Annotated in this window: 42 protein-coding genes and 1 pseudogene (2 of these 43 only partly in view); 22 read left to right on the top strand and 21 right to left on the bottom strand. The window is 59.8% G+C overall.

Annotated features, from left to right (window positions below; all coding sequences use genetic code 11):
* Window positions 1–625: the 3' portion of a hypothetical protein gene (locus DX909_RS11680; protein ID WP_128545349.1), read on the top strand. The gene continues 4,163 nt to the left of window position 1, outside the view; 625 of the gene's 4,788 nt are visible here — the last part of the coding sequence; its start codon lies beyond the left edge, outside the window; the stop codon is at window positions 623–625.
* Between the two features lie 275 nt (window positions 626–900).
* Here the strand turns inward: DX909_RS11680 and DX909_RS11675 are convergent, their stop codons facing one another.
* From DX909_RS11675 to DX909_RS11660, 4 genes are all read right to left on the bottom strand, one after another.
* Window positions 901–2,730 (bottom strand): TonB-dependent receptor, encoded by a 1,830-nt coding sequence (locus DX909_RS11675; RefSeq protein ID WP_128545348.1) that lies wholly within the window; start codon window positions 2,728–2,730, stop codon window positions 901–903.
* Between the two features lie 11 nt (window positions 2,731–2,741).
* Complete coding sequence (locus DX909_RS11670) at window positions 2,742–5,192, bottom strand: SprB repeat-containing protein (RefSeq protein ID WP_128545347.1); 2,451 nt, start codon at window positions 5,190–5,192, stop codon at window positions 2,742–2,744.
* A gap of 39 nt (window positions 5,193–5,231) precedes the next feature.
* Window positions 5,232–8,681: a SprB repeat-containing protein gene (locus DX909_RS11665; RefSeq protein ID WP_128545346.1), complete on the bottom strand. Its 3,450-nt coding sequence runs from the start codon at window positions 8,679–8,681 to the stop codon at window positions 5,232–5,234.
* A gap of 135 nt (window positions 8,682–8,816) precedes the next feature.
* Window positions 8,817–9,596, bottom strand: coding sequence for a ThuA domain-containing protein (locus tag DX909_RS11660; protein ID WP_229311023.1), 780 nt, complete (start codon window positions 9,594–9,596; stop codon window positions 8,817–8,819).
* A 154-nt stretch (window positions 9,597–9,750) separates the two neighbouring features.
* Here DX909_RS11660 and DX909_RS11655 point away from each other — a divergent pair, with 154 nt between their 5' ends.
* The 5 genes and pseudogenes from DX909_RS11655 to DX909_RS11635 all read left to right on the top strand — a co-directional run bounded on the left by DX909_RS11655 (window position 9,751) and on the right by DX909_RS11635 (window position 14,951).
* Complete coding sequence (locus DX909_RS11655) at window positions 9,751–10,131, top strand: SGBP N-terminal domain-containing protein (protein ID WP_128545344.1); 381 nt, start codon at window positions 9,751–9,753, stop codon at window positions 10,129–10,131.
* Between the two features lie 87 nt (window positions 10,132–10,218).
* Window positions 10,219–11,925, top strand: a complete 1,707-nt coding sequence (locus tag DX909_RS11650) for a hypothetical protein (RefSeq protein ID WP_128545343.1) — start codon at window positions 10,219–10,221, stop codon at window positions 11,923–11,925.
* Window positions 11,926–11,931: 6 nt separating this feature from the next.
* Window positions 11,932–12,050 (top strand): annotated as a pseudogene (locus DX909_RS11645) (cyanophycinase); the annotation flags it as partial.
* A gap of 203 nt (window positions 12,051–12,253) precedes the next feature.
* A complete protein-coding gene (locus DX909_RS11640) occupies window positions 12,254–12,643 on the top strand; it encodes a hypothetical protein (protein ID WP_128545342.1) in 390 nt (129 codons plus the stop codon).
* Window positions 12,644–12,725: 82 nt separating this feature from the next.
* A complete protein-coding gene (locus DX909_RS11635) occupies window positions 12,726–14,951 on the top strand; it encodes a bifunctional alpha,alpha-trehalose-phosphate synthase (UDP-forming)/trehalose-phosphatase (RefSeq protein WP_128545341.1) in 2,226 nt (741 codons plus the stop codon).
* Between the two features lie 63 nt (window positions 14,952–15,014).
* Here DX909_RS11635 and DX909_RS29530 read toward each other — a convergent pair whose 3' ends face one another.
* From DX909_RS29530 to DX909_RS11610, 6 genes are all read right to left on the bottom strand, one after another.
* On the bottom strand, window positions 15,015–15,152 hold the full coding sequence (locus tag DX909_RS29530; RefSeq protein WP_164851266.1) for a hypothetical protein: 138 nt from the start codon (window positions 15,150–15,152) through the stop codon (window positions 15,015–15,017).
* A gap of 72 nt (window positions 15,153–15,224) precedes the next feature.
* Window positions 15,225–15,437 carry a hypothetical protein gene (locus DX909_RS11630; RefSeq protein ID WP_128545340.1) on the bottom strand — a complete coding sequence of 71 codons (213 nt, stop codon included), beginning with the start codon at window positions 15,435–15,437 and terminating at the stop codon, window positions 15,225–15,227.
* A 76-nt stretch (window positions 15,438–15,513) separates the two neighbouring features.
* Window positions 15,514–16,890 (bottom strand): HAMP domain-containing sensor histidine kinase, encoded by a 1,377-nt coding sequence (locus DX909_RS11625; RefSeq protein ID WP_128545339.1) that lies wholly within the window; start codon window positions 16,888–16,890, stop codon window positions 15,514–15,516.
* The gene (locus tag DX909_RS11620) at window positions 16,887–17,573 is read right to left on the bottom strand and encodes a response regulator (RefSeq protein WP_128545338.1); all 687 of its coding nucleotides are present in this window, start codon (window positions 17,571–17,573) and stop codon (window positions 16,887–16,889) included. The genes DX909_RS11625 and DX909_RS11620 overlap by 4 nt, the downstream gene beginning before the upstream one ends.
* A gap of 316 nt (window positions 17,574–17,889) precedes the next feature.
* Entirely contained in the window at window positions 17,890–19,371 is a 1,482-nt protein-coding gene (locus tag DX909_RS11615; RefSeq protein WP_128545337.1) for an arabinose isomerase, read from the bottom strand.
* A gap of 16 nt (window positions 19,372–19,387) precedes the next feature.
* A complete protein-coding gene (locus DX909_RS11610; RefSeq protein ID WP_128545336.1) occupies window positions 19,388–20,239 on the bottom strand; it encodes a pirin family protein in 852 nt (283 codons plus the stop codon).
* Window positions 20,240–20,432: 193 nt separating this feature from the next.
* Here DX909_RS11610 and DX909_RS11605 point away from each other — a divergent pair, with 193 nt between their 5' ends.
* Both DX909_RS11605 and DX909_RS11600 read left to right on the top strand, forming a co-directional pair.
* Complete coding sequence (locus DX909_RS11605) at window positions 20,433–21,464, top strand: aldo/keto reductase (protein ID WP_128545335.1); 1,032 nt, start codon at window positions 20,433–20,435, stop codon at window positions 21,462–21,464.
* Window positions 21,465–22,354: 890 nt separating this feature from the next.
* Entirely contained in the window at window positions 22,355–23,278 is a 924-nt protein-coding gene (locus tag DX909_RS11600) for an SMP-30/gluconolactonase/LRE family protein (RefSeq protein WP_128545334.1), read from the top strand.
* Window positions 23,279–23,363: 85 nt separating this feature from the next.
* Here DX909_RS11600 and DX909_RS11595 read toward each other — a convergent pair whose 3' ends face one another.
* A complete protein-coding gene (locus tag DX909_RS11595) occupies window positions 23,364–24,410 on the bottom strand; it encodes a methyltransferase (RefSeq protein ID WP_128545333.1) in 1,047 nt (348 codons plus the stop codon).
* A 329-nt stretch (window positions 24,411–24,739) separates the two neighbouring features.
* Here DX909_RS11595 and DX909_RS11590 point away from each other — a divergent pair, with 329 nt between their 5' ends.
* Window positions 24,740–26,713, top strand: coding sequence for a PAS domain-containing hybrid sensor histidine kinase/response regulator (locus DX909_RS11590; RefSeq protein ID WP_128545332.1), 1,974 nt, complete (start codon window positions 24,740–24,742; stop codon window positions 26,711–26,713).
* Between the two features lie 9 nt (window positions 26,714–26,722).
* Here DX909_RS11590 and DX909_RS11585 read toward each other — a convergent pair whose 3' ends face one another.
* Genes DX909_RS11585 through DX909_RS11575 form a run of 3 tightly spaced genes read right to left on the bottom strand, consistent with a single transcriptional unit; the run spans window position 26,723 to window position 30,676 of the window.
* Window positions 26,723–27,115, bottom strand: coding sequence for a group III truncated hemoglobin (locus DX909_RS11585; RefSeq protein WP_128545331.1), 393 nt, complete (start codon window positions 27,113–27,115; stop codon window positions 26,723–26,725).
* 10 nt (window positions 27,116–27,125) lie between these two features.
* A complete protein-coding gene (locus DX909_RS11580; protein WP_229311019.1) occupies window positions 27,126–29,822 on the bottom strand; it encodes an MGH1-like glycoside hydrolase domain-containing protein in 2,697 nt (898 codons plus the stop codon).
* A 35-nt stretch (window positions 29,823–29,857) separates the two neighbouring features.
* On the bottom strand, window positions 29,858–30,676 hold the full coding sequence (locus DX909_RS11575) for an SDR family oxidoreductase (RefSeq protein ID WP_229311018.1): 819 nt from the start codon (window positions 30,674–30,676) through the stop codon (window positions 29,858–29,860).
* A gap of 150 nt (window positions 30,677–30,826) precedes the next feature.
* On the opposite strand from DX909_RS11575, the gene DX909_RS11570 reads away from it, so the two are divergent.
* Window positions 30,827–31,588, top strand: coding sequence for a DUF1223 domain-containing protein (locus DX909_RS11570; protein WP_164851265.1), 762 nt, complete (start codon window positions 30,827–30,829; stop codon window positions 31,586–31,588).
* A gap of 18 nt (window positions 31,589–31,606) precedes the next feature.
* On the opposite strand, the gene DX909_RS11565 is transcribed toward DX909_RS11570, so the two are convergent.
* A complete protein-coding gene (locus tag DX909_RS11565; RefSeq protein WP_128545329.1) occupies window positions 31,607–34,294 on the bottom strand; it encodes a CotH kinase family protein in 2,688 nt (895 codons plus the stop codon).
* Between the two features lie 207 nt (window positions 34,295–34,501).
* Here DX909_RS11565 and DX909_RS11560 point away from each other — a divergent pair, with 207 nt between their 5' ends.
* Together DX909_RS11560 and DX909_RS11555 are read left to right on the top strand one after the other, a co-directional pair.
* Window positions 34,502–35,479 (top strand): 2-dehydro-3-deoxygalactonokinase, encoded by a 978-nt coding sequence (locus DX909_RS11560; protein ID WP_128545328.1) that lies wholly within the window; start codon window positions 34,502–34,504, stop codon window positions 35,477–35,479.
* A complete protein-coding gene (locus tag DX909_RS11555) occupies window positions 35,476–36,114 on the top strand; it encodes a bifunctional 4-hydroxy-2-oxoglutarate aldolase/2-dehydro-3-deoxy-phosphogluconate aldolase (protein ID WP_128545327.1) in 639 nt (212 codons plus the stop codon). The genes DX909_RS11560 and DX909_RS11555 overlap by 4 nt, the downstream gene beginning before the upstream one ends.
* 593 nt (window positions 36,115–36,707) lie before the next feature.
* Here the strand turns inward: DX909_RS11555 and DX909_RS11550 are convergent.
* Both DX909_RS11550 and DX909_RS11545 read right to left on the bottom strand, forming a co-directional pair.
* Window positions 36,708–37,517, bottom strand: coding sequence for a ferritin-like domain-containing protein (locus DX909_RS11550; protein ID WP_128545326.1), 810 nt, complete (start codon window positions 37,515–37,517; stop codon window positions 36,708–36,710).
* A gap of 12 nt (window positions 37,518–37,529) precedes the next feature.
* Window positions 37,530–38,267 (bottom strand): ferritin-like domain-containing protein, encoded by a 738-nt coding sequence (locus tag DX909_RS11545; RefSeq protein ID WP_128545325.1) that lies wholly within the window; start codon window positions 38,265–38,267, stop codon window positions 37,530–37,532.
* Between the two features lie 212 nt (window positions 38,268–38,479).
* Here DX909_RS11545 and DX909_RS11540 point away from each other — a divergent pair, with 212 nt between their 5' ends.
* From DX909_RS11540 to DX909_RS11525, 4 genes are all read left to right on the top strand, one after another.
* Window positions 38,480–39,202 carry a hypothetical protein gene (locus DX909_RS11540; protein ID WP_229311017.1) on the top strand — a complete coding sequence of 241 codons (723 nt, stop codon included), beginning with the start codon at window positions 38,480–38,482 and terminating at the stop codon, window positions 39,200–39,202.
* A 24-nt stretch (window positions 39,203–39,226) separates the two neighbouring features.
* Window positions 39,227–41,068, top strand: a complete 1,842-nt coding sequence (gene treZ, locus DX909_RS11535; protein WP_128545324.1) for a malto-oligosyltrehalose trehalohydrolase — start codon at window positions 39,227–39,229, stop codon at window positions 41,066–41,068.
* A 67-nt stretch (window positions 41,069–41,135) separates the two neighbouring features.
* Window positions 41,136–42,029 carry a cyanophycinase gene (locus DX909_RS11530; protein ID WP_128545323.1) on the top strand — a complete coding sequence of 298 codons (894 nt, stop codon included), beginning with the start codon at window positions 41,136–41,138 and terminating at the stop codon, window positions 42,027–42,029.
* Complete coding sequence (locus DX909_RS11525; protein WP_128545322.1) at window positions 42,026–42,934, top strand: LEA/WHy family protein; 909 nt, start codon at window positions 42,026–42,028, stop codon at window positions 42,932–42,934. Before DX909_RS11530 ends, DX909_RS11525 begins: the two co-directional genes overlap by 4 nt.
* A gap of 9 nt (window positions 42,935–42,943) precedes the next feature.
* On the opposite strand, the gene DX909_RS11520 is transcribed toward DX909_RS11525, so the two are convergent.
* The 4 genes from DX909_RS11520 to DX909_RS11505 all read right to left on the bottom strand — a co-directional run bounded on the left by DX909_RS11520 (window position 42,944) and on the right by DX909_RS11505 (window position 48,265).
* Entirely contained in the window at window positions 42,944–44,464 is a 1,521-nt protein-coding gene (locus DX909_RS11520) for a sensor histidine kinase, YfiR-like protein-associated (protein ID WP_128545321.1), read from the bottom strand.
* A gap of 5 nt (window positions 44,465–44,469) precedes the next feature.
* A complete protein-coding gene (locus DX909_RS11515) occupies window positions 44,470–44,994 on the bottom strand; it encodes a TOL_0243 family YfiR-like periplasmic protein (RefSeq protein WP_164851264.1) in 525 nt (174 codons plus the stop codon).
* Window positions 44,995–45,029: 35 nt separating this feature from the next.
* On the bottom strand, window positions 45,030–47,036 hold the full coding sequence (locus DX909_RS11510) for a TOL_0244 family TonB-dependent receptor (protein ID WP_128545319.1): 2,007 nt from the start codon (window positions 47,034–47,036) through the stop codon (window positions 45,030–45,032).
* A 257-nt stretch (window positions 47,037–47,293) separates the two neighbouring features.
* Window positions 47,294–48,265 carry an AraC family transcriptional regulator gene (locus DX909_RS11505; RefSeq protein WP_128545318.1) on the bottom strand — a complete coding sequence of 324 codons (972 nt, stop codon included), beginning with the start codon at window positions 48,263–48,265 and terminating at the stop codon, window positions 47,294–47,296.
* 195 nt (window positions 48,266–48,460) lie between these two features.
* Between DX909_RS11505 and DX909_RS11500 the strand changes: the two genes are divergently transcribed.
* From DX909_RS11500 to DX909_RS11475, 6 genes are all read left to right on the top strand, one after another.
* Window positions 48,461–51,760 carry a HEAT repeat domain-containing protein gene (locus DX909_RS11500; protein ID WP_128545317.1) on the top strand — a complete coding sequence of 1,100 codons (3,300 nt, stop codon included), beginning with the start codon at window positions 48,461–48,463 and terminating at the stop codon, window positions 51,758–51,760.
* Between the two features lie 158 nt (window positions 51,761–51,918).
* The gene (locus tag DX909_RS11495) at window positions 51,919–53,997 is read left to right on the top strand and encodes a PAS domain-containing sensor histidine kinase (protein ID WP_128545316.1); all 2,079 of its coding nucleotides are present in this window, start codon (window positions 51,919–51,921) and stop codon (window positions 53,995–53,997) included.
* A gap of 157 nt (window positions 53,998–54,154) precedes the next feature.
* Complete coding sequence (locus DX909_RS11490; RefSeq protein WP_128545315.1) at window positions 54,155–56,062, top strand: PAS domain-containing sensor histidine kinase; 1,908 nt, start codon at window positions 54,155–54,157, stop codon at window positions 56,060–56,062.
* A complete protein-coding gene (locus DX909_RS11485) occupies window positions 56,059–56,484 on the top strand; it encodes a response regulator (protein WP_128545314.1) in 426 nt (141 codons plus the stop codon). The genes DX909_RS11490 and DX909_RS11485 overlap by 4 nt, the downstream gene beginning before the upstream one ends.
* 68 nt (window positions 56,485–56,552) lie before the next feature.
* A complete protein-coding gene (locus DX909_RS11480) occupies window positions 56,553–57,242 on the top strand; it encodes a phosphotransferase (RefSeq protein ID WP_128545313.1) in 690 nt (229 codons plus the stop codon).
* 9 nt (window positions 57,243–57,251) lie between these two features.
* On the top strand, window positions 57,252–57,671 hold the 5' portion of the coding sequence (locus DX909_RS11475) for a DUF2975 domain-containing protein (RefSeq protein ID WP_229311016.1). 240 nt of this gene lie beyond the right edge of the window; only the first 420 of its 660 coding nucleotides appear in the window; its start codon is at window positions 57,252–57,254; the stop codon falls past the right edge of the window.

Raw genomic sequence — 57,671 nt, 5'->3', positions numbered from 1 at the left:
TTCAAGAAATCGATTTGTATTAACTGCCAACTCCACACAATCAATAGACCAGTATGAATGGACGACCGGGGAGACCGGACCATCCATTGAAGTGTCGAACCAGAATGGTCTTACCTACGGCGTTCGAGGCATTTCGATGGGTTGCGCAGGTAATCGGGCCAACACCACTTTACCCGCTGATATCACGATCGTCCCTGTGGAGAATATTCGTTTAAGCTATCCGGTTACCATGCAGGAGGAAGTTTGCCAATGGTGGATTTCATCTTCCGCCTATAGTTTATATTCCGACCGTGACTACCTGTCCATCAGTGCGCCCGCCTATAAAAATGCGATGGCGGAGCCTCTTGAGAGAGGCTATTACAAAATCGATGGACGAAATCAGTGGATATTTATTGATAACGGACAGGTCGTACAAATCGGGTATTGCTCTTCAGGGCCACCGCCACTTGAGCCTGCTCCTCCATTTAACCTGCCTTCATACCCTCAAAATTTGGTCGAGACACCCATCGAATCCGATCCGATCTTTCTCCAGCCGAATTATTATGATCCGACTTTAACAAGTCCCTGGGTGGACATTAACCCAGCCTACCAGTGGAGTGGCGCCAAACCGTGGGAGGAGATATAGGCCTAGTGCAAGCAATCAAAAACAAAAACGACCAGAAACTCTGGTCGTTTTTGTTTTAAAACCTAAGACGAAGGTAGCTGCTTCCACCTGTTGAATATCAACTTCACGAGATCCGGGTATAGTCCTCCAGACGATACTTCCATATAAATTCATTGGGTGCAAGTACACCCAATCCCATTGGGCCGGCTGTCGGGGGCTGGGCCGGCGTCTTCAAAGAACCCGGCAGGAGCAGGAAAACGAGAATAGAATGGCGCACGGTATGCAGGTTCCTGTACTTACCGGCGGGTGTCGAAAACCGTAAATTGATAGCGGTAACCCAGCGTGGCCGTGAGTTCCCGGAAGGGGGGCTGAGGCCGAGAGGCCGGGTCGGCGGGGCCGGAAGCCGGTCGGGATAAGCCCACCACACTGAGTTGCAGCAGGTGGCGCTTCGCCGGTGCATAGCCCGCAGTAATGCGGGTGTTCCAGAGCCGACCGGTCGGGGGTGGGGCAAACGGCCGGTCTTCGGTCAGGCGGGTGGAAGTCCGGCTGTAGGTCACTGATCCGGAGATGCGCAGCTTTTTGTCGAGGAGTGCCTTTGTCAGAGAGAAAGTCGGTCCCCAGAGCCGGCTGCTGAACGAGGGTAATTCATTTTGGCTCAAATTCAGGGCCGCCGAGAAAGCAAGGTTCCGGCGGGTCAGGGAGTGGGTATAGGAGAGGGAAGCGTTGTAAAGCCGGGTCCCCTGCTGCCGGTTTCGGGTCCGGTCGGCACCCGTCTGGTAAAGAAGATTTGCCGAAAACCGGCGGCTCACCTCCTTCGGAGAAGGAAGCTGGTAATTGATCCCCCCTACGACGTTTTGGCTGATTTGCCGGTAATTCAGGGTGTCGAGCGCGTCGTACGGCGTTACCTGGGTAAGGTATTCATAAGAGGGCCACAGATTGGAGTAACTCAGGAAGTTCGAATACAGAAGGTTTATATTGAAGACATCGGAAGGATTGAAGCTGACCTGTGCCGAACCGGCAAACCGGCGCATCGTCTGGAACCGGGAGCCGTCGAGGTTATCCCGCTGGAGGCCCGCGTTAGCCGATAGTGAAATTTTGCCCCGGAGCAGCTGCGTGGTCGCGTTGGCCGTCAGGTTTTCGAGATTGTTGTTGAAATAATAGGCGCCGAGCGTCCGGTAGGTCGGGTCGACCCGGCTGTATTCCAGACCGCCCGAAAACCCGGTTCCCTGATAACCGACCTCCGCCCGCACGGCTTTCTGATACCGGGTGCCGGCATTGACGGGTAGCAGCCCGCCGAACGATTCAAAGAACCCGGCCGACCGGCCGTCGCGGGCCAGCCGCTGGTCCGAAGTGAGTCCCGAAACGGCGACTTCCGTGCCGATATGCCACTTCCCGAATAAGGCTTTGGCCAGTTTGACCGAAACCACCGCATTCCGGACCGGCGCAATCCGCAGGCTGTCGAGCGTGTAGGGAAGGGAACGCAGTCGGTTGGCCGCCGTGAACAGGATCAGTTCGGCCTGGTCGTTCTGGTTCCGGTAGCCGACCTGAAAGCCAAATCCCACCTGCCGATAGGCCGGCAGGTTATGCGCCACCGAGTGGGTGGTGTCGATGCGGACGGCCCGCTGCAGCACCCCGGCTATGGCCGACAGATAGAAGGATTTACCCGTCGGGCGGTATTCGAGTCCGGCACCCTCGAACCGCCGGCCCGCCAGCGTGAACGGCGAAAAGGACATGGCGCTGGTGCCCAGATGCAGTGTAATTCCTTTATACGAAGGTCGAAGGCTCAGACGATTGAACGGCTGCGCCAGGTGAAACCGCTGTTGAAAAGGATTTGAGAAGCGGAAGTTCTGGTTGGTGAACATAAAGCCCGTCGGCATATCGATTTTGCCGAAAAGCTTGATATTCAACTGCCCTGAGTAAAAGAAGGTGAAGGGGTCCCGGCGTCGTTCCATGCCCGAGACGCCGTAGAAGACATGATCGGCCGACAGGCTGCCGCTCACCTGAACGCCCTGTTTGAGGTAGGCACCGGGTTTGGTATTCAGCACTTGCCCGAGATCCTGTCCCTGCAGGGGAATACCTGAAAAAAGAACCCAGGCCAGACCGAGGGTTAGACGAAATGGTTTCATGCGGAGGGTAGTTACGGGGTGACCAGGATTCGGTTGATAAGGGTCGATTTGCCGGCCCGGATGCTGACGATGTAGGTTTCCGGCCGCAGCGGCTGATCTACCTGAAAGGTGTATTCATTCCGGCCCGAATCGGTGACCGTGTAAACGACTTCACCGGTTTTGGAGCGGATCAGGAACAGATCGGCTTTTTCGACCCGGGCCAGTTTGACCCGGACCGTGAAGCGGCCGTAATTCGGGTTGGGAAACACCTCGACTTTCTCGATGATGTTCAGGTCCTGATAGCCTAAGCGGGGGTCGGTCTGGTCGACGTTTTCCGGCCGGAAAATGCGGAGATCATGCCGGGCCACATGATGACAATCCCCCAGAAAGGCATCCATTTCAATGGTATAGTCGCCTTCCTCCACCACCACGAAGGCGATGGTCGAAGCGGTCGTCTGTACTTTGAAGGCTTCCGCGGGAATCGTCCAGACCAGTCGGTCCGGGATGGGTCTGGTGATGTCGAGCGCCAGGACGGTATCGCCTACAAAGGCCTGCGTCGGCATCAGGAAATCGCTTTTCAGGGCCTGGGGGCTGTTCCGCAGGGTGAAGGAGGCCGTCTCCAGGCAGCCCGTCGCGTTGCGGACTTCGACCCGATAGTTGCCCGGCTCGACGGCTTCGACGACTTGCTCCCGGCTGAGTTCCCGCCCGTTGTAGAACCACTGCACCGACCGTCCCGGATTTCCGGCATCGAGCCGAACCGCCTGTCCTTTACAGACGAGCGTAGAATCGCCGAGGTTGATTTTGGACAGCGCGTCGGCCTCGGTGATCGTCGCCGGAACCCGAAGCGCGCAGCCGTTGTGGTCGGATACCCGCAGGTCATAATGGCCACCTTTCAATCCGGGCAGAGTGAAGAGGCTGTCGGATACCGACTCTTTTTCATTTAATCGGGCCGTATAGGGCGGCAAACCGCCGTTTACCCGCAGGCTGATCGTACCCTCCGTCCCTCCGGCGCAGCGGGGCGAGGAGGTCTGTATCTCCGACCGGAGAGGTTGAGGCCAGGTCAGCCTGACCCGGCTCAGGGTGTCGGTGCAACCCCTTCGGTCCGTCACCCGAAGGGCAAATTCTCCCTGGATCAGTCCGGTAAATCGGCCGCCGGATTGGGTGCGGGAAGCATCCAGGCGGTATTCGTACCCGCCATTGCCGCCGGTCGCGTTCACTTCAATCGTGCCGTTGCTTTCTCCCGCGCAGAGCGGGTCGGCTTTGGCGGTCAGCGAGATGGCCAGTTTCGCCGGCTGGCTGAGGTCGATGGTGGCCGTCTGAAGGCACTGATGGGCATCCTGAACCCGGAAGCGGTACGTACCGGCGTTCAGATTCCGGAACAGGCTGTCTGTCTGGTAATTCAGGCTGTCCGGGGAATACCGGTAAGACGGCGTTCCGCCCTGCGCCCGAAGCCGTACCACCCCGTTGACTTCACCGAAGCAGCGAACCGTATCCTGATACAAGGCCGTCAGTTTTAACGCCGAAGGTTGAAAGAGTTCGGTTGGGATGATGTGCAGGCAATGGTTAGCGTCCAGAATACGGGCGTTGTAGATCCCGGCCTTCAATCCGGCGAACAGACCTTCGGTTTGGTCCTTTCCTTCCTCCAGAGAATACCGGTAAGGCGGAGTTGCGCCAGAGCCGCTGAGTTCGATCCGGCCGGTCCGGTCCCCGAAACAGAGATTGTCCTTTTTGGTTAGATTCCCGGATAGCGGGGTAGGTTGCGTCAGGGACACCCGCAGACTGTCGAGACAGCCGAACCGGTTCCGGGCGGTCAGCCGGTAGGTGCCGACGGCAAGGTCCCCGAACCGGCCGCTCTCCTGTTCCGGCCCCGCGTTCAGCGCAAAGCGGAAGGGGCCGGTCGTGTTTTCTCCCTTCACGGTGATCGCTCCGTCCCTTCCTCCGAAGCAGGCGATGTCTTTTCTGGATACCAGCTGGAGGTCGGCCCGGTTCTGCTCCTTTACCTCCACACTCCGGATGGTCCGGCAGGAGAGAGGGCTGTCCTGAATCGTCAGCGCATACAGGCCGGGTTTCAGGTTTCCGAACTGTCGGTCGGCCGAAAACCCGGCTCCGTTCAGGGAGGTGGTATAATGGCCGTTGCCCCCCGAAATACGTTCGATGGTGAGGTTGGCCGTCGGAACCTCACAACTAACGGCCGTCAGGGTAAGCGTCGCCGAGAGGCTGCCCGGCACGGTCAGATCCACCTCCTGCGTATAGGCGCAGAGGCTGTCGGCCACCGTCAGGAGATACGTGCCGTTGGCCAGACCGCCGAAGGCCGGCGTCGGGGTGGTGGCGGGCTGAGTGCTGATCCGGTACTGATAGGGAGGCCGGCCCCCCGCCACGTTCCTGATCTGAATGGACCCGTCGGAAGATGAACAGGAACCGGGCAGGGTTTTGTCCCACTCGAAGCGGATTCGGCTGCTTTCCGGAACGATGGTAACCGGCAATTCCCGGGTACAGCCCGACTGATCCTGAGCCGTTACCGTTTAATTCCCGGCAACCAGTTGGGTGAAAAGGCCACTTTCGCCGGAAGCCGAAGCCGTCGGCTGACCGGCAAAACCGGTGCCGTTCCAGTGATAGGTGAACCCGCCCGTGCCGCCTTCCGCAGCCGCCAGGGCTTCTCCCCGCTGGTAATATTCGCAGTCGACGTCCAGCTTTCTCAACAGGCGGACCCGAATCTCGGCCGGTTGGGAGAGGGTCAGGCCGGAGAGCGAAAAGGGGCAGTCGTGGGCGTCTTTGCCGTAGAGTTTGTAGCTGCGGGCCGATAAACCGTCGAAAACCGTCTTTTCCTGAAAACTCTGGTTGTCCAGTGACAGAAGATAGGGGGCGGTGCCGCCCGTGGATCGGAACTCCAGTCGTCCGCTCCGGTCTTCAAAACACCGGAGGTTGGCCTGGGAAACGAGGGTGACGGTAAAAGGCGCGGCCGGTTGCAGCAGTTCACCGGCTACGGTTTTCCGGCAGCCGTTCCCGTCCTGCACCACCAGCGTATAGGAGCCGGCCTTCAGGCCGGTCAGCACCGCGTCGGGCTGGAGGTTCGTTTCCGCCGATCCAAACCGGTAGGGGGCCGTACCGCCGGAGGCCGTCAGCTCGAACGACCCTTCGGCGCCGGCATGACATCGGATGTCGGATTTCCGGAGGATAGATGCCTGAAGCTCGGTCGGCTGGCCGACGCTGACGAGGGAGGTGGTCCGGAGGCAACCGTTGGCGTCCTGAACCCAGAATTTATAGCTGTCCGAAGCAAGATTCGAAAACACGGCCGACCCGCCGTAATCAGTTCCGTTGATCGAATACCGGTAGGGAGAAACCCCGCCTGAAGCCGTGACCGCCACCTCGCCGTCATTCCCCCTGAAGCACGAAACCAAACGGGTCACTGCCGCCGATGCGGCCACTTCCGTCGGTTGGGAAACGGTAACGGAGACCGGAACGGAACACAGATCGTCCAGCACCTGAATCGTATAAGTACCGGCAGGGAGCTGATCGAAACGCGGACTGGCCTGAACCGTTTTACCCTGGTCGATGGAAAACCGCAGGGGGCCGGAAGCCACCGATTCTTCCGTCCGGATCGTCAGGCCGCCGTCCGAACCGCCAAAGCACCGGACCGCCTGAACCGCTTCCACGGTGGCTTTCAGGGCGCTTTTAAAGGAAATATCCTGACTGATCGACGCATTGCACCCGTTGCGGTCCTGCGCCCGGAATGCGTAAGTGCCTTCTTTCAGGCTGCTGATTGCGTTCGACGCGCCGAAGGGGCCGTTGTCGACGGCGTAGGTATACGGCGCCAGTCCACCCGCGGCCTGAAGCTGAACGGTCCCGTCGGCTCCGCCCCGGCAGGTGACCGGCGTCCGGCCTGATACCGTGAGCGTCAATGGGATGGGTTGGCCGATGGTAACACTGCGAAAGGAAATACAGCCCCGGCTGTCCTGAACCCGGGCGGTATAGGTGCCGGCGCTCAGCCCGCCGATGGTGGCCGAAGCCTGAAAGGCATTGGCGTCGATGGCGTAGGTGTAGGGACCCGTTCCGCCCGAGGGAATGATTCGGATGCTGCCGTCGGCACCGCCCGCACACCGCACGTCGAGGGTCGTCACCGACGGAACCAACAGTTCTTCAGGTTCGGTCAGCGCCACCGGGGCGGTCGTTTTGAGGCAGCCGTTGGCGTCTTTCACCTGAAATGCGTACGAACCGGCCGCCAGCCCTCCGAATACGGGCGAAGCCGCAAAGGAGCCGCCGGTGGGGGCGAACTGGTAGGGAGCGACCCCGCCGGTCGCATTGACCGCAACCACTCCGTCTGCCCCCTTGAAGCAGGAGACGGTTCTGGTCACCGACCCTGCCGTGCTCAGGTCGGCGGGCTGGTCGATGGTGAAGGGTACCGAAGTCGAACAGGCGTTGTCCCGGACCTCGACGGTATAGGTTCCGGCGGCCAGTCCCCCGAAATCGGGGCTGTTCTGAAACGTCTTCCCGTTGTCGATGGAAAGCCGTAGGGGCCCCGACGGAACCGACCCGTCCGTAGTGATCGAAACGCTGCCGTCGGCCCCGCCGAAACACTTCACGGCGGTTTTACTTTTCACGGCGGCAACCAGCAGGTTCCCGGCGCCGACGGTCACATCGGTGGCGGTTTCGCAGCCGCCCGCATCCCGCACCCGAACTGTATACGTGCCGCCCGCCAGATTCCCGAAGGTATTGCTGCTGCCGAACGGCCCCTGACCGAGGGCGTAGCGGTACGGCCCCTGCCCGCCCGAAGCGGTGACGGTGATCGAACCCGCATTCGGACCGGCGCAGGCAGAACCGGAGGCCGTGGCCTGCACCGACAGCCCTCCGCTGACGCTGAACTGCTGCCGGGTGTACATGACGCCGTCGATGAGTGCGCTGACCCACTGGCTGCCCGGTTGGCCGGGCGTGTACGTAACCGATGAGCCGTAGGGAAGAACGCTGCCCTGTTGGGTCAGGGAGCCGCCCGAAGCGTCGTAGATCACGAATCGCCGGAGGGAATCCACCGCCGTGCCGTCGACGTACACCTTATACCAGGCCCCGTCGTAAGTTACCTTGAAGGTGGCATTGGTATAATCTCCCGTAAAGTCGGTGCGGCTGACGTCGCTGGTGTAGGTGGCTTTCTCGACGCTGAAGCCGGTATTGCTGATGTAGCGCAGGTTAATGGCTCCGAAATTTTCGGCCCCGATGCCGATGGAGAAATCGCCGTTGACCGGCGCACCGTTGTGTTTGTAGACGATGGCGAGGGGCGTACTGCCCGAATACTGCTGGTTGCTGGTGAATTTGACCGTGCCTTCGTAATTCACCGAACCGTCGGGTCCGACGCTGTGGGAGGAGGGGTTAGGGTCGCCGAGGTCGCTGGTGGAATGCGCCCCCTCGGTAAAGGTTGACCCGTTGACCGTCAGGGGGCCTATCCGGGTCTGGCCGGGCGCGTTGCTGCTCAGAAACACAAAATACCGCACCAGCACATGAGCCCCGATTTTGACCGGCTCACAGGGCCCGACGGCCAGCGGAGTGGAAAGGCGGCTGTAAGGGGGCGATGCGTCGTCCGGGCCGATGCCGTTTCCGCTGTGGCCCGCCCCGCCCGGTACCTCCACGTACGTGTAGTCGTCCTGCACGACGGTCTGAAAGGGAACGCTGCCGCAGTCGTCGCTGACCCGGACGACGTCGCCAGGTTTCAGAAGGCCGAATTCGAACTGGATGAAACAGAGGCCGTTGGCAAAGTAAACCACCTCGTAGGGAGGAAACGGCCGGCCGTTCAGCGTGAAATGAATCTGTTTGGGGTCACCGCAGACGTGCCGGTAGGTGTTGATCCGCCGGTCGGTATAGCGGATGGGATTCATGAACAGTTTGCTCTGTGCAAGCAGGGAGCCGGAAAAAAGACCGGTCAGCAGCACAATCAGCAGCAAACTACGATACGAACACGCATCGAAACGGGTACAGGTAGTGGACACAATGGCGCTTTTTGGGTGGGAAATTCGACGGCAGAACCTCTCCGGCCGGAGAGACACGCAGGAGGTTTGACGTGAAAGCGCTGGAATAGTAACGCGGAAGCCCGATCCGGACCCTAAACTATTCGGAGAGGCAACTTATTTCTTTTGGCCCCCCAGCCAGAGCAGGGCGTTGAGGATGAGCCGGTTCTGCGTTTCGTTGTCGAAGGAAAAGGAGAGTTCGCGGTTGGTTCTGTTTTCGTAGTCGATGTCGTTATGCCCCATGTTGACGTACACCATGCGGTACTTTTTATTCGTCCAGACCACCGGGTAATAGCCGCTGTGCCAGATTTCATGCGGTTTGGGGCCGGTGCCGAGCGGGAAGCTGGATGGGTCGATGGACAGCAGGATGGAAATGTCGGGGTTCCGGCGGAGGTCATGCTCCCAGCGGTACCATTCGTTCGGGGCCGAGCGGAACGTTTCCGGCAGCCCTTTGACGGCCGGGTGCCGGCGGTCTTCCACCCGCAGCACGGCCGACGTCGGCCGCCAGGTGTTGCTGACGTAGGAGCCGGAGCCGAGAAACCGGTGGTGGTACCAGTCCCAGTTCTGCGGGTAGGCGGAAGGGGTCAGGGCAAAGGCCGCAAAGTGAAAACCCATCCAGGCACCCCCCGCTTCCATGTACTTTTCAAATGCCTCCCGCTGGGCCGGGACCTCGGGCCGGGTATCCAGAAACAGAACGACCTGATACCGGCTCAGGAACTCCGGGTTCAGGTGGTTCCAGTTGGAGGTGGTGTCATACGTAAACCGATGTTTTTCGGCCATCTTCGGAAACCGGCGGTTGGCCTCCTGTACGAAACTGATGTGCGCCCGGTCGTTGCGGGCCGTGAAGAAGGCGATGACCCGGAAACGGGGTGCGGGAGGCCGGTTTCGGGCCATCATCCCCACCGGCGACAGAAAGACCGGTAAAACCAGGAGAAGGAGAATCAGAAAACGCATGGACGATCGGGACGAAAAGCCGGTGAGTTGGCCGGTGATGCGAAACTAAGGGTGACTTTGGAGAGAAAGAAACGTCCAATAGGAAATTCACCTTTCCATGCTGATTTTTTCCCTTCTTCCCGTAGTATCCGATCTCAAACAGGCTCATACGGTCGGCCTGGTCTTTCTGCTGACGGCCTTGTCGGCCTGCGTTCCCGAGCCCGAACGGCCCGGAACGGCCCGCATCCTGGAATTTAAACTCGACGGGGTGCAAGGGCAGGCCACTGCCATCGATACCGTTTCATTTGAAATCCGGCTGACGGTGGCGTCCCGGACCATGCTCAAGGGGGTCCGGCCCCTGATTCAGGTAAGCGAGGGCGCCACCGTGACCCCCGCTTCCGGGGTGCCGCAGAACTTCCACCGCCCCATCCCGTATTCCGTTGCCGACGCCGGGGGGAAACGGGTCGTCTACTGGGTCCGGACGGTGCTGAAGGACTGACCCGGACCTGAAGAGCCGGGAGACCACAGGTTGACTGGAATACCGCGGGGGCTTACTTTAGGACTCTATTCCTAAATTTCCCCGAATATGGACCGAAGAACCTTTCTCTGTAAAGGAACCGCTGCGCTGCTGGTCGTGCCCGCCCTGAAATCCCATGGCTTTGCGGCCCGGCCGCCCAAACCGGCCTGGCTGCTCGAACTGATCCGGCTGAACGACCAGCAGATCGGGCAACTGAAAGCCTACCGCGTCACGGACCCGAACCACCCGGCCTACGGCGGCCTGAAAGACGGCGACGACATTCCGACCCCGCAGGCTTCGGCCGATTACGTCCGCCGGATCGCCTGCGCCGTTGCCAGTCCCGAATCCACCTTTTACCGCTCGAAGGAACTGCTGCAGGAAGCCGGTCTGGCGACTCGCTATCTGCTCAAAATCCAGCATTCCGACGGCACCGTCGACCTGCTCTCGACCAACTTTCATTCGACACCCGACACGGGTTTCATCGTCAAGCGGCTGGCGCCGGCCTATCGGCTTCTTTCCCGGACCGGTACGCCGGAGGCCGAAAAGGTGATGGCCGACCTGAAAACCTTTCTTTTGAAAGCCGGGGAGGCCCTGAGCGTGGGCGGTATCCACACCCCCAACCACCGTTGGGTGGTGTCGGCGGCCCTGGCACGGCTGCAGGAACTCTGGCCGAACCCCCGCTACGTGGCCCGTATCGACGAGTGGCTGGCGGAAAAGATCGACATCGACGCCGACGGCCAGTATAACGAACGCAGTACGCTGATCTATTCTCCGCTGACCAACCGGCTGCTGATTACCATCGCCCGGGCGCTGAAACGGCCCGAACTGCTCGAACCGGTCCGGAAAAACCTGTCCATGATGCTGTACTACGTCCATCCCAACGGGGAGGTGGTGTCGGAAGCCTCGGGTCGGCAGGACAAGGCCCTGGTCGGTACGATGGAAGGCTATTTTTATCCTTATCGCTATATGGCGATCCACGACCAGGACGGAGCGATGGCCGCCCAGGCCCGGATGATCGAGCAGACACTTCTGCCGAGAACCGTCGGGTTTCTGGATTATCTTCTGGACGACACCTCTGTCTGGCAGGAACTGCCGGCCGCTAAACCGCTGCCCGTCAACTACGTCCGGGAGTTTCCGCATTCGGGCCTGACGCGGGTCCGGCGCGACCGCTGGGACAGCACGCTTCTGTCGGCCAACCCGGTGTTTATGACCTTTCACAAAGGAGAGGCCGTGCTGCAGGGCATCCGGGTGGCGGCCTCCTTCTTCGGCAAGGGGCAGTTTCAGGCCGATCAGGTGGTTCGAAACGGCGACGCCTGGGTGATGACGCGCTCCCTGGAAGGCCCCTACTACCAGCCGTTCGGCATCGGCTCGATTCCCGGCCCCGGTGACGGCGACTGGGAGAAGATGCCCCGCGAACAGCGGAAACAGAGCGAAGTCCAGACGATGCAGACGACCGTGACGCTTCGGGAAACCGGCAGCGGCATGGAGGCCCGGATTCAGATTACCGGGACCGAGCGCGTTCCGGTGGCCCTCGAACTCATTTTCCGACCCGGCGGCACGTTTGCGGGCGTTACGAAACATCCGTCCCGCGACAACGCCTGGCTGCTGTCCGGAGAGTCGGGTTCCTTCACGTCGGGCAAGGATACGATCACCTTCGGGCCGGGGCTGGCCCTGCACCGGGGCGTGGTGCTGCGGGGCGCCCTGCCGCCGATGGACGCCCCGACGGTGTACCTGACCGGTTTCACGCCCTTCGACCATACGATCCGGCTCTCCTGACCGGATGGCTCGGAAAACGGCGGTACCTCGGCGGGGGCCACCATTCGGGGTCGTTTATGGTGCGGGGCGATACGAAAGGCAACCCCGTCAAGTTCGGCGACCATACGCAGGGGCTGGATTTCATCAAGTTCGACCTCCGGACCCGGTCCATCCTGGCCCCGGCTTCCCGGCGGGACGGTGAACCGGCCCGGTAGGAAGGTCGGCACGAGCGTTTCGGGCGGCAGGGACACCCTGCCGCTTTTTTTGTCCTTAGGCTTTTTCCGGGCAGAAAATTGTCAACAATCCGCCGGAGCCCGTAGTTAAGCCTGAAAGGTAAACTCAACGTGATATGATGATACTGATTATCTGCGCGATGCTGATCATTGGATTGCTCAGCTTCCTGACCGGAAAGTGGTTCGACTGTCGTCCGTCGGGCCTGGACCGGTTTCCTTCCCATTACGACCGGTTCGTGCTGCCGGACGAAAACGGCTTCCGGCCTTCGTCCGAAACGGTGGCGGTCGATGGGCCCGGCCCGGCGGTTTCGGCCGGACGCCGGAAACCGGTACGGATCACCGACCGGAGCGAAATCATCCGCGACCTCGATCTGCTCTATTACCGCTACAGCCGGCAGAACATGACCGAAGAAGAATATCTCTACCGGGCGAATCTGTTGATCGACAAGTTGTCGGAGTATACGTCGGCCGGGATAAGGAACGAAACGGAAGTCGTTTCTAAGTAAATTTTAAGCGTAGATTAATTCTTCTTTAAGGCGGTCGACGGTCATTTATGGTTTAACGACCGCCGGGATGTACAGATACTACATGAATTCTTTTCAGGAAAAATACAAACGGCTGATCATCGTTGCCTACCGGCTGCCGTTTACGATCAGGAAGACGGAAGAGGGCGTTTCGCTCCAACAAAATTCGGGGGGTCTGGTTTCGGCCATTCTTTCGATGGCCGAGCAGATGGGCCAGTCGGGCGAAGGCCGGAAGATCAACTGGGTCGGTCATTGTGACCCGGCTTTTCAGGACCTGACCGGGGACGCCTTCGAGAACGAGACCTTCGAGGCTCATCCGGTTTTCATGGACCCGGAGGTACACCAGGGCTTTTACGAGGGGTTCTGCAACGACATGCTGTGGCCGCTTCTGCACTATTTTCCGACCTACGCTTCCTTCAGGGACAGTTATTTCGAACATTACGAACAGGCCAATACCCGGTTTTTCGAAGAACTGGTCGGCCTGGTCCAGCCCGGCGACCTGGTCTGGATCCATGATTTTCAGCTGATGCTGCTGCCGGCGATGCTGCGGAAGGCCGTGCCGGACGCTACCATCGGCTACTTTTTCCACGTTCCCTTTCCCACGAACGAGATTTTCAAACTGCTCCCCCGAACCTGGCGTCAGGCCCTGCTGGAAGGCCTGCTGGGCGCGGATGTGGTCGGCTTTCATACCCCGGATTACTCCCAGCATTTCATCCGGAGCGTCTGGGAAGTGCTCTCCCTGCCGGTCATCGGCTCGCGGGTGATCCTGCCGGAGCGATCGGTCGTGGTGCGGGACTTTCCGATCAGCGTGGATTTCAACAAGTTCGACGGCAGCGCCCGGACCCCCGAGGTCGTCGAAACCAAAACGCAGTACCGCAACCTGCTGCGGGTCGACAAAATCATTTTTTCCGTCGACCGGCTCGACTATGCCAAGGGCATCAAGGAACGCCTGCAGGGCTATGAACGCTTCCTGACCCAGAACCCCGACTGGAACGACCGGGTTTCGTTCGTGATGACGGTGGTACCCTCCCGGGATCAGGTGCCGCAGTATCAGGAAATCAAACGGGAGATCGAAGAAACCGTCGGGCGGATCAACGGCCTTTTCGGTACCATCGGCTGGCGGCCGATCGTCTACTCCTACCTGTCCCTGAAATTTCAGGAAATGATGGCGCTGTATACCACCTGCGACGTGGCGCTGATTACGCCCATCCGCGATGGGATGAACCTGGTAGCCAAGGAGTTCATTGCCAGCCGGTATGATGAGAAGGGGGTGCTGATCCTGAGCGAACTGGCCGGGGCCGCCCAGGAACTGAAGGAAGCGCTCATCATCAACCCCACGGATACGCAGGAGGTGGCGAACGCCATTTATCAGGCCCTCCATATGTCACCGGAGGAACAGACGGTGCGGATGCGTCCGATGCGGGTGCACCTCCAGAACCACAACGTGTTCCGGTGGGCCGTCGATTTTCTGAACGCCGTCGACGAGGCCGTAAGCCATCAGCCCGACATCGAAACGAGCCTGCCGCTGCCTTCTTTCTCGGCGGCCTTCAAAAGTGCGGAGAACCCGTTGCTGCTGCTGGACTTCGACGGCACGCTGGCCCCCATCGTCGACGACCCGGCCGAGGCCCGGCTCTCCGAATCCATGGCGACTCTGATCCGGCAACTGACCGAGACCAGCGACGTGGCCGTGATCAGCGGCCGCGACCGGCGCTTCCTCGAACAGACCTTTGCCACGATTCCGGTCCATATCGTCGCCGAACACGGGGCGTTCTACAAAGCTCCCGACGCCGACTGGAAACGGCTCGACCTCTCGACCGAAGACTGGGTGGCGCCGGTACGGGCGCTGCTCGATCAGTTCATCGGCCGGCACAGGGGAACGTTCATGGAGGAGAAGGAAACGGCCATTGCCTGGCATTACCGCAAATCCGGCGAAGAAGATATAGAAATGCGGGCGATGGAACTGGCCATGCAGCTTCGCAATCTGCCTTCGTTGATCCCGCTGACGGTCATTCAGGGCAGTAAGGTGGTGGAGGTGAAACCGGCCCTCCACAGCAAGGGGACGGTGGCCCGCAGCCTGTTCGAGCAGAAACGGTATGATTTTGTGGTCAGCATCGGCGACGACACCACCGACGAGGATATGTTCCGCCAGTTGCCGGACTGGGCTTACTCCGTCCGGATCGGGGCCGGCGAATCGGAGGCCCGTTACCGGCTGGCCCGTCAGCAGGAGGTGCTGCCCCTGCTGGAACTGATGCTGGAAGCGCGGAAGGAGGAAGCGGTAAAGGATCAATAAAAAACTCTGCCAGTGATCACCGCACCGGCAGAGTTCCGATCCACTATCTATCGCACCATAGTGTTACTGTTCCGAATCGGCCGATCCGGTCGTTTCTTCTTCTTTTTTGGAATTCGCCACCAACTCCCGTTTGTCGATGTAATCGAGCAGCTGCTGTACGTTTTCATACTGCTCAGGGTTTCCAATGAGTTTCCGTTTCAACCGCCACTGCCAACTACCCGCCAAATAGCCCCTGAAATCTGAGAGCCGGCTTAATTTCGAATTAGAATCGACTTAGAGGTTCCAGCGAAGCAGGGAGGGAATGTCTGCCAGCCAGGCGATGAGCAGACTGGCGACGAAGAGTCCGATCATCAGAATCAGCAGCCAGTCGGGCCGGCGGGGGGGTGGTTCCGGCAGCACCGGCCGGCGGGGCTCCTGAAACGTGCGGGTCAGGTGGCCGGACGTCGAGGTTTCGGACATTCGGGTGTGGAGCGGCTTCTGTGTCATGACCAGGGTGATTTTTGCCTGACACAAAACAGCCTCCGAATTCTTAGACCGAACTGAGGAAAGGATTAGAATTTACTTAGAGGCCCGGCTTCCGGAACAGCTCCAGTTCAAAAACCGTGGGCTGCCCCTCGGAGGAGGCCACCGAAATACGTCCGTGGTGGAGCCGGATGATGCGCTCGACCAGCATCAGCCCGATGCCGTACCCCGGCAGGCCGGCGGTCTTCTGGCTTCGGAAAAACGGCTCGAAGATGTAGGGCAGGTCCTCGGCCGGAATGGGGGCGCCTTCATTTTCGATCCGGACCTGCACGGATTCCGTCCCCAGGTCCAGCCCGACCCGCACCTGCCGGTCGGACGAAAACTTGCACGCGTTTTCGATCAGGTTCTTCAGCGCGATCCGGAGCAGGAGGGCGTTGCCCGGCACACTCAGCTGCTCGAAGTCGTCGGGCAGGTTCTCGGCGTTGATCCGTACGCTGCACTGCGGAAAGGTGACGCCGACCTCGTCCAGCACATCCCAGACTACCTCATCGACCCGGACGCATTCGCTCAGCAGTTCGCCGGAGTCCGTCTGGCTCACGCGGGAAAGCTGGAGCAGGGAGTGCGTCAGCTTCGACAGATCGTCGACGTCCTCCAGCACCGAGCGGATCGTCTGCTGGTACGACTGCTCGTCGCGCTGCTTCAGCAGGCTCACTTCCAGCTGGGAGCTGATCTGGGTCAGCGGATTTTTGAGTTCGTGGGAGACATTGCTGACGAACATCTGCTGAAGCTGAAACGACTCCTCGACCCGGTCCAGCAGCCGGTTGATGGTGGTCGACAGGCGATTGATTTCGTCGTTTTCCTCACCCACGGGCAGCCGCTCCTGGCGGTTGCGGGGGAAGATGCGGCTGAGCTGCTTCTCGATGCGCTGCATCGGCTCCAGGGCCTCCCCGGCATACAGCCAGCCCGACAGCGCCATCAGCCCGACCACGATGCCGAACAGGCCCCCGCAGACCTGAAGCAGGGTCCGCAGAAACTGGTCACCCTCCGGGTTCCGGGCGCTCGCCAGCAGGAGGTAGGTATCCCGCCCGGAGGTGTACTGCAAGCCCGTCACGTAGAACTGGTTCCACTGAAAATGAAGCAGCTTTTCCTGGCGTATCCGGTTCAGACGCGAAGCCGGAATGCCCAGCACGACGGCGTCGTTGGTCGTAAAAAACGGATAGTCGTTGCGGTCGTAGATGGTAATTTTCTGGTTCGGAAGCTGGTCTTTCCGGAGCTTGTTCAACTGCCGGACCATGTTCGGTTCCAGCTGATACCGGATCAGCATCTCGGCATAGGTATGGGCTTTCCGGTCCAGCCGGCTGTAGAAATCGGAGGTGATAAAATACCGGCAGAAACCGTACAGGCTGATGAAGGTTAGGGCCAGGAAGGCCGAAACCAGTCCGGTAAATCGCAGCGTCAGACGGGTGCGGATGGTCATCGGTTTTCCTCTTCCTTCAGGACGTATCCCATTCCGAACTGGGTATGAATCAGTTTTTTTGGGAAATCCCGGTCGATTTTACGCCGGAGGTAATTGATATACACCTCCACGATATTGGTATTCGAGTCGAAATTCAGGTCCCAGACCTGTTCCGCAATGTCGAGTTTCGACAGGACGCGGCCCTGGTTGCGCATCAGGTATTCGAGCAGGTCGAACTCGCGGGCAGTCAGGTCGATGGGCCGGCCGTCGCGGGTGACGGTCTTGGCGTCCAGGTTCATTTCCAGCCCGGCGAAGCGCAGCATCTGGGCCGTCATGGTCACCTGCGTGCTGCGTTTGGTCAGCGACCGGACCCGGGCCAGCAGTTCCGAAAACTGGAAGGGCTTGGTCAGGTACTGGTCGGCTCCGGCGTCGAAACCGTTGATCTTGTCGTTCGTTTCGCCCAGAGCGGTCAGCATCAGGATCGGCGTGCCGACCCCCTGTTCCCGCAGCTGCTTCACCAGCTCGAACCCGTTGATGCCGGGAATGACCACGTCGGTGATGATGGCGGCATAGTTGTTTTTCAGGGCCAGCCGTTTGGCAATCAGGCCGTCGTAGGCCACATCCACTTCAAACTGGCTTTCTTCCAGCCCCTGACGGATGGCCTGGAGCGTTTTGGGCTCGTCTTCGATGACCAGAATTTTCATAGGCGGTTTTACGATCAATTTGGCTTTGCCGGATAAGAAATACCTTAGAAAAGGCTTAGAATCTACTTAGAATGACAACGGAGGCCGGTAATTTTCGGTCCGTGTCCCAAACGAAATGGAGTTTGTCCCAAATCCGAACGTCCGATGCCTGAATTATTGAGAACATTGCAACGCGGAAACCCGAGTCCGATTCCGGCTTGACACACCATTTAAATCAAATAAGACTGGCATTGCTCGGTAAAGGGTGGAGGGTGCCCATCCTCGAGTGATTTACGGAGTGGTGCAAGGGCGATCATCATGGTCGCCCGTTGCCTTTTCAGCACACCTGAACCACCTCGACGCCCATCAGTTCGCCTAGTTTCCGAATCTTCGAAGCGATATGGCCGATGCCCACGGCGCAGTGGTGGGCCGGCCCGTGGCGGTTCCAGTCCTCCACGAAACGCCGGGCGCCGATCGGAAAACGGTAGCGGCTGTTCGTGTTGCCGATCTCCAGAATCGGACCCGGCACCGACTCGGCTTCGGCCGTCAGCAGCTGAATCGTTCCGCCGGCGGTTTCCACCACCGACAGCAGGGTCACCGGCCCCTGCCGGACCGACATCTCCACCGACAGCCCCCGGCCCACTTTTCCGTGGTAAACGTACAGCGGCCGCACCTTCGTCCGGCCCTCGGCGATGGCGATGTGCCCCGGACCGTCGTGGCCCATCAGGACCACGTCGTCCCGGAAATCCATGGCGTAATACTCGGTGAAGGAGCCGCCGACGCCGAACGTATCCAGGATCTTCATGGCCTGCACGTTCTTGACCTCGTATTCCCCGGCCACCGGAATGCCCCGGGCCGTCAGCAGTGAATTGCCCAGGATGACCGAACTCATCGTGTCTTCGTTCCACGGGTTGCCCGTACCCTTGTAATAATAGGCCAGCGACCCCAGCTTCAGTTCCCCGACCAGCCGGTCCAGCGCCACGGAAGTCCGGGCGGCCCGTTCCAGCTCGGCCGGTTCGCAGTCGGCCTGCACCTCGAACGTCTCGTGGAACAGCGCCACCCGCTCACCGGCTTCCCGGTCCGTCACCTCCCGGCGGAGGGCCGACAGCCGGTCGACCTCCACCATCTCGATGTGGCCGCCGAAGATGGCAGCGTGCAGCGTCAGGTTGGAATAGATGTCGAGCATACCGCCGTAGTAATTGCCCATCAGTCCCAGCCGGTTATGGGCCATGACGTGAGCCACCCGGGCCGCGTCGATCCAATCGTCGATCTCCTTCCGCGCCGGCGGGTCGTCGTGCAGCATGCCGGTGATCTGGTGGAACGGGATGCCCGCGCGTTTGAATACGCTCGCAATCTCCGGAACCGGGCAGGCCGAACAGTAGGCCAGCCACTCGCCGGTCATGCGGGTGCGGTCGCCGAGGGCGTTGAAACGGGCGTAATCGATGGCCGGTTCGGGGCTGAGATTCAGCACGATCACCGGAACTTTCGCCCGCCGGACCACCGGCAGCACCGTCGAGGAGAGGGCATAGGTGGTGACATACAGGAAAATCAGGTCCACGTCGGCCTGCCGGAAGCGGTGGCCGGCCGCCATGGCTTTTTCGGGCGTGTCGATCATCCCCAGATTGACGATTTCCACCCCGGGCCGCTGCATTCGGTTTTCGAGGGTTTGGATATACTCCTCCAGTCGTTCCCGGAGGCCCTCGAACTGCGGCCAGTAGGCATCCAGCCCGATGCCGAAGAGACCGATCCGAAGCGGGAAGCCCGCCGGAGAAAGAGTTGGGAAAGGGAAGGCGTTGGAGGGTTGGGGTGTTGAGGTCATAAGTATAGGAGTGTGCTTAATGCCAGCTACCGAATGTGCCGCGCCGGTAGTCTTCGTAGGCTTCCCGGATTTCCTGCTCGGTGTTCATCACGAACGGCCCCTGCGCCACCACCGGCTCGTCGAGCGGGCGGGCATGGCCGAACAGCAGGATGCTTTCCTGCTTGGAAGCCAGGTCCAGTTCCTCGCCATCGTGATTGAATTCGGCCAGGTGCAGGGCCGGAACCACCCGCCCGTTGGCGTCGATTTCGCCCCGGATCACGTAGAAGAAGATATTATGGTCGGACGGGATGCGGAGGGTCAGTTGCCCGCCCGGCCGGAAGTAAATCGTGTTCAGCTGAATACCGATGTGGGAACTGAAGGCGGCTTTTTGGCCGTCCCAGTCTCCGGCGATCAGGTCGACGGTTACGCGGCCCCCATCGAGTTCCAGCTTCGGAATTTCGGCTTTTTGCAGACCCTGGTAGAACGGCTCGGTCATTTTCAGCCGGGCCGGCAGGTTGAGCCACAACTGAAGTACCTCCAGCGGCCCGCCCTCCCGTTTGAACTGATCGGACGAGACTTCCGCGTGAATAAGTCCGCGCCCGGCCGTCATCCACTGCACGCCCCCGGCCGTGATTACGCTCTCGTGGCCGGAGCTGTCCTTGTGGGAGATGTCGCCTTCCAGAATAAACGTCACTGTCTCCATGCCCCGGTGGGGGTGCGGCCCGAACGGCAGCCCCCGGTTGTCGGGTCGGTAGACCTGGGGGCCGTGGTGGTTGAGAAACAGGAACGGATCGACGTACTCCACCGAGCGGGTCGGGAGCGCCCGGTAGGTGATCAGGTCGGCGATGGGGGAATATTCGGCTTTGTGAAGTTTCTGAACGGATAACATGGGTTTGCCGGGTAGTAAGTGGTGTCGAAAATACAGACTATTCGGTAACTAATCGTAACAATTCCGGGCCGAAGTCGGCTTTTAAAGCTATTAGGAGTTACCGGCCGGACCATATTAGGCAACAAATGATAACTTCGGGCCGAAAGGGGTCGGACCCTCTCAATCAAACCAACCGATTCATTTAAATCAGCTTATGGAATACAGAAAGTTAGGAGCATCGGGCCTGAACGTGCCGGTGTTGAGTTTCGGAACCGGTACCTTCGGGGGCGAAGGACCGTTCTTCAGCGCCTGGGGAAACACGCAGGTGGAAGAAGCCACCCGGCTGGTCCGTCTGTGCCTCGATGCCGGGGTCAGCCTGTTCGATACGGCCAACGTGTACTCGACGGGCCGTTCGGAAGAAATTCTGGGCAAAGCCCTCACGGGGCTGCGGGATCGGGTCATTCTGTCGACCAAAGCGACCTTCCCGATGGGGAGCGGTCCCAACGACCACGGCTCCTCGCGCTACCACCTCATCCGGTCCTGCGAGGACAGCCTCCGGCGGCTCCAGACCGACCACATCGACATCTACCACATGCACGGCTTCGACGCCGGTACGCCCGTGGAAGAAACCCTCCGGACGCTCGACACCCTTATCCAGAGCGGCAAGGTGCGGTACATCGCCTGCTCGAACTTCTCGGGCTGGCACCTGATGAAGTCGCTGTCGGTATCGGAGCGCTACGGCTGGTCGCGGTACATCGCCCACCAGGCGTCGTATTCGCTGCTGAACCGGGAGTATGAGTGGGAACTGATGCCGCTGGCCGTCGACCAGAACGTCGGCACCATCATCTGGGGCGGTCTGGCGGCCGGCCGGCTGAGCGGAAAATACCGCCGGAACCAGCCCGCGCCGGACAACAACCGGATCGCGAAGGGCGGGGGCGAAGGGCCGGAGATCCCGGACGAATACCTCTTCGGCATCGTCGACGTGCTGGACGAGGTGGCCGGGGAAACCGGCAAAACCGTGGCCCAGGTAGCCCTGAACTGGCTGCTTCAGCGCCCGACCGTCTCGACCATCGTCTTCGGTGCCCGGAATGAGGAGCAGCTGAAGCAGAACCTGGATGCCGTCGGCTGGAACCTGACGCCGGAGCAGGTGGCCCGGCTGGAGAAAGCCAGTGAAAAGCCGCCGATCTATCCCTACTGGCACCAGCGCCAGTTCCCCATGCTCCACCGCACCCGGGCCGAATACTAAGCGGTGGTTCGGGGCAGGGAAAGTGCCTGAAGGCACTGCTTTGCCGGGTGCGCCCAGGTAGTCGCTACAACATCCGGTCTCTCCGCGACCGGAATACGAGCATGGTTCCCTCCCATCGGAAAGGTCCGCCCCTGAATGCCGGGCTGACTGTGGATGGCTTTGACGTTACGGTTCGTATGGTATCCCGCCGGTTTCGGTTTTGTCATCCCGACGCCAGGAGGAATCTTGTGGCTCAATGATCGATCTGACCGAGCGCCGAAGCACAGGATCCCTCGTTCCTCGGGATGACAAAGCGCTGCGGGATGATAAAGCAGGTACGGGAACCATCTGCCCTAAGAGGTTATTTGGGGAAGGTCTTGTTGCTCTTCTATCACAGAAGAAATTCTAAATCGGGGCAATTCTGTCAGCTTCTTACTACCCCCAAACCCCCTGAGAGCTTGTTTGGGGAAGGGAAAGGGTCCTTTCCTGGCCGGTTTGCCCTCCCGCTGACCACCCCCCAGCCCCCTCCTGTTTTAGGAGGGGGTGGCTCCGCAGGGTTTGAATCGGGCAGCGCTCTCCCTCTCCTTAGCAAGGAGGGGGCTGGGGGGTGGTCGGGCGTCCCTCGTTCTTCAGGATAAACGCTTCCCCAAACCACCTCTCAGGAACAAACGGCATGGTTTCCGGGGAGGGATACGCCCTATTTGGGTCGAGGAGCGACCGGATGTTGGTAGAAAGGGGAAGGGCAGAAAAAGGCGGCCGAGTGCCTTCAGGCACTTTTCCTGCCTCGAACCACCTGTAGCAAGCCGTGCCGAAATCCGGGCGGTCGGAAATTTTTCGGCGGCCCGGGTTATCGATTGATTCGCCCCGTACCTTTGCCGGTAACCAAATTCCTGAACCAAACCTCATTGACCATGATTCCAAGCAACAAAGCCGGACTGCTCCTGACCGCCCTGCTGGCTCTTTCCGGAACCGTCTCTGCCTCCTCCGGCAAAACCCCGCCGGCCGATTCCGTCAAGGTGACGGCCCCCGGCGCGACACCCCGGCAGATTTCCAGCCAGTTCAAGTTTACGGAAGGTCCGGCCGTCGATAAAAAAGGGAATGTTTTCTTCACCGATCAGCCCAACGATAAAATCTGGAAGTACGATACCGACGGCAACCTGAGCCTGTTCATGGACAAAACCGGCCGCTCCAACGGGCTGTATTTCGATAAGAAAGGTAATATCATCTCCTGCGCCGACGAAAAGGACGAACTCTGGTCGATCAGCCCCAAAAAGAAGGTGACGGTATTGCTCTCCGGTTTCGAAGGGCACCGGCTCAACGGTCCCAACGACCTCTGGATCGACCCCAAAGGCGGTATTTACTTCACCGATCCCTATTACCAGCGTGACTACTGGGACCGGAAGAAGCCGGACATCGAAGGGCAGAAGGTCTATTATTTCGGCAAAGGAAAAAAGGAAGCGGTGGTGGTCGACGGAGACCTGATGCAGCCGAACGGCATCGTTGGAACGCCCGACGGCAAGAACCTCTACGTGGCCGACATCCGGGCCAATAAAACCTACAAATACGACATTCAGCCGGACGGCTCCCTAACCAACCGGCGGCTTTTCGTCGAACAGGGCAGCGACGGCATGACTCTCGACAACCAGGGCAACCTCTACCTCTCCGGGCGGGGCGTTACGGTCTACAGCCCTGGAGGTCAGAAGCTTCAGGTCATTCCGGTGCCGTCGCGCTGGGTGGGCAACATCTGCTTCGGCGGCAAGGACCGCGACCAGCTGTTCATTACCGCATCCGAATCGGTCTATACCCTCCAGATGCAGGTCAAAGGCGTCGAATAACCGGCGCTTTTCACCAAAAGAAAAGGCATAGCTCAACCGGCTATGCCTTTTTCGTCTCTACCTGAGTTTACCTAAAAGCAACTATTTATTTGAAAGCAATGACGGCACTGGCCGGTCCGGTCAGCGGGACTTTCGCGGTGGTGCGGAAGCCGGCTTCGGTGGCCCAGTTGTGGAAATCTTCGTGGCTGTAATCGAATCCGCCTTCGGTTTCGATCAGCATATTCAGCGACATCATCAGGCCGAAGGCATTGGCCCGGCGCTCGTCGTCGATGATATTTTCAATGACGATCAGGGCGCCGTCCGGCGACAGGGCCCGGTAGGCTTTGTCGATCAGCATCCGCTTCTGGGGGAGGTCCCAGTCGTGCAGGATGTTGCCCATCGTGATCAGGTCCGCGGTCGGAAAATCCTGGTCCATGAAGTTCAGCCGGCCGGTGCGGACGCGGTCGGTCAGACCGTGTTTTTCGATGGTCTGCCGGGCGATCGGCTCCACTTCGGGCAGGTCCAGCGACTGGCAGCGCAGGTGCGGATGCTTGCCGGCCAGGGTGATGGAGAGCATGCCGTTGGCTCCGCCGATATCGCAAAGCGTGCGGTAGGGGCTGAAATCAAACACCTCCGAAAGCGCCCGGAAGTTGGCGAGCTGTAAACCGGCCATGGCCTCCAGAAACTGCTGAAGCCGGGCCGGATCGGCATAGAGGGCTTCAAAAAACGGCCTTCCCGACGATTTGACTTCGTTCTGCGGCCGGCCGGTGTGCAGGGCTTCTTCGAGCGTGCCCCAGAACGGATACAGACGGTCGTTAGCCATTTCCAGAATCCCGCCGATGTAATCCGGTGAGTTTTTGCGCAGAAACGCATACGTTTCCCGGGTGTTGGCATACCGGGCCGACCGGTCGTTTCCTTCCCGGCGCAGGAACCCGAGGGACACCAGCGCATCGAGAAAATCCAGGGCACTCCGCCGGTGCAGCGCCAGCCGCGTGATCACTTCCTCCGCCGGCAGCGAGTGGCCGTCCAGTTCGGTGAAGAGGTTCAGTTTAATGGCGGCCAGCAGGGTTTTGGTGGCAAAGAAACCCATGCCGGTTTCCAGAATCCGGGCGGGAGAGACGTCGGTCGTGGGGGTTAAGGCAACTGATTCCATACTGCGTATCGGATGATGGTTAAAAAAGAGGTGTGGATCGATCAGGAAAGGCTTCCCGTTTCTGACGATACAAAGGTGGCGGGTTTTGGTCGGTCGCCCAGCAGCCAAACCCATCAGGCTGCATTTAAGGCGGTTGAACCCAAAAAAGAGGGGGCTGAAGCGTCCGGTGGTTCGATGAGGAGAGGCCATATGAAAAAAGGATCGGCCGTTTAGAAAATAGCTGCGACAAATACTACTCCAGCGGGGGATAATCAGACGAAATCAGCACGATTCTTGCAGCTTGACGGGAAGCAGGTCGTCTGGTCGGAGACCCAACGACAATTCTAGGGATGCAGGAGGAAATTTACAGAATCATACTGGAGGATGCGCTTTCCGGCTACTGGGATTGGCACATTCCGTCGAACGTCGAATATCTGAGTCCGGCTTTCAAAGCCATGCTCGGGTATGAGGATCATGAGATGGAAAACCGTCCAGAATCCTGGCAGAACCTAATGATTGAAGATGATCTGCCTCTGTTGTCTCAGAATTTCCGGCGGCATGTGGAAACCCGCGGACAGGCCCGGTTCGAGCAGGAGGTCCGGTTCCGGCACCGGTACGGTCATACGATTTACGTCATCTGTTCGGGTCGGGTGATCGAGTGGGATGAGCAGTTCAATCCGGTCCGGATGGTGGGATGCCATATCGACATTACCCGACAGAAGGAAGCCGAAATCAATCTGAAGAAGATGGAGCGCCTGCTCCAGCGAACCAACCAGATGGCCTGGGTCGGCGGCTGGGAGGTGGACCTGCCGACCCGCCGGCTGTTCTGGACCCCGGTTACCCGGGAAATCCATGAAGTGGATGAGGATTATGTACCTGATTTCGAGTCGGCCGTCAATTTCTTCAAAGAGGGCGAAAACCGGGCGCGGCTGATCAGCGCGTTTGAAGCGGCCGTCAACCACGGTGTTCCATACGACCTTGAACTCCAGATCATTACGGCCAAAGGCCGGGAAAGGTGGACCCGCGCCATGGGCAATGCCGACTTCGTGAACGGGGTCTGCGTCCGGGTATACGGGGCCTTTCAGGATATCACCGAGCATAAGAATCGGGAGGAAATGCTTCGGCAGCAGCAGGAAAGCCTGATCGGCGCCAAGGAGCAGGCCGAGAAGGCCACCCGCGCCAAATCGCAGTTCCTGTCCACCATGAGCCACGAAATCCGGACACCGCTGAACGCCGTGGTCGGGTTTACCAATATCCTGCTTCAGAACCCCCGCGAAGATCAGCACGAGTACCTCAGACTCCTGAAGTTCTCTTCGGAAAACCTGCTGGGGCTGGTCAACGACATTCTGGATTTCAACAAGATCGAGGCCGGCAAGCTGGTGCTGGAAGAGGTCGATTTCAACCTGAGTGAATTGCTGGGCAATATTCGCCAGGCGATGCTTCCCAAAGCGCTGGAGAAAGGAATTGGGCTCAACCTGATAATCGACGGCCAAATGCCCCGGATCGTGAAAGGCGACCCCATCCGCATCGGCCAGATCATTACCAATCTCGTCAGCAACGCCATCAAGTTTACCTCGGTGGGCCAGGTGGTGCTGTCGGCGAAAGTACTGAAAAAGACCGGCGAGGAGATAAGGCTGCATTTCCGGGTGACCGATACCGGCATCGGCATTCCGGCCGACAAACTGGGTCATATCTTTGAAAGTTTCGGTCAGGCCAACGCCGACACGACCCGCCAGTATGGCGGCACGGGCCTGGGCCTGACCATCACCCGGCGACTCCTGAACATGCAGGGAACCGACATCCGGGTGGAAAGCACACCCGGCAAAGGCTCGGCCTTTTTCTTCGACCTGCGGCTCAAACCCGGCACCGGCAAGGAGGTGCGGCCGAAAACCGTCAGCCTTCAGCCGCCCGGCCGTTCCCTCCAGGGCGTCCGCGTGCTGATGGCCGAGGATAACCAGGTCAACGTCACCCTGGCGAAATACTTCTTCAAACGCTGGGGGATGGAGTGCGACGTGGTTGAAAACGGGTTGCTGGCCGTTCAGAAGGTGCAGGAAAAGCCGTATGATCTCGTGCTGATGGATCTCCAGATGCCGCAGATGGACGGCTATCAGGCCACCATCGTCATCCGCCGGCTGGAGGAAGACCGGTTCCGGCAGCTGCCCATCATCGCCCTGACGGCCTCGGCCGAACTGGACATCAAGGACAAGGCCATGATGGTCGGCATGAATGATTTCGTCAGCAAACCGTTTAATCCGGAGGAACTGTTCGGCACCATCGAAAAATTCACCCGACGGGACGTGGCCCTCGAAGCCGGGGCCGCCTGACCCACCCCCTTAGCCTGCCGGCGACGCTTTGGATACGTGATAAATCTTCGTTTCCAGCACCACGGCGATGCTTCTGGCCCGCATTTTGGCATTTTCGGCCACCGGCCCCTCGAACAGCTCGTCGACGGTCCGGCAGAAATGATCCAGCCAGACTTCGAAATGATGGGCCTGAAGCGGGTGCAGCCGGTTCAGTTCAATATGCTTCCGGACGACGTTTCCCTGATAGCGGTTCTGCCCCAGGAGCACCCCTTCCCAGAAATCGACCAGCACCGGAAAATGCGTTTCTGGATCGATCGGGGCCACTTCCGTAAAAATGAAGCCGATCTGCTCATCCGCGAACAGCTTCTCATAAAACGCCACGATCAGTTGCTCCAGATCGGCCCGGCCGGTTATATCTTTCATTATTAATTAGCTATAGATCCTTCGGCACCGTCCGGGTTATTTGCCGAACCCCGTCGAGCCGGGTTTCCGGGACCGCCTGCGTGGCGGCATTGCGGGGTTGCAGCAGTTTGGCGATCAACCCCGTCCAGCCGGTCTGATGGCCGGCCCCGATGCCCCGGCCGTTGTCGCCGTGGAAGTACTCATAGAACAAAATATAGTCCCGAAAATGCGGATCGGTCTGTAATTTTTCATTTTCTCCGAAAACCGCCCTTCGGCCGTCTGCATCCCGCAGAAACAGGCCCGCAAGCCGGGCGGTCAGGGCCTGGGCGATCTCGCTGAGGGTGGCAAACTGGCCGGACCCCGTCGGGTATTCGACCCGAAAGTCGTCGCCATAATAGTGGTGGAACCGCTGGAGGGACTCGATCAGGAGGTAGTTGACCGGAAACCAGATCGGCCCGCGCCAGTTGGAATTGCCCCCGAACAGCGCCGAATCCGACTCGGCCGGCTGGTAGGCTACCGTAAACGTCGCACCGTCGGCACGGAACACATACGGGTGGTCCCGATGGTAGCGGGAGAGCGCCCGCACTCCGTAATCCGATAGAAATTCGGCTTCGTCGAGCATCCGGCGCAGCAGGCACTTCATCCGGTGACCACGCAGCAGCGAGAGCAGATGCCGCGCGCCCTTTCCCGGTTCCTGCCAGCGCGACACGAGGTTCGAGAGGTCCGGGCGGTTTTCCAGAAACCAGTTGAGCCGTTCCAGAAACTCCGGCTGGTTCGCCAGCAGGTCCTCGTCCAGCACCTCCACCGCAAACAGGGGAATCAGCCCCACCATCGACCGGACTTTCAGCCGGATGCGGTGGTGATCCGGGCTGTGCAGCACGTCGTAGAAAAACTCGTCCTCCTCATCCCAGAGGTTGATGCCCTGGTTGCCCACGTTGGCCATCGCCCCGGCGATGTACAGAAAATGCTCGAAGAACTTGGTCGCCATGCTCTGGTAGGCCGGGTTATACTGCCCCAGTTCCAGCGCGATCCGCATCAGGTTCAGCGAATACATCGCCATCCAGCTCGTGCCGTCGGCCTGCTCGATGTAGCCGCCCGTCGGCAGCGGGGCGCTCCGGTCGAAGACGCCGATGTTGTCCAGCCCCAGAAAACCACCCTCGAAGATGTTCAGTCCCTCGGTATCCTTCCGGTTGACCCACCACGTAAAGTTGAGCAGGAGTTTGTGGTAGACCTCCTCCAGAAACCGGAGGTCGCCCCGGCCGTTGTGTTTCCGGTCGATTTTATACACCCGCCAGGCGGCCCAGGCATGGACCGGCGGGTTTACGTCCCCGAACTCCCATTCGTAGGCCGGAAGCTGCCCGTTCGGGTGCATATACCATTCCTTGGTCAGCAGGAGCAGCTGGTTTTTGGCAAATTTGGCGTCGAGCAGCGCCAGCGGCAGGCAGTGGAAGGCCAGGTCCCAGGCCGCATACCACGGATACTCCCACTTGTCGGGCATCGAGAGGATGTCGGCGTTGTTCAGGTGCCGCCAGCGGCTGTTGCGGCCGGTCTTTCGCCCGGGTGGGGGTGTCGGCTGGGCCGGGTCGCCGTCCAGCCACTGCGGAATGTCGTAATAATAAAACTGCTTGCTCCAGAGCATTCCCGCAAAGGCCTGACGCTGAACCAGCCGGGCATCTTCCGTCAGGGTGTCGGACTGGAGGGTGGCATAGAATGCGTCGGCTTCCCGGATGCGGAGGTCGAAGCAGGCGTCGAAGTCGTCGAACGGGCGGGCCAGGCCCGGAGCCGCCAGCCGGAGCCGGACCGATACCGCCTGACCCGCGGGAACTTGAAACCGGTAGTGGGCCGCGGCTTTGGTACCCGAACGGTCGGGATTGACGGCCTCCGGGCGGCCATCCACCACAAAGTCGTTGATGCCGTCCTTCGGAAACCGGCTCGCCGAAGCCGCGCCGAACAGCCGCTCGCGGTTCGTTTCGTTGTCGCAGAAAAGCAGGTCCGGCGCATTTTCGGTATAGAACGTCAGGTCGCCGAGGTCCCGGTGCCGGACCAGAATCGTGCCTCCTTCACTGGCCGTAAGGCGGGGCTGGTCGTCGTCGTAGCCCCAGGCCCAGGTGTTGCGGAACCAGAGCGTCGGCAGCAGGTGCAGTTCCGCTTCTTCGGTTCCCCGGTTATGGGCCGTGATTCGGATGAGAAGGTCGTCGGGGCCGGCTTTGGCGTACTCCGGAAATACGTCGAAATAACGGTTTTCGTCGAAGATACCGGTGTCGAGCAGTTCGAATTCCGGGTCTTTCCGGGTACGGTTCCGGTTTTCGTCCACCAGCCGCTGATACGGGAATTCCTGCTGCGGATACTTGTACAGCATCTTCATGTACGAGTGCGTCGGGGTGCCGTCGAGGTAATAATATAGTTCCTTGACGTCCTCGCCGTGGTTGCCCTCCGGCCCCGACAACCCGAACAGGCGTTCCTTCAGGATGGGGTCGCGGCCGTTCCAGAGGGCGAGGGCGAAGCAAAGCCGCTGCCGGTCGTCGGAAAAGCCGCCGATGCCTTCCTCGCCCCAGCGGTAGGCCCGGCTGCGGGCGGCATCGTGGGGGATGTAGGCCCAGGCGTTTCCGGTCGGGCTGTAGTCTTCGCGGACGGTTCCCCACTGCCGCTCGGAAAGATACGGCCCGAACCGGCGCCAGTCGGCCCGGCCTTCGTTGGCTTCCGTCAGGCGGGTATGTTCGGGAGTCATCGGTGGAAGGTTAGGTTAGTACCTCGGTATCGGATTTACCCGTTGGCGGTAAAACCGGGGAAAAGCGTCATGCCGCCGTCGACGAACAGGGTGATGCCGTGAACGTAGTCCGATTCGTCGGAGGCCAGCCAGGCGGCCGCTTCACCAATGTCGGCCGGTTCTCCGATGCGGTTGTAAGGGATGAGGGTCAGGAGCTTGGCCGCGGCTTCGGGGGTTTCCCAGGCCTCGTGGTTGATGGGCGTCTTGATGGCCCCCGGGCCGATGCTGTTCACCCGGATTTTGTGGGGGGCCAGTTCCTGGGCGATGGTTTTCATGAGCAGCATCACTCCGCCCTTGGAGGTCGCATAATTGGCGTGGCCGGCCCAGGGAATCAGTTCATGCACCGAACTCATGCAGATGATCTTACCGGCGGCTTTCGAAATTTCGGGCTGTACCCCGCGCCGGATGAATTCCCGGGCGGCTTCGCGGGCGCAGAGAAACTGCCCCGTCAGGTTGACGTCCAGCACATACTGCCACTGCTCCAGCGTCATGTCGACGAAGGCGGCATCTTTCTGCAACCCGGCGTTGTTTACCAGAATATGCAGCGTGCCGAACTGTTCCAGGATCTGCCGGTACATCTCCAGCACCTGGTCCTCCTTGCTGACGTCGGCGCGGATGGCGACGGCTTTGCCGCCCATGTCGGTGATTTCTTTTACGACCTTTTCGGCCCCGGAAGCGCTGCTGGCATAATTGACGACCACCGTGGCCCCGTCGGCGGCCAGGGCTTTGGCGACCCCGGACCCAATGCCGGAGCTGGCGCCCGTTACCAGCGCAATCTGGTTTTGAAGGCGTTGTTTTTCAAGAACTTTCATCATACGAAAATAAGTCGGACTGATTCTGCGGGAAAGATAGCCAGGGAAATGGTTATTGGAAAAGAGAAGCGGCCGCCCGGAGCCGTACTGGAACCGGCCGGTATTCGTTAGTACCCGAAAGGACCTCAGAATGTTTGGTAAAACCCGATGCCTATGAAAAAAGGTCTGCTGATTGCCGGTATCGCGGTCATTGCGGTCGGCGCCGTCCTGGCCCTGACCCGTACGGGACCGGCCCTGCCCCCGAAGGGGTTCGAGCCGGTGGCCGTTGTCGAATTGTTCACCTCCGAAGGCTGTTCGAGCTGCCCGCCGGCCGACCGCCTGCTGACCGAAACCCTCCGGAAACCGGCCGCCGGGGAGGGGAGGGTCTACGGCCTTTCGTTTCACGTCGATTACTGGGACCGGCTCGGCTGGAAAGACCCTTACAGCAGCCGCGACTACTCGAACCGTCAGCGGCAGTATGCCCGGCAGCTCGGTGCGCGGGGCCTCTATACCCCGCAGGTGGTGGTGAACGGGGCCTATGAACTGGTCGGTTCGAACCGGAAGGCCCTGGACCAGCGGCTTTCCGAGGTGCTGACAAAGCCGGCCGTCGTGAAGATTACCCTCCGGAAGCCGACGGTTTCGGGTCGCACGCTGGCCGTTGCGTATACTTTGGAGGGTGACTTCCGGGGCGGCATCCTGCAGGCGGCTCTGGTGAGTAAAACCGCCGAAAGCACCGTGACGCGGGGGGAGAATGCAGGCCGGCGGCTCAGCCACGGCAATGTGGTCCGGGGGCTGCAAAGCCTTCCCGATCCGGCTCCGAACGGCACCCTCCGGTTCGAACTGCCCGAAGGTTTCGACCCCTCCACCGGCGCCGTCATTCTGTTCGCCCAGCACCCCGACCTCCGCGTAACCGGGGCGGCCGGGGTGGACTTATAGGCGGCTTTCGGGGGCGGCTTATCGGGCGACGACGATGGGCCGGCTTCGTACCGTATCGCCCTGCTGAAGCAGAACCCGGTAGCTTCCGGAGGCTACCGAAAGGTTCACGCGGGTTTTCTGTCGACCCAGCCCCGGCAGCGGCTTTTCCAGCTGAACGCGACCGGCCGCGTCGACTACCCGCAGCACCGAGCGGACGCCTTCCCGGCCTACATACGACAGTTCGAACGACCCCGCGGTCGGGTTGGGCCACACCAGCCAGTGGTCGGAATCCGGGTCAGTGTCCCCGGCGCTCAGGCGCCCGGCCGGGGCGCAGGTGATCGATTTGGGGGAGCCTTTCAGGATGAAGGAACTTCCCGTCACCCGCACGCTGATGGCGTGCGGATTGCCGTCTTTCAGGGCCGGGGGCGTCAGAAAAACGTAGCCGTGCATCCCGTTGCCTTTCCCTTTATCCTTCAGGTCCTGCCGGAAGTTGGAGGCCGTCGCCGTTCCGACCACGGTATTCCCGTCCAGAATTTCGATGGGCAGGCTCAGATTGGGTTTGTTACGGTCCCAGATCCAGCCCCGGAAACTGTTGCAGTCGGCCCCGTCGAGGTAGCCCTCGAAATTGCCGGTAACGGGGCCGGGCGGGGGCGTCTCTCCATTTCCGACCGTCAGCGACAGAACCACACTGCCCGAGGCTTTCCCGTCGCCGGCGGCATAAGTGAGGCTGTAGGTACCGGTCTGGGTGGGCGTGCCGCTCAGCACCCGGCTTCCGGGGTCGAAGTCAAGACCGGAGGGCAGCGTTCCGGCCAGGCTGTAGGTCAGCGGGTCGTTGTCCGGGTCGGTGAAGGGCGGAAGCGTGGCCTGGAACGGCTGGTTGATCGTGGCGGAAAGGGGCGTTGCGGCCGGAGGAACCGGGGCTCGGTTCCCGGGGGGAACGCTGCCGGCGCAGGTCAGGCTTTTGGCGGAATTCCTTACCACATAGTTGGTGCCCAGAATGCGGAGACTCAGATTGTGCGGCTGATTGTCTTTCAGATTTTCAGGGAAGGGGAAGCTGAAGCCGTGGACCCCGTTGCCTTTCCCGGCCGACTGGAGATCCTGCCGCAGAATGTCGGCCATGTAGGCGTCGACGACCGTGTTGCCGTCCAGCACTTCCACCGCGACGCTGAAGTTGGGCTGATTCTTATCCCAGACCCAGCCCCAGAGCGTGTTGCAGTTACCGCCGTCCATATATCCCTCGAAATTGCCGGAAACCAGGGGGTTGCCTTCATCCGGAAAAGCCGAGAAATACTGGTCGAGGTAGGTGACGCGGTTGGTCATCCAGGTTTTCATGTACCCGAAATCGTTGGGCGTTATGGACCCGGACCATTTCAGGGCCTCACGCAGGTAAGCGCCTTCAGCCGTCAGCAGGTTGTAATTGGCGGACATATCCGCCAGCAGGCTTTCGGTGGAAAAGACGGTCTGGCGGAGCGCAAACCACCGCTTTTTCATGCGGATTTTATAGTTTTCCGGATCGATCGCCAGCAGGCGGTCCAGCAGCCCGTTGGTGATGATATCCCGGTAAACATTCTTTTTACCCTGGGGCCAGTACCCCAGGGTTCCGTCCAGATCCCAGGGGATAAAAATGTACGGTTCGCCCTCTTTATACCGGGCGAGATACTGATTGTTTCCGGTGTTATCCGTCGCCCGGATGACGTTTAAGAACAGGAAATAATCGATCAGGTTATCCAGTTGTAATTTTCCGGAGACGTTGGCTTTAAAGTCCAGCACTTTCGAGTTGACCAGATAGTTTATCAGGTCGCTCAGGTTGCGCCAGTAATAGGGGTCTTTCGGCAGTTTAATTTCGTAACCGGCCCAGACTTCACCGGCATTCGGGTTATAGGTCGGAGTGGGTTTGGTAAAGGTGGTTCCCGGCACGATGGCGCCGGCCTTATACAGTTCTCCCCGTACCTCTCCGTTGTCACCGGTCTTCTTTAGTTTCAGTTGTTTACGATCCACCTGCTCGGTGAAGGCATAGACGCCCATGTAACTATTGTTGACAAACACGTCGACGTAGCGGGTCCGGATACCGGGGATGGCTTCGGGTTCCTTGCTCTGGTAATACAGCGTATGGGTTTTGAGCCACAGGGCATGGGAAGTGGCGTTGTTGATTCGCAGGGGCTCGTTATACATCGCCAGCAGCAGCCATTCGCTGTCTTCGCGAAAACCCAGCAGGGCCGCATCCCGCGCTTCCTCCCCGGCTTCGTCTTCCGACAGTTCGATCTTGTACGACTTTTTAGGAAAGGACCGGGAGATGTTGCCCCGGATGCGGACGCCCATCGGTGAGGTGAAGGGTGCCCCGGCCGGGTCGCCGATGGAAACCGAGCCGCGCGTCAGCACGTTTTCATCTTCGCTCACCGGCGTATTACCGTTAGTTTTGATGTGAATGAGCGGAAACGAAGTGAAATAAAGCTTGAATTGCGCTCCGTTATTGCTGACGGTATACAGCTTTCCTGTCTCCAGGGCCGTCACCTGGGTCGTAAATGTATAATCCTTATCGAAGGTGATAATAACGTTTTTCCCGCCCGTTGTCAGCGTTGGAATGCGGTTGCAGACGATCACTTTCAGACCGGCGTCAATCTCGAAAGTACCCGGTTCGGCTACCACGGTTTCGGCCAGAGTCCGATACCCGGTCAGCAGTAAAATAAGACTAAGGACAAGGGTTTGTAGAGAGTTGAACTTCTTCATGAAAAGAGGGTTTTAGACAGAATTGTGATTGGGGATGGTAATGTATTTATAATTTTTCATATCCATACATATAGAGTACAACTTTTCAATGGTTTTGTCATAACGCGGGCTTATTTACCGAAACCTGATTTTTGTAATTCACCTTCTGCCGAAGCTACCTTTGCCGCATCGATTCTGACGGCTTTACTTGCCTGAAAACTTCTCTTTATGAAAGATACGCTCTTGTGCTGCGACTGGGGAACCTCCTCGTTCCGGCTGCGCCGGGTAGAAACTGCCACCCGAAAGGTGCTGCACGAAGTACGCTCCGGTCAGGGCATTGCCGCCACATTTCAAACCTGGAAAGCCGGCTCCGAAGACCGCCGGACGGTTTTCGGCCGGGTACTTGCCCATGAGATCCGGCGACTGGGTGAAGAAACCGGGCAGTCGGCCGAAGGGGTTCCGGTCGTGTTGTCGGGGATGGCCTCGGCCTCCATCGGCCTGGTCGAGTTGCCCTATGCCGGACTGCCCTTCGCCGTGGACGGCAGCGGGGCCGAAATCCGTAGGCTGGAACCGACGGCGGAACTGCCCCATGAGGTGCTGGTGATCTCGGGCGTCTCCGGCGGGCAGGACGTGATGCGGGGTGAGGAAACCCAACTGATCGGCCTCTATGCCCTTCAGCCCGAGGGCATCGACCCGGCCGCCGACGCCCTGCTGATCCTGCCCGGTACGCACTCCAAGCACATTCGGATCTCGGACGGCCGGATGACCGGTTTTCAGACCTTCATGACGGGAGAGGTCTTCGCCCTGCTCGTGCAGCACAGTATCCTCGGCGACTCGGTATCCCGGCCGGAGTCGCCCGATTGGGTCTGGTTCCGCAGGGGCGTACGGGAAGGAGCGTCCGCCAGCCTGCTGAACGCCCTGTTTTCGGTGCGGGTGAACCAGTTGATGAAGCGGGCCGACAAAGGGCCGAACTACGAGTACCTCAGCGGACTGCTCATCGGCTCCGAGTTACAGGGTCTGGCCCATCATCCGCAGCCGCTGGTTCTGTGCAGCGGCAGTACGGTCTTTCCTTATTACCGCGAGGCCGCCGAAGAACTTGGATTTCCGGCCCACTGCGTTCCGGCGGAGGTAATGGAGCAGGCGGCCGTGGCCGGGCAGGTGGCCGTATTTGAAAAATGGACCCCGGCCGTTTCATTCGAATCATGAACATACCAAAATTTTCCTGGGCGCGGTTCGAAGCGGTTCCCCTCGTCGGGATTCTTCGCAGCCTGCCGCCCGGGCTGGTCCGGCAGCTCGTGCCGGTTTATCTGGAGTCGGGCCTGACGACGCTCGAAATCACCATGAACACCCCGGGTGCTGGGGAGATGATCGGCGACACCCTGAAGCGGTTCGGCGATTCGCTGAACGTCGGGGCCGGAACGGTCTGTACCCTGTCCGACCTGGAAGTTGCCCTGGCGGCCGGGGCGCAGTTCATCGTGACGCCGGTCCTGCACCCGCCGGTGATCGAAGCCTGCCGGGAACGCGGCATTCCGGTGTTTCCCGGTGCGTTCACCCCCACCGAAATCTACCAGGCCTGGGGTCTGGGGGCGTCGATGGTCAAAGTTTTTCCGGCCGCCACCCTGGGCCCGGACTACCTCCGCCAGGTGAAAGCCCCCCTCGACCAGGTCCGGCTGCTGCCGACGGGCGGCATTACCCTCGACAACCTCGGCGCCTTTCGGAAGGCCGGAGCCGCCGGGGTCGGCGTCGGCAGCCCGCTGTTCCGGAACGACCTCATCCGGGCCGGCGACTGGGCGGGCCTGCGGGCGCATTTCGAAAGCTTTGTTAAAGCGCTGGCTTTGTAGCTTCCCTAATAATCTGACGGCCAGGGATTGCGAGTTGCAGTAATTATGCACGGAAGTGCCTGAAGGCACTGCGGCACGGGCATGGGCCCGGCAGCGGCTACAATCATCAGATCGCTCCGCGACCCTATTGGGGCATCGTCCTCCCAAGCCGCCGGGCCTGTCCGACCTCTGCACTACTGCCCCCGAAGGCCGGCCTTTGGGGGCCGGCTTTCCGGTGGTTTTCCTTTCGGTGGTTTTGTCTACCTTGTGGTTTCGCCTTTCTGGTGGTTTAACCTTTCCGCGGTTTGGCATCCCCGCCGGGGTGACGAAACCGGCGGGGAGGATAAAACCAGGATAAGGAAAATGCCCTCCGTTGGGTCGCAGAGCGACCTGAGATTTGTAGAAAAGCGAGAGTCAACCAATGGTGGCCGAGTGCCTTCAGGCACTTTCCCAAATAGCCTCCAAGAGACCGGAAACACAAAACCCGGCTTCAGGGAAGCCGGGCTGTGCGGATTCTATTGATGAAATCAAAGCCGGCTGGCTCTGGTATCATGGCCGGTCAACAGGCCTGTACACCTTACGGGTTGAACCGGCGGTGAATCGCGGGAGAATGCTCAGGGATTCACGGCTTTAATGAACGGCATGGCGATGGCCAGCACCTGCTCCTTCGTCAGCGGCTCGTCGAACGACTCGCGGGGGAGCTTTTCGTGAAGGGCACCGCCGTTCTGCTGAATGTATTTGCTGGAGGCCAGCTGAATGACGTCGACGGGAATTCCGGTCAGGAAGTTATTCTCTCCCATGTAAACGGCGGCCGGGGCCCCTCCGGTTTCCTGTTCGGACGCCCAGACCCGCAGACCTCGGATCAGCCGGACCTCGCCGGCATGGCGGGCTTCGACGGAGTGGATTTTCAACGCGGCCAGCAGGATTTCCTTGTAGGGTTTCAGGAACGGAGCCTGTCCCTTGTACGCCCGCACGCCCAGGTCTTCGAACGACTGCGAAAGCACCAGGAAGGTGTCGTAGGACGAAAAGGCCGTCGGGTATTTTCCGCCTGCGGTAAAATCGAACTGAGGCATCCCGATCGCGTCCGGTCCCAGCGTCATTTTCAGGAACTCCACGTGTTCCTTTTCGTGCTTCGCGATGTACGTGAACAGGTCCCGGTCGCCGGCCGGAATCAGGTTCGGCATGGAGAGCGCCATCTTATAAAACTCGGCTTCCAGGTACTCCAGCGTCAGGGCGAAGTTCAGGATGTCGGTAACGGTCTTGTCGGCACCGAAGGCCTTGTTGATCGTGGCCGCCACGAAAGCCGGGGTGATTACGGCCGCTGCCGCTGTGGTTTTCAGCAGCTTCCGGCGGGAAAAGTCATAACGTTCGGGCGTGTCGGCGTCTGCCTTCCCGATTTCGGATAGAATATTCAGCAAGTTCATTCGAGTCGGAGATTAGAGTTTGGGCAGGTTCGCCACGCTGATTTTCTGTTTGATGAATTTCTGAGCTTTCTCGACGACCTGTTCGGGCGTCAGGTGCCAGTCGAGACCCATCGGATCGATGAGTTCATGGGCGATGGCGAAGGGCTTGCGGGGGCCCAGCATGTGGCTGGCCAGCGTGGCATGGCGGGCTTCCACCGACACCATCGAGCCGGCCACCTTCAGAACTTCATCCGACTGAATCAGCGGACCCGTGCCGTTGAAGGCACCCACCCCCACGTTTTCAAACTGCCGGGCGGCATCGAACACCGCATTCCGCTCGTTGAAGTTGATCGGGCTGAAATCGAAATCCAGCATCGGAATGGCATTGGGACCCAGGAAGGCTTTGAAAAATTCCCGGTGTACCACCTCGTGGTCGTGCAGTTCTTCCAGCACCTTGCGATCCGTCGCACTGGCGCCCATGATCCGGTCGACCGCCGTCCGGTAGAACGATGTTTCGAGCTGGTCGAGCATATAGGCGAGGTTGGAGATGCCGATGTCGCCGGAACCGAGGTCGACGACGCCGGTTACCGGATCGACGGTTGGGCCGATGCGGGCGGAAGAATGCCGGCCGCCGGCCGGGCTGAGTGACTGGTCATTCGTACAGGAAGCCAGGAAGCCTGCCGTTGCGGCAGAAAACAAGCCCATCTGGCGCAGAAACATCCGCCGTTCCACGGAGGGAATTCCCGGAATTGTTGGTCCACTTTTTTTCATTGATTCGTCGAAGTTTTACATAAAATGACATGGATTGAAGTGCACAGGACTGAGCGATAAACCCTTCCATTCTCGGCTCAGTCTTCGTTCATATATTTTAGTGAGGGAGTGGTCCGCGCCCCCGACCCAGGATGGCCAAATCCTCATCGGTTGCCGATATGGCCAACTTTTTCCCCGGACCGGAGTTTTCCTGCGGACAGGATCATCTTCCTATGGAAAAGAAGATTCACTTACATGCATTCGGATTTTTGACCCTATTTACGTTTACGACCGTTCAGGCCCAGCAAACCATTTTCAACGTGCCGTCCTCGGACATTACCCCCGAAAGGAAAGCGCTCGTTCAGGAGCAGGTGGAGGTACAGGACCTCCTGCGTTCGACGACCACCTTCTCCTACGGACTGAGCAGGGACTGGGAAATCGGCCTGAACCTGTACAACGTGGATTATGAGACCAGCCGGCGACGGTTTATCCGCAACGACACCACGACGGCCATGCCGTTCGCTCCGCTGCTGCTGGTCAACGCGCAGAAGGCCGTCGAACTGAACGAGACGTTCCGGATCGGGGTCGGCGGGCAGGGCGGGCTGAACCTGGGGTCGGGCGGGCGAACCAAACCGGTCTATTACACCTACCTCAATCTGGCGGCTTCGCTGGATGAGGAACATTATAAGCTGGCGGTCGGCGGCTATTTCGGCAACCCCCGCTTCCTGAGCGACGGCCCCCGGGCCGGGGTTCAGGCCGGGATCGATGCCGGCATCATTTACCAGAAACTGCACCTGCTGGCCGACTGGATTTCGGGCGGCCATGCCCTGGGGCAGCTGTCGGCCGGGATCGAGGTGTTTCCCGTCAGGCATTTCGCCCTCGCGCTGGGCTGGCAGAGGAGCAATCAGGACGGTTCGCAGGGCTTCATCGTTCAGCTGACCTACATACCGATGTAAAGACGAATACTTTTTCCGATGCATATGCAGACTATTGAAGTACGAAAACACACCCCCGGAATTTCTTTTCAGCAGAATACCGCCGTCGTCCGGGTATGGGCGCCGGAAGCCCGTCAGGTAGCGGTGGAACTGACCGAAGCCGGGCAGACCCTGGCGCTATCCCCTGAAGCCGACGGCTACTGGACCCTGACCACCGATCGGATCAAACCCGGCGACCGGTATAAAATCCGGCTGGACGGCGAGCAATCGTTTCCCGACCCGGCCTCCCTATCGCAGCCGGACGGGGTCCACGAAGCTTCCGAAGCCCTGGACCCCGGCGATTTCGGATGGTCGGACGGCGGGTGGCAAAACCATCCGCTCGATCAGTATGTGATTTACGAGCTGCACGTCGGAACGTTTACGCCCGCGGGGACATTCCGGGCGCTGGAAGAAAAACTTGACCACCTCATCGACCTCGGTGTCACGGCCATCGAACTCATGCCGGTGGCGCAGTTCCCCGGAGGACGAAACTGGGGCTACGACGGCGTATATCCCTATGCCGTTCAGCACAGCTACGGCGGAGCGCGGGGGCTTCAGCACCTGGTCGATGCCTGCCACCGGAAGGGGCTGGCCGTGGTGCTCGACGTAGTTTATAACCACATGGGGCCCGAGGGGAACTACTTCAGCCGGTTCGGGCCGTATTTCACCGCCAAATACTGCACCCCCTGGGGCAATGCCATTAACTTCGACGACGCCTGGAGCGACGGTGTCCGGGAGTATTTCATTGAGAATGCGCTCATGTGGTTCCGGGATTTTCACATCGACGCCCTGCGGCTCGATGCCGTCCACGCCATCAGGGATTTCAGCCCCGTCCACATCCTGACCGAGATCGGCCGGAACGCCCGGAAGCTGATGGAGGAGACCGGCCGCCGGCATTACCTGATGGTGGAGTCCGATCTGAACGATACCCGGTTCATCGACCGGCCCGAGGCCGGCGGTTTCGGCATGGATGCGCAGTGGATCGACGAATTCCACCACGCCCTGCGGGTCACGGCGGGCGAGAAACCGCTGGGTTATTACTCCGATTTCAACGGCATCCTACACCTCGCCAAGTCATACCGCGACGCCTACGTTTATGACGGGCAGTATTCCGAACACCGCAAGCGAAAGTTTGGGGTTCCGGCCGAAGCCAATCCGGGCCGTCAGTTCATTGTCTTTTCCCAGAATCACGACCAGATCGGCAACCGGATGCTGGGCGAGCGCACCAGCCGGCTGGTCAGTTTCGAGATGCAGAAGCTCATGGCCGCGGCCGTGCTGGTCAGCCCGTATCTGCCGCTGCTGTTCATGGGCGAGGAGTGGAGCGAGCCGAACCCCTTTCAGTATTTCGTGAGCCATTCGGAAGCCGACCTGGTGGAGGCCGTTCGGGAAGGCCGGAAAGCCGAATTTGCGGCTTTTCATTCGGAAGGCGAAGTACCGGACCCGATTTCCGAAGACACCTTTCAGGCGTCGAAGCTGCAATGGGAACGGGTGGGGCAGGAGCCGCACCGGACGATGTTCCGGTTTTACCGCACCCTCATCGCCCTGCGGAAGGAACACCCCGCCCTGGCCCGGCTTTCGCGCCGGAACCTGGAGGTGGAAGCCTGGGAGAAGACCAAAACCCTCCGCCTGCACCGCTGGAACGACGACCAGCACGTGCTTTGCCTGATGAACTTTTCGCCGGAACCGCAGACCCTGACGCTCCCGGAAACCGGTCGGGGATTCACCCGGATTCTGGACTCGTCGGACAGCGAATGGCGGGGGCCGGGGGCTATTGCCGGCGAAGCGCCGACCGGGGATACCGTCCGTCTGCAGCCGGAATCGATCCTGATTCTGGGCTATTCGGAATGAACGATGCAAAACGGATGAAGGTGAGCAGGTTGCTCTTTAATAAACAGACCATTGAACCCATTGAGAAATGGATACGATCGTACCGAAGGGGAAGTTGATTCCTATTGGAGGAAATGAAGCTCACGGACCGGAGGATAATGCCTCCGGAGGCCAGATGCAGCAGGTTGATTTTTTCAAAAACGGCATTCTGCAGGAAGTGCTGCTGGAAATGAAAGGCCCGGAGACGAAGATTCTCGTGATTCCGGCGGCCTCCGACGTTCCGAAAGAAATGGCCAAAGTGTATATCGACGCCTTTAAAAGCCTGGGCTGCAAAGAGGTCGAAATCATGTACGTCGAAAAACCGGAGGATACGGACCGGAAGGAAAACCTGAAGAAGCTGGAGCAGGCCGACGGAATCATGTTTACCGGGGGCGACCAGTCGATCCTGATCGAAAAGTTCGCCGACAGCGATTTCTGCCGCCGGATGGTGGACCGCTACTGGAACGAAGGGTTCGTCATTGCCGGCACCAGCGCCGGGGCCGCGGCCATGGCCCGCCTGGCTATCAAGGACGGCAAGAGCGGTGAGTCACTCATCAAGGGAATGGTGGAAACCGAAAAGGGGCTGGCGCTGGTGCCGGAAGTCATTATCGACACTCACTTCATGCAGCGCAGCCGCCTGCCCCGGCTGACCGAGGCCCTGCTTCGAAATCCCGGTCTGGTCGGCCTCGGCCTGTGTGCCGACACGGGCGTGGTGATCACCGAAGGAAACCGGTTGAAACCCATCGGCTCCGGCGTGGTTACTATTCTGGAGACGGATGCCATCCAGGTAACCAACTACCACCTCGTCAAGGAGCTGGAACCGGTTTACCTCGACGGCCTGCGGGTGCGGATGCTGGCGGCCGGCGCCCGATATCTTATCCGGGAGCGGAAGTTTATTCCGCTCGGAAGTACGGAAGAAAAAACACACAAGCCAACGGTATGAAAAAGGGATGGATCATTGCGCTGGCTCTCCTGCTGATTGGTTTCGTCGGAGCCTGGATCTGGTATAGCCGCCTGAAAAACAACGCAGAAGCCGAAGGCGGAGCCTTCAACGATACGCTCAAACCCCGGCTGGAGATGAGCACGATGAACATCACGAGCATCGACGACGACCGGACGCACCTGACCGTCGAGATGCTGATCGACAACCCGCTGCCGGTGGGTTTCAAAGCCAACCGGCTCAATTATACGGTCCTGATCGCCAATACACCCGTGATCGAGGACACCTACGCCAAACCCATCGAGATCGAATCCCGGGACAGCACCCTGGTGAAACTGCCGATGGTGATCGACAACAAAAAGCTGCTGGCCGTGCTGAAAACGCTGGATCAGAAGGACATCGACAGCACGACTTACACCGTCCGCAGCAGCTTCGACCTCGACGTGCCGATCCTGGGCGACCGCACGTTCCGGCAAACCATCACCCGCCGGATGCCGACCTTCTACCTGCCCGAAATCAAGGTGGAGGACATCAACTTCGGCAAGGTAGGCCTGAAGGAAACCGACGTGGCGACCAAAGTCAGCGTCGTCAACAAAAACCGCTTCCCGTTCAACTTTACCGACACCCACTATACCGTGTCGATCAACGGAAAGGAGATTGCCGACGGCAGTCAGCCGGAGCCGGTGCTGATCCGGAAACAGGCGACGACGCCCGTGGTGTTTCCCGTGACGCTCAAACCCGGCCAGACGCTCGCCCTGCTGCCCAAAATGCTCTTCGACAAGAAGGATACCCCCTTTCTGGTGACGTTTACCTCTAAACTGGTGACGGAAGGCGACAACCCCATGTTCAAAAACAGTGTCATGAAAACCCGCATCACCGGGACGCTGGCCGACTTTAAGAAAGACTGATCCGGCCGATCAGTTCATGGGAAGGTAAACATAAAACCGGGTGCCCCGGCCGACCTCGCTTTCGACGGTGATGGTGCCGGCGTGGTTCTCGACGATCCGTTTGCAGAGGGCCAGGCCGATGCCGGTGCCGGGGTATTCCTTCTGCGTGTGCAGCCGCTGGAAGATGGTGAAGATTTTCCGGGAATAGCTGGTGTCGAAGCCGATGCCGTTGTCTTCCACCATCAGTTCGGCGTATCCCCGGCCCTCGGTCAGCTCCTCCGGCAGCCGGGAACGGCCCGGCTCATGGACACGGGCCGTGATGACGATCTGCGGGGTTTTGTCGCAGAACTTCAGCGCATTGCCGATCAGGTTGGAAAACAACTGGTTGATCTGTAGCGGGATACCCTGAATCACCGGCAGGTCCCGGGCCGTAACGGTGGCGTTTTTCTCCGTGATGAGCAGTTCGAAATCCGCCTGGATCTGCCCGATCACCTCATTGAGATCGATCGGGATGAACGGCTCGCTGTGGTTGGAAAGCCGGCTGTAGTTGAGCACCGATTTGATGAGCGTCGTCATCCGGTTGGCCGCGTTCTTGATTTTGTCCGTATACTCCCGGGCCAGAGACGGGTCATCGATGCTGTTCTCCACCAGCTGGGCAAACATCTGAATTTTCCGCAGGGGCTCCTGAAGGTCGTGGGAGGCCACGTTGGCGAACTGCTCCAGGTCGCGGTTCGATTTCACCAGTTTTCCGTTGACTACCGTCAGCTCGTCGTTGGTCTTCTCCAGTTCCTGCGTCCGGGCTTTGATCCGCTCCTCCAGTTGCTGGTTCATGGCCAGAATTTCGGAGTTCTGCCGGTCGATCTGGGTCAGCATCAGGTTGAAGGCGTCCGTGAGCAGGCCCACCTCATCCTCCTGGTATTTCGTGGCCCGCACGCTGTAGTTATGATCGCGGGACACCTGGCCGGCCGTCTGGGCGAGGGCCAGAATCGGCCGGGAGATCCGGCGCTGGAGCCGTCGCGACAGCAGGTAGGCCAGCCCCAGCATCACCCCGACCACCGTGGCCGCAATCAGCGCATACCGGCTGAATCGCTCGAACATCGCTTCCATATCCGATTTCAGATACAGGCTGCCGAGCTGGGTGCGGCCCTGCACCACCGGCTGGAACCCTTCGAGGTAGCTGCCCGAAAACCGGTAGTTTCTGGCGGGCAGGTAGGACGGGAACTGATCGGCGGGCGCGTCGGCGGGATACCGGGCAAAAATCCGGCCCTCCTTGTCGTACAGACAGGCCGCCACGATATGGCGGTTGGTCCGCAGGGCGCTGAGCAGTTCTTCGGCGTCGTCGGGGTCGTCGAAAGCCAGGGCGGCCGTACTGTTGGCGGCAATGATCTCGCCCAGCATCGTCAGCTGGTTTTTAAGGGTTTCCCGGAAGGTGAAGTACTCGTAAACGAAAAAAGCCAGACAGGTCAGCGCCAGTACCGACCCGCTCGTCAGCAGCATAACGTTCATGAGCTGACGCTGAATCGGGGCGGCTTTGGGCTTATGAGGTTCCATCAGAACTAATTTACGGCTTCCGCGACGTTCAGCAGTTTGGAGCTGATATTTAGCTGAACGGCCCGGGCTGCCGATGCATTAATCTCGAAACGAATCTTATTGTTTCGGGTGAGAAAACGAATCATGCCGCCCATCCGGTTAAAAGGCACGGCTTCCCCGACCGTCAGCACGGCCCGCCGGCCCAGCGAGGCCAGCATTTCCCGGACCACCTCGGCCTCCCGGGACCCGACATAAACCAGATGGCAGTCGGCGAGCCCGGCCGGGTCGCGATACCGCTGTACATGGATCGGGTGGTTGCCCACCTTTTCCCCGGCCACCGTCTCGGCCATCACCGACCCGAAGGGGTCGGCGCCGAAAATACCGATGACGAACGGGGCGTCCGGGGATGAAAAGGCGGTTTCGGGCCATTCGACGAAGCGGGTGAAATTATAGATAAACACGGCCTTGACGCTGACTTCCGACGCGGGCATGGGTTGGGCCCGTGCCTGCGCCAGAACGCCGATCAGTAACCATGTTACCAGTAATCTCATGTTCTCTCGGGGAAATGCCTGTCGATGTAAAGTAATCAAAACCGGGCCGAAATTTTCGCGTAATAGCTCCGGGGGATGTACAGCGTGCCGAACTCGATATGGCGATCTTTCGCCAGGTTCTGACCAACGAGGGCAAGTTCGAGCCATCGGGCGCTCCAGGCCAGCCTTGCATCGAAGGTGAGGTAGGAGGGAACCCGGGCAGTCGCCAGGGTTTTGGGCAGGTAATCGAAATACTGCCCGATCAGATCCAGCTGGAAGCCGGCCGGCAGGTTCAGCATGGATTGCAGCATCGCCCGGTTTTTGACGTCGTTGCCGAGGTAATCGGGGTTGAAGGAACGACCGGGTTTGGCCCGCAGGTCCTTGTCCAGATACGTATACCCGCCCCGAAGCCGCCAGCCGGGCGACACCTGCAGTCCGACCGCCAGTTCACCGCCCCACGATTCGCCTTCCGAGCCGTTCTGGATCTGGTAGGTGAGGGTTCCGGGCAGGGCTTCCACGCTGTAAATGTCCCGGTAGACATTATAGAAACCGGCCAGGGAGAAGTGGACGCCGGCGGCCGGCTGCCAGCGGTAGCCCAGTTCCCAGGCAACGACCTTCTCGGACACGAAATTCGGCCCCCCGGCCACGCTGGGCTGCGTCGGCGGTACGGGATAGGCCGGCAGGAAATAATCGACGTCCAGCCGGCTCGGCGTCCGGACGGCCCGCGAAACGGCCGCCCACAGCAGGTTATCGCGCCGGACCGCCCAGGCCAGACGGGCGCTCGGCTGAAGTTCGAAACCGCTGTAGACGTTATGCAGCAGTTTGGTGCCCAGCGTCAGCTTCAGCTTCGGGTGCAGCGCGATTTCATCCTGCACGAAACCCGTATACAGCGGCAGATCCTTCCGGTTGGGCAGGATGGCTGTGGTGTTGGTCCGCCATTCCGTAAAGTCGCGGGCCAGCCGGTAGCCGAGTCCCCAGAGGATGCTGTGGCGGTTTTTTATCGGAAACCGGTGCTGAAAATCAAAGTCGTAGGTGGTCAGGCGGTCGGAGCCGGTAGCGTTGGCGTCGTTCCGGTAATACCGGTCGTAGTACAGCTGCACAATCAGTTCCGACTGTTCGGAATACCGGCGGGTCCAGCGGCCCAGCACGTTCTGGCCGTCGAGCCGGGATTTACCCAGCGCCAGGTAGCGGGCGCCCCCGGAGAAATTCCCGGTGAAGGCCACCTGATCCCTCGCCGTGGCGGCCCAGTCGACGCGAAAGCCGCCCTGGGTCATCCGCCAGCGGTCGCGGTTCTCGTCCCCGGAGGGCAGGAGCGTCGGTTCACGCTCGAAATGCTGGCCGTAAATCCGGTAGGTCAGCTGGTCGGAGATGCGGCCGCCGTAGCGCGCGTCGATCTGATTTTTCAGGAAGTTACCGGCCGAAACGGAGACGTAGGCTCCCTGCGTTTCGGCGGAGCTTTTGGTGACGATGTTGATGACGCCGTTGACGGCGTTGGCTCCCCAGAGCGTGCCGCCCGGGCCGCTCACCACCTCGATGCGCTCGACATCCTCCAGCGGAATGTTCTGCTGCTCCCAAAGCACCCCGCCGAAGAACGGTGTATAGACCGTCCGCCCGTCGATCATGACCAGCAGTTTGTTGGCGAAGATGGTATTGAAGCCCCGGGCGCTGATGATCCAGGTGCTGGCGTTGAGCTGGGCCACCTGCAGGTTCGGAATCAGCCGCAGGGCTTCGGGGATGTTGGTGGCGCCCGAGCGCCGGATGTCGGCCCCGGTCAGGACCTGGATGGCCGAGGCCACTTCGGAGAGTTTCTGGGGCGTCCGGGAAACCAGCGTCACCTCGACGTCCATCAGTTGTTCGAGGCTCAGCTTTTTCAGTTCACTGGGGGAGGCCGGCGGGGCCACCTGGGCCAGGGCGGGCGCCGTCAGCAGGGCCGGCCAGAGCCGGAGGAACCGGCAAAGCCGGGCGGTCGGACGGATCGTCTTTCGGAATAAATGCTTGAGGGATTTCGGGTAAACGTTTTGGGCATACGGCGCGGTTAAAAGCTCCGATTGTTCGTTTTTCATAGAGAAAAGACGTACTTATTAAGAAATTAGTGAATGGGTAACAATCTCCTTGGTACTTGTTCAATGCCACAGTTGCCTGGCCCCACTTCTAATTGTTAACGCTGCACTTGCGCCCCGTTCCGGCCGGTCGATTCGGCGCAACGAAGGCGCAAGAACGTCTTTCCGGGCAGAATGCATATCCCGTTTGATAATTTTTCACGAAAGGTAAGTAATCGGTGCGGAAAGTGAAATTTTCGGGTTCCGGCCGGGCTACCCTCTCAGACCGGTCTCGGGCGGGCGACGGCCGTCGGGGGAATACCGAACCGGCGTTTGAAAGCCGCACTGAAGTTGCTGTAGTGATTGTAACCGAGCTGATCGGCAATCTCCAGCACATCCTGATCGGCGTCGAGCAGCAGCCGGCGGGCATACCCCATTTTGAGGTCGTCGATGTACCGCATCACCGACGTGTCGAACAGCTGCCGGAAGCCGTGTTTGAGTTTGAAGGAATTGAGGCCGAACTCCCGGGTCAGGGCGGTGAGGGAGAGGTCGTCCAGAAAGTTCCTGTCCAGGAAGTACTTGAGTTCGTGCAATTTTTCGATGTCCTGCCGCGTCAGCCGGGTGGCCGGCTCGCCGGATCGAAGTTGATTCTGGCGGTAGACCAGCAGCTGGTCGATGAACAGCAGCCGGATGAGCGAATCCTTATAGGTCCGGCCCAGTTTGCCCGAGAAGGGGCAGCTTCTCACCTGGACCAGGGTGTCGGTCATCTTCCGGCTCATCGGCCGGCTCTGCCGGACGGTGCTGAAAATCTGCTCGGGCGCTTCCATCAACCGCTGCCAGTGGTCGTCCTCGATCTCCTCCTCCAGCATCTGGGCGGCCACCACCTGCGGGTTGAACCAGATGGTCAGGTCTTTGCGGGAAGTGTTCGGCCCGATGTAATAATTGGTCTGCAGAAATGGCAGGTAACAGAGGGCGTGGTGGTTTTCCGGGACGGTCACCTCCTGTTTGAACTGGAACGAGCAGCCGCCTTCCAGCTGGAAAAACATAGACACGGTCGGCTCGGGCCGGTGGACCGGAATCAGCAGCGGCCGGTTTTCGGTGAGGAAGGTAGCGTGGTGCAGGGTGGCTCCGGTCAGTTCCTCGAAGTCTACGGTGACCCGGCCCAGACCGGGCTGTTCCCGGCGAAACGAAACGGGCTGGTTGTTTCGGTAGACCTCACCTAATGAGTATTCAATTTCTTCAGAAGTCAGCACGGGGTTCAGCGGTTTACTGCTCAACGATTGAAATACGAACGAGGGGAGGCCGAACCTGAGGTTCGAAGCCGTAAAGGTACGGGGCCGATCGGGCGGAGCCAAAACATCTTTAGTATCCGGTTTTTTTTGCCCTCAAACCGGGTAATTTTTGTAAATTACACTCTTTTCCAGATGTATAAAGATCCCTTTCCCGGTATGAAGAAACCGTATTTCCCCTTTACTTTTTCCCGAAAATCCGGCTGGCTGGCCGTGCTGGCGGTTCCGCTCGCGGGTGCCGTCGTCTTCAACGACGACCCGCTCGCCGGACGCATCAAAAAACTGGCACCTGAGGAGGCTGTCCGGATGGCCAAAGCCGTCGAGGCTACCTTCAAGCCGGTTCTCGACGAAGGGCTCAGCCTCAGCCTCTGGGGAGTCGATTCGCTCGTCGCCGACCCCATTGCCATCAACATGGATCACCTCGGCCGCCTGTACTATACCCGGACCAACCGGCAGAAGAACTCCGAGTTCGACATCCGGGGCCACCAGGACTGGGAGATCGAATCGCAGCGGCTTCAGACCATCGAGGAGAAGCGGGCCTTTCTCCGCCGGGTGCTGTCGCCCCAGAACAGCAAAAAGAACGAGTGGCTCAAAGACCTGAACGGCGACGGTTCCCACGACTGGCGCGACATGACCGTGGAGAAGGAACAGGTGTTCCGGCTGGAAGACAGCAACAACGACGGCGTGGCCGACCTCTCGAAACTGCTCGTTGAAGATTTCCACGAGGAAGTGACCGACGTGGCCGGGGGCGTTCTGGCGAACGGCAACGACCTGTACGTGGCCGTCGGGCCGGACCTCTGGCGCCTGCAGGACCGTAATAACGACGGGATTCCCGACGAGAAAAAGTCGATCTCGCACGGCTACGGTATTCACATCGGCTTCGGCGGACACGGGATGTCGAGCGTCAAGATGGGTCCCGACGGCCGGATCTACTGGCAGATCGGTGATATCGGCTTTAACGGCAAAGGCCCCGACGGCAAGGCCTGGGAACATCCCAACAGCGGGGTCGTGGTGCGGTCGAACCCCGACGGCTCCGACTTCGAGGTGTTTGCCTACGGCGTCCGCAATACCCACGAATTCGTATTCGACGAATACGGCAACCTGATCAGCGAGGATAACGACGGAGACCACCCCGGCGAACGCGAACGGCTCGTCTATATCGTCAACGGCTCCGACACCGGCTGGCGCAGCAACTGGCAGTACGGCAAATACCGCGACGCAAACAACAATACCTATAAGGTCTGGATGGACGAGGGAATGTACAAACCCCGCTTCGAGGGCCAGGCCGCCTACTTCGTTCCGACGCTCGCCAACTTCGTCAGCGGCCCCACCGGCTTTCTCTACAACCCCGGCACGGCCCTGAGCCCGAAATACAAAAATACCTTTTTCGTGGGCGAGTTCGTGGGCAGTCCCGCGCGGTCGGGCATCCACTCCTTCAAGCTGAAGCCGAAGGGCGCTTCCTTCGAACTCAGCGAACCCAAGCGCATCCTGGGCAACGTGCTGGCCACCGGCATCGACTGGGGGCCGGACGGCGCCATGTATGTGGCCGACTGGATCAACGGCTGGGATACCAAAGATTACGGCCGGGTCTGGAAACTCGACGATGCCTCAGCCGCCAACTCGGCTGAACGCCAGCTGACCCGGCGTCTGCTGGCCGCCGACTTTACGAAAGAGAGCGAAGGCGTGCTGGCCGATCACCTGCGCAACCCCGACATGCGGGTGCGGCAGAAGGCCCAGTTCGAACTGGCGAAACGGGGCGCGAAGGGCGCAGCGGTATTCGAAGCCGCCCTGAAGCAGACCGACCACCAGCTGGCCCGCGTTCACGCCATCTGGGGACAATCGCAGCTGGCCCGGCAAAACCGTCAGTACGCCCGCGCCCTGATGCCGCTGCTCGGCGATGCCGACGACGAGATTCAGGCGCAGGCCGCCCGCTGGCTGGGGGACCTCCGGTATGCCGACGCCGGTGCGACGCTGGTGCCGATGCTGAAGGATGCCAACGCCCGGGTGCGGTTCTTTGCCGCCGAAGCCCTCGGCCGCATCGCCTACGAACCGGCCGTGCAGCCGATCATCGACATGCTCCAGGCCAATGACGACCAGGACGTTTACCTCCGCCATGCCGGCACCCTGGCGCTCGCCCGCATCGGGAAGGCCGAGCCGGTGGTGGCCCTGGCGAAAAGCCCGTCGAAAGCCCTGCGCATTGCGGCCGTCGTGGCCCTGCGTCGCATGAACCACCCGGGGATTGCGGATTTTCTGGCCGACGCCGATGAGTATGTGGTGACCGAAGCCGCCCGGGGGATCAACGACGACCTGTCCATCAAAGCCGCCCTGCCCGCGCTGGGCAACCTGCTGGCGAGCACGAACTTTAAAAACGAAGCCCTGATTCGCCGGGCGGTCAATGCCAACGTGCGCGTCGGGACGCCGGAGGCCATGCAGCACCTGATCCGGTATGCGTCCAACGAAAGCGCCCCCGTCGCCATGCGGGCAGAGGCCCTCGATGCGCTCAGCACCTTCGCCGAACCGTCCGTGATGGACCGGGTCGACGGGCGGTATCGGGGCGCCGTCAAACGGGACCCGGTGGCGCTGAAGGCCAAAGCCGCCGATACCTACATCAAGTTGTTGACCCACAGCGAACTTCCGTTGCGGATGAGCGCCGTGAAGGCCATTCGGAAGCTGGAACTCAGGCAGGCTTCCCCGGAATTGTTTGCCCGGCTGAAGTCCGATACCGACCCGGGTCTGCGGGCGGAAGCGGTTCGGACGCTGGTCGCGCTGAACGACCCGCAGATCGGCAAGGCCATCGAACAGGCACTCTCCGATCCGGAGAAAAGCGTTCGGGTAGCGGCTCTGGACCTGGTGGGCAAGTCCGCCATGCCCAAAGACCGGATGGTGACCCTGCTGTCGGAGGTGATCAATACGAGGACGGCGGAAGAGGGTCAGGCGGCCCTGCTGACGCTGGGTAAACTACCGGTGCAGTATTCGCAGAAAGCCCTCGACGGCTTGCTGACGAAGCTGTCGAACGGAACCCTGCCGGTCGAGCTGGGCCTTGAACTGGAGGAAGCCGTCGAGAGCAGCAAATCGCCCCAGCTGAAGGCGAAATATAAGTCGATCACCGGGAAGCTGTCGGCCGACGCCGTGATGGCTTCCTACAAGGGGGCGCTGTTCGGGGGGGATGTGGCTTCCGGCCGGCGGATCTTCTTCCGTCACCAGACCGCCCAGTGCATCCGCTGCCATTCCTACGACGACCTGGGCGGCAACGCCGGACCCCGGCTGAACGGGGTGGCCGGGCGGCTCAGCCGGGAGCAGCTGCTGGAGGCCGTCATCAACCCCAGCGCCCGGATCGCCCCTGGTTTCGGCGAACAGGGCCAGCCGTCGAGTATGCCGGACATGAAGTATCTGCTCAGCAAACGGGAAATCCGGGATGTGGTCAGTTTTCTGGCGACACTGAAAGAGGAAAAACAGTAATCGGCCGCAGCGACTTTTACGGAGGCTGAAGCGTCAAACGCTTCAGCCTCTTTTTTATGATTTGAACGGTTACCCCTATTCGAAATATGAGGGAACGGTCCTTCCGGATCGCCGAAGCAGCGTAACTTGTATTTCTTTTTGTATTAACCTGTTTTGATATGTCGGCTGAAATGCAGTCTCCGGATGCTTTCAGAGCAGCTTCCACGCCAGATCCATCTTCCCTTCCTTCCGCTATACCGGTCGGGGCGGGGGATTCCTTCTCGCTGAATGATTACAAAATTCTGCTCGATTCCTTTGCCGGGGCCGTCTGGGAAACCAATGCCGAAGGTTGGGTGGTGGTCGATTCGCCGAGCTGGCGGTCCTTTACGGGGCAGACGGTGGAACAGTGGCTGAATCAGAAATGGGTCGACGCCTTTCATCCCGACGACCGGGACTTTGCGCTTCGGTTGTGGCGGGATTCCATCGAAAAGCGGATTTCCGTCGATACGGAGGTGCGGGTGCGCCGGGCCGGGAGCGACTGGCACTGGACCAACGTGCGGGCCACGCCGGTCTACAATCCGGACGGTTCCGTAGCCAAATGGGTGGGCGTTACCATCGACATCACGGAAAAGAAACGGGCCGAGGAAGCCCTCCGTCAGTCGGAGGAGCGTTTCAGGGTCATGACCAACGCGGTTCCCCTTATCCTCTGGCAGACCGACCTGGAAGGACATGCCGATTTTTTCAACAAACAGTGGACGGATTACACGGGAGCCGAGTTCACCTCCACCACCGCGAAGGTTATATCAGACACGTTTGTGCATCCGGACGATGCCGAACCGACCATGAGGGCCTTTGCCGAGGCCCAGAGAACCGGGAAGACGTTCGAGATCGAACACCGCATCCGGTCGGCCTCCGGCGAATACCGCTGGTTTCTGGTCCGGGCGGAACCGTACCGGGATCTGAATACCGGGGAGATCCTCCGCTGGCTCGGATCGTCGGTCGATATTCATGAACGAAAACTGGCCGAGGAAGCCCTCCGTCAGTCGGAAGCCCTGCTTCAGAAAGCGTTTTCTACGGAAACCGTCGGGGTGCTGTTTTTCAGACTGAACGGCGGCATCACCGGAGCGAACGATACCTTTCTCCGGATGTGCGGGTATAGCCGGGAAGAACTGCTCCGGGAGATTCACTGGGAGCGGCTTACGGCCCCTGAATGTATGGACATCACCCTTCGGTCGGCCCGGCAAATCGAGGAAACCGGCGAGACGCCCCCCTACGAGAAGCAGATGATCCGTCGGGACGGCTCGCGCTGGTGGGGTCTTTTTGCCCCCACCCGGATCAGCGGAACCGGCAAAGAGTCGGAGTGCGTCGAATTCATCCTGGACATAACGGAACGGAAGCTGGCCGAAAATGCCCTGCGGGAATCCGAGGAGCGGTTTCGGTCCCTCTCCGCCCGACTCGACGAACAGGTCCGGGAACGGACCCAGGAACTGGAAATCATTGTGCAGGACCTGAAACGATCGAACGACAGCCTGGCCCAGTTCGCCTACGTGGCCTCGCATGACCTCCAGGAGCCGCTGCGTAAAATTCAGCAGTTCGGCACCCTTCTCGAATCGCAGTATGCCGAACAGCCCGGCCCGGGGGCCGACTACCTCGGCCGCATGCTGAATGCCGCCGGCCGGATGTCGGTGCTGATCCGCGACCTGCTGACGTATTCACGCATTGCCACCCGTCAGGACGCCGGCGGTCAGGTGGTACTTCAGAAGGTGGTCGACATCGTCCTGAACGACCTGGAGCTGGCCATTGAGGAAACCGGGGCGACCATCGACGTGGGGCCCCTGCCGATGGTGCGGGGAAATGCGTCGCAACTGGGCCAGCTGTTCCTGAACCTGATCAACAACGCGCTGAAATTCCGGCAGGCCGGTACGGCTCCGGTCATCACGATCCGGTCGGAGGAGGTGAGCGCGAAGGACCTGCCCCAATCGGTCCGGCCCGCCCGGCAGGCGGCCGCCTATTACCGGATCGGAGTGGCCGACAACGGCATCGGGTTCGACGAACAGTATCTGGAGCGGATCTTCCAGCTTTTTCAGCGGCTCCACGGAAAAAGTCAGTACCTCGGGACCGGGATCGGTCTGGCCATCTGCCAGAAAGTGGCGGCCAACCACGGCGGGGCCATCACCGCCCGAAGCCGGTCCGGACACGGGGCCACCTTTTATGTGTACCTGCCGGTCTACACCGGAGCCGCCGGCCCGGACGTATAGGGAGGGCCGACAGACCGGATAAGCGGATTTCTCCCGAATTGCTTTTCGGAGCCGCAAAAAAAGATTCCTATTTACCTTCTGCCTGAGAAAACCATAAAGTTTTCATTTTTAGATACCTTTATGGTTTATCAATGCTCCGGCAATTTTACCTTCTGCCATGTTTACCGATTGTAATCTGCTCCTTCAGAATATCAGTGAGGGTTTGATGATGCTGGACCCGGACGGGCTGGTAACCTATTCGAATCCGGCCGTGACGACGATGACCGGCTTTCCGGCGGAGGAGCTGAAAAAGAAATCCCTTTCTCTGCTGTATGTCAACAATCGGGACAGCATCAAATATGAATACGAGCTGAGTCAGGCCCGGAAAAAGGGAAAATTTATTGCCGAGGGCTGGAAGCAGAAGAAAGACCAGACCCAGTTCTGGGCGGAAATGATCCTTTCGGCCGCCTACGATACCCAGGGTACCTTCATCGGGTTTACCTGCGTTCTCCGCGACATCTCGGAGAAGAAAAACGACCATCTGGAGCTGATGCAAAGCGAAGAACGCTACCGCCTGATGGTAGAAGGCGTTCAGGATTACTGCATCTTCATGCTCGACAGCACGGGGCACATCGTAACGTGGAACGAAGGCGCCCGGCGCACCAAAGGGTATAGTCCGAGCGAAATCATCGGAAAGCATTTTTCCGTTTTTTATACCCTCAAGGACCTGGAAAGCCGGAAACCGGAGATGGAACTGGAAGTGGCCGTAGCAACCGGCCGCTACCAGGAAGAAGGCTGGCGGGTCAAGAAGAACGGTTCGGTATTCTGGGCGAACGTCGTCATTACGTCCCTCTACAATGAACAGAACGAATTGCTCGGTTTTTCCAAAGTCACCCGGGATCTGTCCGAACGCCGGGAAGCCGAAGAAATTCTGCGGCTGAGCGAGGAGCGGTATCGTTCGCTGGTGGAACAGGTGACCGACTACGGCATCTTCATGCTGGATGAGAAAGGCCGCATCATCAGCTGGAACGAAGGCGCCAAACGCATCAAGGGGTATTCGGCCGGCGAAATCATCGGCAAGTACTTTTCCATTTTCTACCCCAAAGAGGACCTGCTCAACGGTAAACCGGCCTATGAACTGAAGGTGGCCCGGGCCGAAGGCAAGTATGAGGAGGAGGGCTGGCGGCTTCGGAAAGACGGCTCCCTGTTCTGGGCAAGCATCGTCATTACGGCCGTCTACAATGCCGAGGGCATCCTGATCGGTTTTTCGAAGGTGACCCGCGACCTGACCGAGCGGAAGCAGGCCGAACGGGAACTGCGGGAAAGCTACGAGCGGTACCGGATGCTGGCCGAGGAGCTGAGACTGACCAACGACGAGTTGTCGGACATCAACCAGGAACTGGAACAATTTACCTCCATCGTCTCCCACGACCTGCAGGAGCCGGTCCGCACCATCCGGAGCTTCCTCCAGCTGATCGAACTGAAGATTGCCGGGAATCAATACGACGAACTGGGAACCTACATCAGCAAATCCATCCATGCCGCCAATCGCATGAAGGAGCTGATTCAGAACCTGCTGCAGTATTCCCAGCTGAGCCGCAAGGAAATCCTCCAGGAGGAGATCAGCGTGGCCAATCTGGTCAGCCAGGCGATGCAGAACCTGAAAACCGCCATCGACGTCTCGGGGGCGGAAATTTCCCTCGAATCCGAGGTGGAAACCGTTCACGGCGACCGGGTGCAGCTCGTGCAGCTGGTCCAGAACCTGCTGAGCAATGCGCTTAAATTTACCGATACCGAGCCTCCGCGGGTCGTCATCCGGTGCCGACGCGAAAAAGGCCAGGTGAAATTTGCCGTTTCCGACAACGGTATCGGCATCGAGGAAGCGGACCTCCGGAAGGTTTTCGAAATCTTCCGGCGGCTGAATACCCCCCGAAACTACCCCGGAACCGGCATCGGCCTGGCGATCTGTAAAAAAATCGTGGATCGCCACCGCGGCATGATCTGGCCGGAATCGCAGGTCGGGAAGGGAACGACCTTTTATTTTACACTCAACGATGAAGCCCGGCTGCCGGCGCAGAACCCATGAGAAAGTACAAAATCGTGATTGCCGAGAATGATGAGGACGAACAGTTCTTCATGAGGAAAGGCTTCGACGAAACCGGTTTGTTCGATATTCTGGCCCAGGTCAGAAACGGCGACGATCTATTGGAATGGCTCCGCGACAACCGGTCGACGCTCCCCGACATCATCCTGTCTGACCTGAATATGCCCGGAAAAAACGGGTATGACGTCATTACGACCCTGGAAAACGATCCGGGGTATACGCGCATCCCGGTTATCATCACTTCGACTTCGTCCACCAAAACCATCATGGACAAGTGCCTGGCCATCGGGGCGGCCGGCTATCTGGTGAAGCCCGAGACCTTCATCGAATACAAGCCCTACGTTGAAAACCTGCACCGGTTCATCGAAGACCGGCACCTGGTGCGGACGGCGGAGACCGATTGAATAATTGAATGGTTGAATGGTTGAATGATTGAGTTGAGGGGTTGGGGCGTTTTTGAGCTGGATCCGTTATGGACGAGGAAATACCGCTTCAGGGCGGTCAGGTGACCGCCGGGGTTGTGCGGGTCGGGCCGACGGTGCGCCGGCCGCTCAGGGAGAATTCGCCCTTTATCCATCGTCTGCTTTCGTTTCTGGAGCAGCAGCAATTTATCGAAGCTCCGAGGTTTCTTGGCATCGACCCGCAGAACCGGGAAATCCTGTCCTTCCTGGAAGGGACGGTTTTGCCGGGATCCGGTTACCGGCTGACCGACGCCCAACTGACCCTGACGGCCCGACTGATCCGGCGGTTCCATGATGTAACGCTGCGGACGGACCTCCGGGGCACCGGTGAAATCATCATGCACGGCGATCTGGGTCCACATAACACCGTCTTTCGGGGAGATACCCCCGTCGGCCTGATCGATTGGGACGACGCCCGGCCCGGCACCCGGCTGCAGGACTTCGCCCTGGCCGTGGGGGCTTACGTGGATTTCGGAAACCGGGTCTGGTCCGTGGCCGAACAGGCGCAGCGGATTCGGCTGATGTGCCGGGCATACGGGTGGGAGACCCCCGTCGAACTGATCGACTACTACGAAGCCGACCTCCGGCAGGCGCTGGAAAACCACCGGCGGGCCGGCCGTTCGGAAGCGGCTGCCATCTTCACGGAAGAAATTCGCTGGTTTTCGGCTCAGGCCATGGCGCTGCGGAGGCTGCTTTCCTGATTTTCGCTGATGACCTTCCGTGGTTTCGATTCGGAGGTTTTAAGGGATGGTACAGGTGGAGAGTTCCCGGCGACTCGTCCGGGTCCAACCGACCTTTCACTGTCGTTATTTTCTAAAAGCAATAAATATTTATTGATAATCAATAAATATTTATTATTATTGCCTCAGGATTTAAACTTGAAAATCAAGATGAAAAGAATTTCAATCGTTTTCCTTCAGGCAGTCATCGTGCTCATCGGCATGGTGGCACTGGTTATTTTAATTCGGTTTCCTCTGACCGAGGGACGGGCCACCAATCTGGACTTGTTCAGCATTTATTCTGACCCCTTTATCCTGTACGGGTATGCAACCTCGATCGCTTTTTTTATTGCGCTTTACAAGGCGGTCAAATTTCTTGGGTACATCGGACGGAATAAAGTTTTTTCATCG

This window comes from Larkinella soli (genome assembly GCF_003703975.1).
Classification (GTDB): Bacteria; Bacteroidota; Bacteroidia; order Cytophagales; family Spirosomataceae; genus Larkinella; species Larkinella soli.
This window is presented reverse-complemented; position numbering and strand designations above follow the sequence as displayed.

Excerpts from the sequence above, each read along its gene's own strand:
- DX909_RS11675 (WP_128545348.1), bottom strand. The coding sequence starts at position 2,730 with ATGAAACCATTTCGTCTAACCCTCGGTCTGGCCTGGGTTCTTTTTTCA.
- DX909_RS11660 (WP_229311023.1), bottom strand. The coding sequence starts at position 9,596 with ATGATGGCCCGAAACCGGCCTCCCGCACCCCGTTTCCGGGTCATCGCC.
- DX909_RS11655 (WP_128545344.1), top strand. The coding sequence starts at position 9,751 with ATGCTGATTTTTTCCCTTCTTCCCGTAGTATCCGATCTCAAACAGGCT.
- DX909_RS11650 (WP_128545343.1), top strand. The coding sequence starts at position 10,219 with ATGGACCGAAGAACCTTTCTCTGTAAAGGAACCGCTGCGCTGCTGGTC.
- DX909_RS11640 (WP_128545342.1), top strand. The coding sequence starts at position 12,254 with ATGATGATACTGATTATCTGCGCGATGCTGATCATTGGATTGCTCAGC.
- DX909_RS11635 (WP_128545341.1), top strand. The coding sequence starts at position 12,726 with ATGAATTCTTTTCAGGAAAAATACAAACGGCTGATCATCGTTGCCTAC.
- DX909_RS11630 (WP_128545340.1), bottom strand. The coding sequence starts at position 15,437 with ATGACACAGAAGCCGCTCCACACCCGAATGTCCGAAACCTCGACGTCC.
- DX909_RS11625 (WP_128545339.1), bottom strand. The coding sequence starts at position 16,890 with ATGACCATCCGCACCCGTCTGACGCTGCGATTTACCGGACTGGTTTCG.
- DX909_RS11620 (WP_128545338.1), bottom strand. The coding sequence starts at position 17,573 with ATGAAAATTCTGGTCATCGAAGACGAGCCCAAAACGCTCCAGGCCATC.
- DX909_RS11615 (WP_128545337.1), bottom strand. The coding sequence starts at position 19,371 with ATGACCTCAACACCCCAACCCTCCAACGCCTTCCCTTTCCCAACTCTT.
- DX909_RS11610 (WP_128545336.1), bottom strand. The coding sequence starts at position 20,239 with ATGTTATCCGTTCAGAAACTTCACAAAGCCGAATATTCCCCCATCGCC.
- DX909_RS11605 (WP_128545335.1), top strand. The coding sequence starts at position 20,433 with ATGGAATACAGAAAGTTAGGAGCATCGGGCCTGAACGTGCCGGTGTTG.
- DX909_RS11600 (WP_128545334.1), top strand. The coding sequence starts at position 22,355 with ATGATTCCAAGCAACAAAGCCGGACTGCTCCTGACCGCCCTGCTGGCT.
- DX909_RS11595 (WP_128545333.1), bottom strand. The coding sequence starts at position 24,410 with ATGGAATCAGTTGCCTTAACCCCCACGACCGACGTCTCTCCCGCCCGG.
- DX909_RS11590 (WP_128545332.1), top strand. The coding sequence starts at position 24,740 with ATGCAGGAGGAAATTTACAGAATCATACTGGAGGATGCGCTTTCCGGC.
- DX909_RS11585 (WP_128545331.1), bottom strand. The coding sequence starts at position 27,115 with ATGAAAGATATAACCGGCCGGGCCGATCTGGAGCAACTGATCGTGGCG.
- DX909_RS11580 (WP_229311019.1), bottom strand. The coding sequence starts at position 29,822 with ATGACTCCCGAACATACCCGCCTGACGGAAGCCAACGAAGGCCGGGCC.
- DX909_RS11575 (WP_229311018.1), bottom strand. The coding sequence starts at position 30,676 with ATGATGAAAGTTCTTGAAAAACAACGCCTTCAAAACCAGATTGCGCTG.
- DX909_RS11570 (WP_164851265.1), top strand. The coding sequence starts at position 30,827 with ATGAAAAAAGGTCTGCTGATTGCCGGTATCGCGGTCATTGCGGTCGGC.
- DX909_RS11565 (WP_128545329.1), bottom strand. The coding sequence starts at position 34,294 with ATGAAGAAGTTCAACTCTCTACAAACCCTTGTCCTTAGTCTTATTTTA.
- DX909_RS11560 (WP_128545328.1), top strand. The coding sequence starts at position 34,502 with ATGAAAGATACGCTCTTGTGCTGCGACTGGGGAACCTCCTCGTTCCGG.
- DX909_RS11555 (WP_128545327.1), top strand. The coding sequence starts at position 35,476 with ATGAACATACCAAAATTTTCCTGGGCGCGGTTCGAAGCGGTTCCCCTC.
- DX909_RS11550 (WP_128545326.1), bottom strand. The coding sequence starts at position 37,517 with ATGAACTTGCTGAATATTCTATCCGAAATCGGGAAGGCAGACGCCGAC.
- DX909_RS11545 (WP_128545325.1), bottom strand. The coding sequence starts at position 38,267 with ATGAAAAAAAGTGGACCAACAATTCCGGGAATTCCCTCCGTGGAACGG.
- DX909_RS11540 (WP_229311017.1), top strand. The coding sequence starts at position 38,480 with ATGGAAAAGAAGATTCACTTACATGCATTCGGATTTTTGACCCTATTT.
- treZ (WP_128545324.1), top strand. The coding sequence starts at position 39,227 with ATGCAGACTATTGAAGTACGAAAACACACCCCCGGAATTTCTTTTCAG.
- DX909_RS11530 (WP_128545323.1), top strand. The coding sequence starts at position 41,136 with ATGGATACGATCGTACCGAAGGGGAAGTTGATTCCTATTGGAGGAAAT.
- DX909_RS11525 (WP_128545322.1), top strand. The coding sequence starts at position 42,026 with ATGAAAAAGGGATGGATCATTGCGCTGGCTCTCCTGCTGATTGGTTTC.
- DX909_RS11520 (WP_128545321.1), bottom strand. The coding sequence starts at position 44,464 with ATGGAACCTCATAAGCCCAAAGCCGCCCCGATTCAGCGTCAGCTCATG.
- DX909_RS11515 (WP_164851264.1), bottom strand. The coding sequence starts at position 44,994 with ATGAGATTACTGGTAACATGGTTACTGATCGGCGTTCTGGCGCAGGCA.
- DX909_RS11510 (WP_128545319.1), bottom strand. The coding sequence starts at position 47,036 with ATGAAAAACGAACAATCGGAGCTTTTAACCGCGCCGTATGCCCAAAAC.
- DX909_RS11500 (WP_128545317.1), top strand. The coding sequence starts at position 48,461 with ATGAAGAAACCGTATTTCCCCTTTACTTTTTCCCGAAAATCCGGCTGG.
- DX909_RS11495 (WP_128545316.1), top strand. The coding sequence starts at position 51,919 with ATGTCGGCTGAAATGCAGTCTCCGGATGCTTTCAGAGCAGCTTCCACG.
- DX909_RS11490 (WP_128545315.1), top strand. The coding sequence starts at position 54,155 with ATGTTTACCGATTGTAATCTGCTCCTTCAGAATATCAGTGAGGGTTTG.
- DX909_RS11485 (WP_128545314.1), top strand. The coding sequence starts at position 56,059 with ATGAGAAAGTACAAAATCGTGATTGCCGAGAATGATGAGGACGAACAG.
- DX909_RS11480 (WP_128545313.1), top strand. The coding sequence starts at position 56,553 with ATGGACGAGGAAATACCGCTTCAGGGCGGTCAGGTGACCGCCGGGGTT.